The following is a 57093-nucleotide window of genomic DNA, read 5'->3' as shown; positions in this document are numbered from 1 at the left end:
ACCCATTTCAAATCGAAAAATCCAAAAACAAGGTATAACATCTTTAATTACAGTAGATTATATAGATATAAAAAAGCAACGTTTGGACACTAATGGTAATTTATGAGAAGAAATTTTACGACTGTCAAACTCCTGTTTCTGTTTGGATTGGGAATTACCCAGGTTCATGCACAAACTACAAATCCATCCGGTCAGGTTACCAGCACGAGCAGCAACCTGGTTGCTCAACCTGTACCAGACCGAACAGTTCCCTTTCTTGTTTCCGACCCGGGTGTTGCCAAACCCATTATCTGGGGGCTTGATACTGCCTGGCCTCACGAGTTTAATTTACGACGAGGCATCGCGTTTATGGGAGCCGACAATGTAGACCTGGTAAGAGCATCCTTTCAACCTACCCACCCGTTAGTAGATGGCGACCTGCAACAGGAGCAGATAGACTGGCTTAACTTACGTCTTAGCTTCGTGGCTTTAACCGGGCCAAATACAAAAGTGGCATTAAACAGCGACCACCCCAGTGTTTCTTCATGGTATAAAAATGCCGACGGGTCCGTTAATGCCGCGCGTTGGGCGCAACTGCTGGACGTGACGACGAGACGGGTTCAGGAAGCAGGTCGTACAGTTGTCTCGATTGCCCCTTTCAACGAGCCGGACTATGGCTGGGGGCAAGGTTCAATGCAGGACTTTTACAATATTGCTGATTTGCTGAAGCAGAATTCCCGCTTTGACAACATCCGTATTTCCGGTGGTAACACGCTTAACGCAGATCAGGCCCTGCCCTGGTACAACTTTTTGCAACCTAAATTAGACGAAGGGAACACCCACCAACTGGCTGGTAGTTTCAATAGTTATGCTAACTTTTACCAAACAGTAAGAGCTAACGGAGACTATGCTACCAACGATGAACTGCACAATGTTGTAGAGGCCATGGTAGGAGTGGAATATGGTTTGCAGACCGGCATCTGGTGGGGTACAGCAGAGCTGGCACGCGGAGAATTTGTAAAAGCCAGCGACGGTGTGCGCCTGGGCTACGCCGAGCACCGCCCTAACTGGACGGCAGCCTCGGTTTATCGTCACCCTGATGGCAAGGTGCAGGCTTTCGGTGGCGCCTCCGAGCGGCAGGCAACTACTACTACGTACCGTTTTGTTTCTAAAGACAAAGCAGTATTCTACGATGGCTATGGACCGCAACACGAATATACTTTGGTAATGCCTGGCGGTACCGGTTATCAGCAGGGGCAGCCCAACGCCGAAAGAGTGGTAAATATCACGTGGGGGGAAGACATACAGCCTGTTATCAACGGACGTTATATAATAGTGAACCGTAACAGCGGCAAGGTCATGGAAGTGGCCGGCGCTTCTACAAATGCCGGTGCCAATGTGCAGCAAGGTACTTACACAGGTGCAGCCAACCAGCAGTGGAACGTGGTGCCTGTAGATGCACGGGTCGGAGGTGATTTCAGCTACTTCTCGATTACGTCAGGGCATAGTGGCAAGGCGCTGGACGACAATAACTGGTCGCTGGATAATGGTGCAAATATAATTGTGTGGGACGATGCAAAAGGTGCAAACCAACAGCGGTACCTGGACTATGCCGGGGATGGCTGGTTTTATATCCGCAGCCGCCACAGTGCAAAAAGTCTGCAGGTAAATGGCGAAAACATTGTGCAGTGGGAGCAAAATGGTGGTACAAGCCAGCAATGGCGCTTTCTGCCGGTTGGTGCACCGGTAGAGTTCGATGCGCCTACTGCACCAGGCAACCTGATAGCCACGGCAAATGCAGCTTCTGTCCGCTTAACCTGGACTGCCAGTCCGGAAACAGACGTAGCAGGCTACACTATTTTCCGTGCGGAAGTGGCGGGAGGAGCTTACAATACCATTGCCCGCAACGTACCCACCACCGCTTTTGTTGATAACTCTGCTGCTGCAGGCGTACAGTACTTTTATAAAATTAAGGCAGTGGACCGCTCCCTTAACCGCTCCGTTTACTCTAATCAAGTTTCTGCAACACCAACCGGTGACAATGGCCTGGTTTCGCATTACCAGTTCGACGACAACCTGCTGGATGGATCTATTAATTTCAATCACAGCGCTAAACTGGGCGGAACATCCTTTGTTACAGGCAAGGCCGGCAATAAAGCTATCGCGCTGAACGGTACGGATGCTTTCCTGCAACTGCCGGCAACGTTGGCGAATCAGCAGGAGATTACGGTTGCCACCTGGGTAAACTGGAACGGGGGCAGTGCCTGGCAGCGCATCTTCGATTTTGGAAATGGCGAGGCTGAAAACGTGTTCTTAACCCCAAGCTCAGGAGCAGGCACCTTGCGTTTTGTCATCAGGAATGGTGGCGATGAACAGCAACTGAATGCACCCGGGTTACCTGTAGGGCAATGGTCGCATGTGGCCGTAACGCTGGGTGCATCCGGTGCAAGTCTGTATGTGAATGGCGTCCTGGTAGCGGAGTCAAGTGCTATCACCATCAGACCGCTGGATTTTAAACCGGTACTGAACTACATTGGCCGCAGCCAGTACCCGGACCCGCTGTTCAATGGTGCTGTCGACGATTTCAGGGTATATAACTACGCCTTGTCAGCCGGAGAAGTAGCGCAGCTAGCAACTACAATCACAAGTGTACCTGATTTGCTAAAAGAAGAAAGCCTGGCGGTGTGGCCGGTGCCTGCCAGAGATGTGATACATCTAAGTACTTTTTCTGATAACATGGGTGGTACGGCAACAGTTCGCCTGATGGATATGAACGGTAGAGTGGTAGAGAGCAAGGAACTGAAAGGTACCAACGATACTGAACTTCACGTTTCAAACTTGCCGGCTGGTATTTATATGCTCAGGCTGACCAATACAAAAGAAACCCTGGTGAGAAAAATTATTATTGAGCGTAACTAACTGATGTTACGCAAAAAATTACGAAAGCAGGGCAGTCCCCTCCCGGTCAAGTCCGGGACCTGCGGATTCAAAGCTAATCTCGTAGGAAAATTTGTCTGCAGCTGCCACCACAGCCTCTGCTCCTCAAAAAAGTAACTCTGCTGCTCAAAAGACCTGCGCACACTGCGAGGTCTTTGGGAGCAAGCGTTTCAGCTAAATCTGGATCTTTACTCGATTAAACAGGAGCAGAGGCTATGGTGGCAGCTGCAGCAGAACAAATTCAGTAAAAGTACCGCCGGTTTACGCTCAAAACCTGCCTGTTCCACGTGTGAACCGGCAGGTTTTTGCTTTTTTAGGTGCATGCAGTGCAGCAGGGACTTTTAAATTGATGTTTATGTTTAAACATCGTTATGATATGACAAAAAATAGTGTAATATTAACACTTGCAAAACTGAGCATTAGCGGAATTAATACTTCAATAACCCTGTTCACCTGTAGATGCACTATTTTTTTAAGATGAGAATACCATTATTCGTAGTTTGTTTGCTTTTACTCTTCGCACACCAGGTATTTGCCCAATCCTTTGGGCATTTGGGTATTAAGCATGGCTTATCGAATAATACGGTTAATGCTATCTATAAAGACAAGTTCGGGTTTATGTGGTTTGCCACCGACGATGGGTTAAGCCAATATGACGGATACGAATTTAAAGTGTACCGGAACAGGTTAAATGATACCACCTCCTTAATACACAATCAAATAACCACCTTGACAGGCGATGTATCCGGGAATATCTGGGTGGGTACCAAAAGAGGCCTCTGTGTGTTAAACAGCAATACATCTGATTTTTCGGCTGCCTGGTATTACCCGCATCAGCAGCAAGACCGGAAAAAGGTTTTAGATGAAATTTTTGAAATCGCTGTTGATAAGCAAAAGAATATTTACATAGGAACGTATGGGCTGGGGCTTTTAGTTAAAGATAAAAATTCAGCTACCTTCAGGCAAATAGCATTAAGACCGGCAGCAGAGCCAAATCAATTCTATATTGGCGAGGCATTGCATATCGATGCGGACGGAAACGTGTGGGTAATGATACGGCATGAAGGGCTTCACCGGTTCGATCCCAAAACCAACAAACTGCACCTGGTAACAAGAGCCATTGACCGGGCGAATGTGATGAAGTCAGCTGCCCGGAATACGCTTTGGCTGGGTACTGATAGCGGGCTCTATTTATACGACCTGAAAACTAACACCTATAAGCACTATGGCAAGGGTGCAGGAAAACTTTCCAGCAGCCGGGTGGTCGATATTAATACGTCAGAGGCTAATCGGGTGTGGATTGCAACAGATGGCGGTGGCGTCAATTTGCTCGAGCTTTCTACCGGCAAAATTACCTGTTTCCAATCGGGGGCAGGTAAAACACACCTGACCAGTAATGCCGTCACATCCCTGCTGAAGGATGATGACGCCAGATGGTGGATCGGCCTGCAACGGGGAGGGGTAAATGTGATCGACAAGAAGAAAGACAAGTTTACCACCATCAGGCGCGACCCGCATAACAAGAGCAGCCTGGTCAACGATTTTGTGTTTTCGTTCTGTGAAGACGATGAAAAAACTATCTGGGTAGGTACCGACGGTGGAGGGGTGTCTGTGTGGAACCGGACCGATAACAGTTTCCGGAATTTTGTACATAACGAAAATGACCCTGCTTCGCTCAGTAATAACAATGTTACCAGCGTTGTAAAAGATTTTGAAGATAATATCTGGATAGCCACCTGGGGCGGCGGTATCAACAGGTACAACCGGTCCAGTGGTACGTTCAGCCGCTATTCCTGTGGTCCGCATAATTTTATCTGGAGGTTGTATGAAGACAGTCAGAAAAACCTGTGGGCAGGCCCGACAGAAGGGGGGCCGCTTTATAAGTATAACAGAAGCACAGATACCTTTGAATTATACGACGAGGCGCTGGGGCACCCGATTACCATTTTAGAAGATAAGAAAGGAACCTTATGGCTGGGTACCTATGCGCTCCTGATAAAAGTTGATAAAAAGGAGCGGAAGCACAAGTATTTTGAGCTGAATTATCCCGTAAGGTCCTTGTACCAGGATAAGCAGGGAAACCTGTGGGTTGGCTCGCAGGGGCATGGTTTGTTGCTGTTCGATCCTGTAACTGAAAAGTTCACTGCTTTTACAGAAGAAGAAGGACTTGCAAATAATTCTGTCCATAATATCGAGGAAGATAGCCATGGGAAGTTATGGATAAGTACCAACCATGGCATTTCCTCTTTTGATCCCCAAACAAAGAAGTTCAGGAACTTTTACGAGGCTGATGGGCTGCAGAGTAATCAGTTCTACTACAATGCCTCCCTGAAGTTAAGTACAGGCGAGATATTATTTGGTGGCATAAATGGATTCAATATTTTCCATCCGGACAGTGTTCAGTCCCATCATGCATTCCCCAACCTGGTCATTTCCGGAATCCGTTTATTCAATAAACCTGTTGCTCCGGCCGATAATATTGTAAAAGCGGGCCAAAGCCTGTACCTGGTGGATGATATTACATTGCCTTACGATAAAGCTTTCATTTCATTTGACTTTGGAGCCCTGGAGTTTACAGCTCCCGAAAAAATTTCGTATGCCTACATGCTGGAAGGCTGGGACAAAACCTGGACCTACACCGATAACCAGCGCACCGCCAATTATTCAAACTTAAGAGAAGGAGATTACACCTTACGCATCAAGTCCACCAATGCAGAGGGTATCTGGAACGAACAGGAGCGGGTAGTGCACATACAGGTGCTGCCACCCTGGTACAGAACCTGGTGGGCATTTTGTGCTTACGCTGCCATTGTAGCCGGGCTGCTGTATGCCTATAATGCTTACCGTACAAAACAGGAGCGCCTGCGGCACGAAGAGCAGCGTTTAAGATATGAACTGAATATTGCCAATTTCAAAGCAGAGAAGGACGCGGAGCTGAACGAGAAGAAGTTATCTTTCTTTACCAATATTTCACACGAGTTCCGCACGCCGTTAACCCTTATCATCAATCCCATCAAAGAACTGGTGGATAAGAAGCGTGAGCATATAGGGTTTCAGGATGTGGCAGTTGTTTACCGGAATGCCCGCAGGCTGCTGGGGCTGGTAGACCAGCTGCTGCTTTTCCGGAAGGCCGATAGTGGCGAAGATATCCTGAAGCTAGGCAGGTTCGATATCGCTGCTGTCTGTGAGGACGTTTACCTGAGTTTTACCCATCAGGCCAAAATTAAAGCTATCCACTATAGTTTTGGCTGCGATGCTAATACCATTGATTTTTATGGTGACCGCGAAAAGCTGGAGATTCTTCTCTTCAACCTGTTGTCCAACGCCTTTAAATTTACCCCTGCTTCGGGGCAGATAACACTGCACGTAACCGAGCACAACCAGCAGGTAGAGCTACTGGTTATAGACAGTGGTTGTGGCATTCCTGCCGAAACCGGGAACAAGCTGTTTAACAGGTTCCACCAGGTGTACGATAGCGGGACCGCTGCCTCAGGCGGTTTTGGCATTGGCCTGTACCTGGTGAAAAAGTTCGTGGAGCAGCATAAGGGGGAGATTTCTTATGAAAGCGAACTGAACAAGGGGACCAGCTTCAGAATTCTGCTGCCCAAAGGCAAAGACCATTTTCCGGCGGCGTGCAGCGTAGAGGATAACGTGAAGCCTTCTGCTTTCCTCGAAGAGCTACAGGTTGCTGTGCAGCCGGTAGAAGAGGAGCAGGTCGCCACTGTTACGCAACCGGCAGACGAGCTGAACGAGCTGGTGGTGGAGAAAAATTCGCTGCTGCTGGTAGAGGATAACAGCGAGATCCGGCAGTATGTGAAGCAGATTTTCAGCAGCACCTACACCATTTACGAAGCTGAGAACGGCGAGCAGGGGCTTGAACTTGCCCAGGAGTACCTGCCCGATGTAATTATCAGCGACATTATGATGCCCGGCATGAATGGCCTGGAACTATGCAGCACCATAAAGGAAAATCCATCGCTGAAACATATTCCGATCATCCTGCTAACTGCAAGTTCCTCGCCCGAAATGAAATTGCAAGGCATAGAAGGCGGCGCCGTTGATTACATTACCAAACCGTTTGAAAAAGAACTGCTGGTGGCCCGGGTAGAAAGTATCCTGAAGAGCCGCGATAACCTGCAGCATTTTTTCTATAACGAGGTAACGCTTAAAACCAACAAGCTTAAAATCTCCGCCGAGTATAGCGACTTCCTGACCTCCTGCATCGAAACCATCGAGCGGAATATGAGCGACCCGAACTTTAAGGTTAAGGCTTTTGCACGGGCAATGGGCATGAGCCAATCGAACTTGTATTTAAAGGTAAATGAGATTTCGGGCAGGCCGGTCAATGATTTTATGCGGTTTATCCGGCTCCGCAAGGTGGCGCGTCTGCTCATCGATACCGATTACCGGATCAATGAGGCTGCTTTTGAGGCTGGTTTCAGTGACATGAAACACTTCAGGGAGCAGTTTAAAAAGCTGTTCGGGTTAAACCCATCGGACTATGTAAAAAAATACAGGAAATCGTTTCATAAAAACTACACGCTTAATGAAAAAGTCCTGAAAGAAGCGGAGGTGGAATAACAGGCGATGTAGGAGGCAATGGTGCAAAGCCTTCGTTAATCAATTCAATTTTTGGGAGTATCATCTTAGCATATTCCGTCATTATCCCCTCGGGTACCCGAGGGGATTTTTTTTTGACTTCCTCACTTATTATTGAACGGGCTGCAAGTTGGTTTTGGCAGGAGGCATGTGCCATAAGGTATAAATGAGGTGCTAACGGAAACATTTCGCTTATTGTTGTTAACAAACGCTTGTTTGAGGCCTTGCCAGGGCGTTTTGTAAATATCCCCCCGCTAAATAATAAGTTTACCCCCTCTTTGTAAAGAAGAATAATCGCAGTTTTGTCTATGGATAACAAGAAAACAGTGTCTTAAGGGGTTTTTATTTTACAAATGTTAGTTAGTGAATAACAGGGGAGCCTTGTTTCAGATTAACCATGATCTGATGCCTTGACAGGAACTTACAAACTAAAAATTAGGAGGATGAAGTAGAACAGAACAGCAAGTCAGAGATTGCATGCAAATGAGTACAATCTCCAGTCTTAGTTAATTACAATGAACATCTGATTTTAAATTAATTAAAAGTAAACACATGTATTTATGGAATTAAGTTTACAAAAAAAGAGGTGGCTGCTATTGGCCATGGGCATAAGCTTAAGTTTTGCGCCATCTTATGCGCAAAGTAGCCTGTATGCAAGCAGTGCGCCTGGTAAAGCTGCTGAAACGAACACCGAGCGAAGTGTTGTGGTGAGGGCTATGCCAAAAGAGAGCAGCACTACCGAAAGCACCAGGCAAAATCAGTTCACGGTAAAAGGGCGGGTTACTTCCGGACAAGACGGTGCAACCCTTCCGGGGGTAACGGTTATGCTGAAGGAGAACCCCAGCATTGGTACTGTTACAGATGCAAATGGAGAGTACGCCCTGATTGTTCCAAAGGGTACAGGTACCCTGATTTTTTCCTTTATCGGCCACCTAAAACAGGAAGTTCCGATCAACAGCAGGGGGCAAATCGATATTAAGCTGGCCGTGGATGCCAAGGCGCTGGAAGAAGTGGTAGTAGTTGGTTTCGGGGAGCAGCGCAAGGCCAGTATGGTGAGCTCTATTACATCGGTAAAAGTGGAAGAGCTTAAAACCCCATCCGCCAACTTAACCAATGCCATTGCCGGGCAGGTGGCCGGTGTGATCTCTTTCCAGCAGAGCGGCGAGCCGGGCCTGGGTACCGATAACTCGACCTTCTATATCCGCGGCCTCTCTACCTTTGGTACCGGTAAGCGCGACCCGCTTATCCTCATCGACGGCATCGAGTCGTCTCCAACAGATATGGCCCGTTTGCAGCCGGACGATATTTCCGACTTTTCGGTGCTGAAGGATGCCGCTGCCAGTTCAATATACGGTGCCAGAGGTGCCAACGGCGTGGTGTTGATCAATACCAAATCCGGTAAGGAAGGTCCTGTGAGGTTTAATTTCAGGGCAGAAAACCGAATTTCTACAAATACGCAGAATTTCCAGCTGGCGGATAACATCACCTTTATGGAACTGGCAAACGAGGCAACCGTTGGACGCTCGCCGAATGCCATTCCTCTTTATTCGCAGAACAAGATTAACAGCACCAGGGCGGGCGAGGATCCATATCTTTTCCCGAACAACAACTGGATCAAGCAACTGATAAAGCCCTATACCGTTAACCAGGGCTACAACCTGAACCTGAGCGGCGGTACCAGCAAAGGACGCTATTACATTGCCGGTACTTACAACCGGGATAACGGGATCCTGAAGGTAGACCCGATCAATAATTTTAACTCCAACGTCCGGCTGAACAACTACTCCATCCGCTCCAATGTTGAACTGGAAGTAACTCCTTCCACCACACTCATTGCCAGGGTATATGGTCAGTTTGATGATTACAATGGCCCTATTGGTGGCGGAGCGGCTACTTTTAATAATGCGCTGCGTGCTAACCCGGTGATGTTCCCGGCTGTTTATCCAAAAGATAAGCTCCCGCATATAGAGCACCCGTTGTTCGGTTCAGCCCGAACGCTCAACGGCGATGCGGTAGAAACCACTACACTCTATATGAACCCCTACGCCGAAATGGTGAAAGGATACCAGACCTACAAAACCTCCAACCTGAATCCGCAGCTGGAGATGCGGCAGGACCTGAAATTCCTGACCGAAGGATTAAGTGCCCGGGCTATGACGTATGTGAAGCGAACATCATTTGTTGCCCTCAACAGGTTTTACAATCCTTTCTTTTATAATGCTACGATCAACCCGGAAGATGGCAGCTATAGCTTAGGTGTGATGAACGATGGCTCTTCCACTTCGATCGGAACGGTAGGTACGGAATATCTGAACTATAACGAAAGCGATAAAGTAATTACTTCACAGTTCTGGTTGCAGGGTGCGCTGGATTACAACCGGACGTTTAACCAGAAACATTCCGTGGGCGGTTTATTGGTTTCTTACATAGCTAATTACGAAACAGGCAATGCCGGAAGCCTGATCCGGTCGCTGCCTACCCGCAACCACGGTATATCCGGCAGGTTTACCTACGGCTACGACGACCGCTACTTAGCAGAATTTAACTTTGGCTACAACGGTTCCGAGCGTTTTGCTACGAAAAACCGTTACGGCTTCTTCCCGTCGGCAGGTGTTGGCTACCGCATTTCAAACGAGCGATTCTTTGAGCCTTTGAAGCATGTCATTCCAAACATGAAACTGAGAGCGACCTACGGTCTTGTGGGTAACGACCAGATCGGTGCTGTAGATCAGCGGTTCCTGTACATGTCCAACGTTAACCTCAACGATGGCGGCTACGGCGCTTCCTTTGGCAGGAACGACGGTGCCGCAACCTACTACCGGCCAGGCGTTTCTATCTCCAGGTATGCCAACGAAGATATTACCTGGGAAGAGTCCAGGCAGATCAACCTGGGCATGGACCTGAACCTAAGCCTGTTCGGCGGCGATATGGAAGTGATAGCAGATGCCTTCAAGCAGTACCGGTCGAACATATTACAGCCGGTAACCTATATCGACAACGCCGCAGGTTTAATGGCGCCGCTTTTCTCAAACTATGGCAAGGCCGAAACACAGGGCGTAGACCTTTCAGCCCGGTATAACAAAGGCATCACAAAAGACCTGAGCCTGGAAATGCGGGGCACGATGACTTTTGCAACCAGCAAAGCCGTTAAGGTGGATGAGCTCATTTACGGAGATGACCTGAGGCACCTGTCCAGAACAGGGCATTCGCTTGGCCAGCAATGGGGCTTTATTGCCGAACGCTTGTTTATAGACAATGAAGAAGTGGCCAACTCTCCTTTGCAATTTGGCGATGCCGGCCTGCTGGCCGGTGATATCAAGTACCGTGATATTACTGGTGATGGGATCATCAACAACGACGATATGGTGCCACTTGGCTTCCCGGCACAACCTGAGCTCCTCTATGGCTTTGGTACCAACGTGCGCTACAAGAAGTTCGATCTGAACCTGTTCTTCCAGGGCTCCGCCCGTTCTTCTTTCTTTATCAATCCTGCTGCTATCTCGCCGTTTGTGCAGAATGGTGGCTTGCAGAACGGTCTGCTGCAGGTTATCGCCAACGACCACTGGTCTGAGGAGAACAGGAACGCTTATGCCTTCTGGCCACGTCTGAGCACCTGGCAGGTAGGTCCTAACAACGTGACATCTACCTGGTGGATGCGCAACGGCGACTTCCTGCGACTGAAAAATGTAGACTTCGGCTATAATGTGGGCAATGTAGACAGAATAGGCCTGAAAGGGGCCAGGGTATACTTCTCGGCTACCAACCTCTTTATCCTCAGCAAATTCAAGATGTGGGATGTTGAGATGGGTGGTAACGGCTTAAATTATCCTATCCAGTCTGTATACAACGTGGGTGTTACTTTTAATTATTAATTCAGGTTATTCCAGAATACCATGAAAAAAGATTCTTTTCTTATAAAAATATTCCGTCTGAACAAAGCTGTTCGAGGAAAGCAGCTTAGCGGACACAGGTCTTCAGGCAGCACGAAGCGGCTAAGTTGCCTTGCCCTGGTGCTGGCCCTGTCCTTTACTTCCTGTAACGACTACCTGGACGTGGTGCCGGATAACGTGGCCACCATGGACCATGCCTTCAAACTGCGTAACGAGGCTGAAAAATACCTGTTTACCTGTTACTCATTTCTGCCAAAGAACGGCGACGGCTGGTTTAATGCAGGATTAATGTCTGCCGATGAAATCTGGCTTCCGCAGTCGGCCCAGACACACTGGCATCCGGCATACAGAATTGCCCTGGGGCAGCAGAACAAAGACGCTCCCTTGTTCGACGAATGGGGGGGAGCCCGCAAAGGAAACGACGGCCGGTTTAACTACCTGAAGATTTTTGTAGGCATCCGCCACTGCAACATCTTCCTCGAAAATATAAAAGATGAGAGCAAGGTGCCGGACCTGACGCTCGATGAGCGCACCCGGTGGATTGGCGAGGTGGAGTTCCTGAAAGCTTTCTACCATTTCTACCTGCTGCGCATGTACGGACCGATTCCAATTCTGGATCAAACGCCTCTGTCGGAAGAGCCGACGGCCAGGCGTATGCCGGTTGACGATTGCGTGAACTATATTTCGAACCTGCTGGACCAGGCTGTAGAAAAGCTGCCGCGCCGCATTGTGGACGAAAATAATCAGCTAGGCCGCATTACCCAACCAATTGCTCTGGCCGTTAAAGCCAAGCTGTGGTTGTATGCCGCCAGCCCGCTGTTTAACGGTAACAGCGATTTTGCGCTCCTCCGGGATAAAGAAGGGGTGGCCTTGTTCAACCCTGTTTACGACCCTGCCAAATGGGAGAAGGCACGGGATGCTGCCAAAGCTGCCATAGAGGCTGCAGAGCAAAACGGCCATGTGCTGTACGAGTACCGGAACGATGTGCTGAACCTGAGCCAGGAAACCAAAACACAGCTCAATATCCGCAATGCGGTTACAGACCGTTGGGGAAAAGAACACGTGTGGGCCTTGTCTAATTCTTACTTTGTAAACGAAGCGCTCTGCATGCCTCCAATGGAGCGAAGCACTAAAAATGACCGGTTCCAGTTGCAGGGGGCCTGGGCAGCACCGATGAAGATTGCCAAAATGTTCTACACCAAAAATGGGGTGCCGATAGAGGAAGATAAGGAGCTGGATTTTACCAATTACCTGGAGCCGAGAAAAGGCACTGCCGAAGAACGTTTCTATGTGGAGCCCGGCCAGGCGACAGCACGCCTCAACTTCGACCGCGAGCCCCGCTTTTATGCTGACTTAGGGTTTGATGGCGGCATCTGGTACATGAAAGACGGGAACACCACCGGAAGCGACGTGAATACCTTCTGGGTGAAGAGCAAGAATAACGAAAGAGCCGGCTACGGCCACTTTACGAACTGGAACGAAACGGGCTATTTCATCAAAAAGCTGGTGCACTGGGAGTCTACCACCAACAGTTCGAATGCGCCCACCTGGAAACAATATCCATGGCCTGAAATCAGGCTGGCCGATCTGTACCTGATGTATGCCGAAGCACTCAACGAAGTGGAAGGCGGTTCTCCTTTAGCCATCGAGTACGTGGATAAAGTAAGAGAAAGAGCCGGTCTGAAGGGTGTTGTGGAGTCGTGGAGTAATTTTTCCAAGAACCCGGCCAAGTATACCTCGCAGGACGGGCTGCGCCAGATTATTCAGCGCGAGCGTTTAATTGAGCTTTGCTTTGAAGGACACCGGTTCTGGGATCTGAGAAGGTGGAAGCTGGCGGCAGAAGAACTGAATAAAGACATTACCGGGCTTAACATCATCGGAAAAACAGCTGAAACCTACAACACAGAACGCGTAGTGTTCAGCCAGAAATTCATCGTTCCCCGCGACTACTTCTGGCCAATAGGCAACTGGGATATCCGAAGAAACCCGCACCTGGTTGAGAATTTAGGTTGGTAATTAAAGAAACTTTTAGTTTAAGAAAATGAATTTACGAAAGATAAAAATGGCCTCGTTCCTGTTTATGGGAATGCTGGGAGCAACCGCCATGGTATCCTGTGAGGACGACCTGGAGTTCAGGGAGCCCATCGGGACTGATATGAGTGTTCCGGGCAAAGTTTCGAATGTTACGGTAGAAAACCTGCCGGGCAAAGCAAAGCTTACCTACTCTCTGCCCGACAATAGTAACCTGCTGTATGTGAAGGCGGTTTATAAACTGGCTTCCGGTAAAGCCCACGAGGTGACTTCCTCTTTTTACAGCAACAGTCTGATGGTGGAAGGTTTTGCCGATACCGAACCGCATGAAATTAAGTTGTATGCCGTGAGCCGGAGCAATGTCTCCTCTGAGCCTGTTACGGTGACGGTTCAGCCGCTGGAGGCGCCAATCTGGAAAGTATTCAAGAGCCTGCAGGTCACCAACGCCTTTGGCGGCTACAACCTGGCTGCCGCCAATGCCGAGGAAGACAATGTTTCCATCATCGTGATGAAAGAGAATGTCTTCCGGGAATTTGAGGTAGATAACCATAAAAGTGTGTTTACTTCTGCAAAAGATATACTCTCCAAGATAAGAGGCATGGACACAATCAATTATGAGTTCAGAATCTTTGTAAGAGACAGGTGGGGCAATTCAACCGACACCAGCACTGTCAATGTAAAGCCTTTGTTTGAAACCCAGCTTAAGAAGTCTGACTTCCGGGCATTTGTGTTGCCAGGCGATGCCCCGCAGGTAACCAATGGCGCCCGGCTGGAATATGCCTGGGATAACCGCCTGGGTTGGCCGTATGTTAGTTTCACGCACCAGTCCAACGGCGGGGACCAGCCCCACATGATCACCTTCGACACCGGCAGGTTAACGAAATTGAGCCGTATCTGGATCCGTCCTTTCCCGGAATGGGTGCCGACCGAGCAGTTCTACTACCTGACCACCATGAAGAAGTTTGAGGTTTATGGTTCAGCCAACCCTTCGTTAAATGGCGCGCTGGATGAGAGCTGGGTTCTGTTAGGTTCTTACGAAGTGGTAAAACAGTCTGGTACTCCGTATGGGCAGGATACGCCGGAGGATAGGATCAGAGCTGCCGCCGGTTTTAACTGGGACCTGGATCTGGATGCTCCAAAAGTTAGGTACATCCGAATCAAATGCCTCGAAAACTTTGCAGGCGGTACGGCACAAAGCATCAATGAATTGTCGGTGTTTGGCGATACACGTGATTAATACAACTTATGAAACTCTGTTCCGGTTACCCCGTGCAGGCAGCAGGAGTAACCGGGATGGCAAAAAGAATAACATCATGAAAATAATTCATAATTTATATAAGATAGGGCTGGCCGTTGTCGTATTGTGCTGCGCTGTTGCCATGTCCTCCTGCTCCAAATGGGACGACTTTAAAAAGTACACCAAAGATGGGGAAATCATGTATACCGGTAAGATGGACTCGGTGAAAGTGTATTCCGGCAAAGGGCGTGTTATGCTTCGGGGAGAGTTTAATGCCGACCCCAAGATCAAGCTAACCAAAATTTACTGGAACGACTTCCGGGATTCGGTTGAATTTCATGTTGACAAAGGATCTGAGCGGGCCGTGTTTGAAAGAACCTTTGATGTAGACGAAGGAGTGAAAAACTTTATCATCCACAATTATGATGGTTCCGGCAACCGCTCCATAGCCGTAAACGCCGTTGGCACCTCTTATGGAAGTTCATACCGCAGAAAGATCAACAACCGCCTGATATCAGCGGTTGATTTTAACGAGAATGGCGCCACCCTTACCTGGGAGGCCATGGATCTGTCTACGGGGCCACAGTATACCGAGCTGGAATATGAGTTAAACGGAGAAACGAAAAATGTTATTATTCCGATCAATGAAACTACAGTTTTGCTGCCAGAACTCTCGGCGGCAACTACCATTCGGTACAGAACCATTTTTAAGCCGGAAAAAACGAGTATCGATACCTTTGCCGTTGCCTTCAGAAGCCGCGAGATCAAGCCTGTTCCAAAGCTGAAAAACAGCAAAGTGCCGTTTGTAGCTGCGGCTAGAAACGGCCGGTGGGGCACGCTGGCAGACTGGATCACAAACGATGCAGCGAAAATACACGGCGGCCATGGTGGCTGGGATGAGTGGAATGGTAACATCTTCAACCTGGAGTCGGGCTGGGGGGCGCCAGCTGTTACAAACGGCAAGATTTACCAGACGCTCGAACTGGAGCCAGGCACCTATACCTTTGGAATTTCTGATTTACGGGATACAAATTTAACGGTGGATGACAAAGCCTACCTGGTGGTGGCGCTGGGCAACACCATCCCGGATGTGGAGCAGGTAGCAACCGCGCTTGGGTCTGTGCAAGTAGTTCAGGGAAAAACTCTTCTTGAACTGCAGGTAACATTCACTATCAGGGAAACGTCAAGTGTTAGCATGGGCTACTTAACAACCCAGTCAGGTGGTACGCCAGGCAGGTACTGTAACATCCGCGCTTTTGACTTTTATAAAAATTAATTTCTGAATTTCCTTTTCTGAACCGGCATATACTACCGCTGTATATGCCGGTTTTTTTATGCGTAAATCTCCAGTAGGGTAATACCAATTATTCCAGATAGTAAAAAGGATCTTCCATTATTCGACCTCCAGTAACTAACATGATTGCAGTTCGCCCACAAGATCCCCTTCAGGGATGACAAAGGGAGAATAGTTTATGGAAGCAAGTAAATAGTATCTGGTATTAGTAGTGTCATTAGGGATCTGATGTTTCGCATAAACCTTCTTCAGTTAAGGAACAGCAGAGGCTATGGTGGCAGGGGCAGCAGAAAAAAAGGTGCTGCAATTGTTATAAACGAACAGAATTTTGTTGCCCGGTCCCGGTGGTAGCGGCTGTGTTTGCCTGTTCAGTAAAATGTGCAGCAGAAGCAGCTAAAAGGGCCATATTTTAACAGGAAACGCCCTGATTGGCCTGAAAAGGAAAATTACCCCCCATAATCAAAAGGTCCACCCCCCTTGGCAAAAGCAAATTTGTCGCAATTTTGAATAAAAGATTTACCTGTAATGAAGGCGTTGGTGAAAACAAATGTAAGTTTTTGTGATCCAGCCAGGTAAGTGCCAAAGGCGGTAGCGGGTAACCATTATCCGGATTGCAGTTGCGATCAACCAACATGTTTTTAACGCGACAAATAATATTAACCATAACAAGAAAGCTACTTATGTTCAAGCGTAATTTAATAGTCCTGCTTTGTCTGCTGTGGGCGCAGCTCGGCCAGGCGCAGCAAACAGGAAACGAGTGGGAGAACCACACGGTGTATGAGCGGAACAAGGAACAGCCGCGTGCTACCTTCATGCTTTACAGCAATGCACAGGAGGCGCGCAAAGACGATTACAACCAGTCGTTCTACCACCAGTCGCTCAACGGCAGCTGGAAATTTTCGTTGGTGCAAAAGCCGGCCGACCGGCCCACCGATTTCTACCGCACCGACTTTAACGACAGCAACTGGAAAACCATACCGGTGCCCTCTAACTGGGAACTGGAAGGGCACGACCTGCCCATTTACACCAACGTGCGCTATCCGTTCCCGGCCAGGCCTCCTTACGTAGACAACAACTACAACCCCGTAGGCACTTACCGCAGAACCTTTACCGTGCCCGAGTCCTGGAACGGCCACCAGGTGATGCTTAACTTCGGCTCCATCTCCGGCTATGCGCTGGTCTACCTGAACGGCCAGGAAGTGGGCATGAGCAAGGTAGCCAAGTCTGCAGCCGAGTTCGATGTAACCAACTACCTTAAGAAAGGGGAGAACCAACTGGCCGTGCAGGTAACCCGCTGGCACGACGGCAGCTACCTCGAAGACCAGGACTTCTGGCGTTTGAGCGGCCTGGAGCGGGACGTGTACCTGCAGGCCATGCCGAAGCTGACGCTGTGGGATTATTTTATCAAAGCCGACCTCGATAACTCCTACACCCACGGCCAGTTCAGCGCCACCGTAGACCTGCGTAAGTTTGCCGGCAAAACACCGGACAAGGCAACCGTGGCCATCGAGCTGTTTGACAAGAACAACAACAAGGTATTTGCGCAGGAGAAAAGCGTGGCCACCAAGACAGGAAGTACCCATGTTGCTACTTTTATCGGAACGGTAAACAAGGTGCAGAAGTGGAGCGCGGAACACCCCAACCTCTACGACTGTGTCATTACACTGAAAGACGATAAAGGTAAAACCATCGCTGTAGCAGGCGACAAAGTAGGTTTTCGGAAAGTAGAGCTGAAAAATGCGCAGCTGCTGGTAAACGGCATGCCGGTGCTCTTCAAAGGCGTAAATCGCCACGAGCACGACGACGAGAAAGGGCACGTGCCCACCCGTGAGCTGATGCTGAAAGACATAAAGCTCATGAAGCTGCACAATATCAACGCCGTACGCACCAGCCACTACCCCAACGACCCGCTCTGGTACAAGCTCTGCGACGAATACGGCCTCTACCTGGTAGACGAAGCCAACATCGAAACACACGGCATGGGCGCCGAATGGCAGCATGCGTTTGACAAAGCAAAGCACCCTGCCTATCTGCCCGAGTGGGCGCCGGCGCACCTCGATCGTATCCAGCGGCTGATAGAGCGCGACAAGAACCGCCCCTCGGTTATTATCTGGAGCATGGGCAACGAGTGTGGCAACGGTCCTGTATTCCACGATGCTTACAAATGGATAAAAGAGCGCGACAACTCCCGCCTGGTCATGTTCGAGCAGGCCGGCGAAGATTGGAACACCGACATCGTTGGTCCTATGTACCCGGTTATCCGGGATATGAAGAAGTATGCTGCTGCTACAGATAAGAACCGTCCGTACATCATGTGCGAGTACTCGCATGCCATGGGCAACAGCAACGGTAATTTTACGGAGTACTGGGATATCATCAACAGCAGCAAACACATGCAGGGCGGCTTTATCTGGGATTGGGTAGACCAGGGCCTGAAAACCAAAGACAAAGACGGCAATGAGTTCTGGGCCTATGGCGGCGACCTGGGAGCAGGCCACTTGTACAACGACGAGAACTTTTGCGCCAATGGGGTGGTATCAGCTAACCGCACACCGCATCCGGGGCTGATGGAAGTGAAGAAGGTATATGCCAACATTCAGTTCAAGGCCAAAGATGCAGCCAAAGGAATCATTGCCATAGAAAACCAGTTCGACTTTACCAACCTGGACCAGTACAACTTTAAATGGCAGCTGTTTAAGAACGGAGCGCTGCAGCAGGAGGGAACTTTTGAAGCAAATGTGGCGCCGCACCAGGTAAAAGAAGTAACACTACCCGTTCCGGCTTTTACCGCAGCTAACGGTGAAGAATTCTTCCTGAACGTGTATGCTTACCAGAAACATGCTACTGCTTTTGTGCCGGAGGGGCATGAGCTAGCCCGGGAGCAGTTTGCGTTGGGCAACGACCGGTATTTTACAAAAACAAATGGAACCGGTAAACTGAAGATCAGAACCAAAGGCAATATCCTGAGCTTTACGGCGGGTGATGTAGCCGGTGAGTTTGATCTCAAAGAAGGGAAGTTAATCGCCTATGGCCTGAACGGGAAAACCTCCATTACCCAATTTCCGGAGCCTTACTTCTGGCGCGCCCCCACCGACAACGACTTTGGCAACCATATGCCGGAGCAGCTGGGCGTGTGGCGCGAGGCACACAAAAACATGAACCTGAAAAGCGTAACAGCCGGCAAGAAGCAGGCAGAGGGTCAAAGGATTACAGTTGTGTATGAGCTCACCGATAAGCAGGTGCCTTATACAGTGGAGTACCTGCTGCAGAACGACGGTACGGTGCAGGTAACGGCCAGTATCGACATGACAGGCAAAGAAATGCCGGAACTGCCAAGGTTCGGGATGCGCCTGGAGCTGCCAAAGGCATTCGACAACCTGACCTACTACGGCCGTGGCCCCTGGGAGAACTACGCCGACCGTAAAACGGCTTCTTTTGTAGGCTTGTACAAAGACAAAGTTGCCAACCAGTTCCACGACCTCTACATCCGTCCGCAGGAGAGTGGCAACAAGACCGATGTACGCTGGGTGCAGCTGACAAATGCTGCCGGAGAGGGTGTCGTGGTAGAGGGTAAGCAGCCGCTCAACTTCACTGCGCTGCATTACCTGGCCGAAGACATCGACCCCGGCACGAAAAAACTCAACCGCCATCCAATTGACTTAAAGCAGCGCGATATGGTGAGCCTGCACATCGACCTGAAGCAGCGCGGCCTGGGCGGCGACAACAGCTGGGGCCTTTTGCCGCACGACCCATACCGACTGCTGGACAAGAAATATTCTTACAGCTACACCCTCAGGCCGATTGATAAAGAGAGTACAGTTGTATCGAAAGTTAATTAAAGTGTTTACAGGTAATCTATACCTCTGGTGAAATCATCGTCTGCTTTATTGCCAGTGAGAACGGCTTCCTGGAGAAGAGCGCTCCACAAGTAAAGGCAATTATTTATTTTTGAGGTGCAGTGGCTGTGGTGGCAGCTGCAGCCGATTTTTTTACGACAAATTTAACTTCACAAGCGGAGCTTTCCTGTTACAGGAACGTTGTGCTTCGCATCTGTAAATGAAAGTGAATAGGATGATGAGATTCGTACTGGCAGGTATGCTGGCGCTGCTGCTGGTGCCGGGAATAAGCAAGGCTCAGAAACGTACAAAAGCGCCAAAAGAAAAGGACATGAAGGCCTACCTGATGGCCTATTTCAAAGACGACACCCACGGGCTGTACTTTGCCCTGAGCAAAGATGGCTACACCTTTACGGATGTAAACAACGGCAAGCCGGTGATAGCAGGCGATACCATTGCCGAGCAGCGCGGCATCCGCGACCCCTATATCATGCGTGGGCCCGATGGCATGTTCTACCTGGCCATGACCGACCTGCACATCTTTGCCCAGCAAGCTAACCTGCGCGACACCGAGTGGCAGCGCGACGGCAGGCAGTACGGCTGGGGCAACAACCGGGCGCTGGTGCTGATGAAGTCAAAAGACCTGGTGAACTGGTCGCACACCATCCTGCGCGTAGACCAGGCGTTCCCGGAGCTGGCGGATATTGGCTGTGCCTGGGCGCCTGAAATTGTTTACGACGAAGCCAAAAAGAAGCTGATGCTCTACTACACCATGCGCTTTGGCAACGGGCATAACAAACTCTACTATGCCTACATGAACGATGATTTTACCGCATTCGAAACCAAACCAGAATTGCTCTTCGAGTATCCTAAAGATATTACCTATATCGATGCCGACATCACCAAAGTAGGCGATAAGTACCACATGTTCTACACGCCGCACGATGGTACGCCGGGCATCAAACAAGCCGTGTCCAGCGCCATCAACAGCGGCTACGTCTACGACCCGGCATGGTACGACCCGGAACCCAAGGCTTGCGAGGCGCCCACTGTGTTCAAGCGCATCGGGGAGGAGAAGTGGGTGCTGGTCTACGACATCTATGGCATCCGTCCGCACAACTTCGGCTTCAGCGAAACCTCCGACTTCAAGAACTTTAAGCACCTGGGACACTTCAACGAAGGCGTGATGAAGGCGATTAACTTTTATTCGCCCAAACACAGCTCCTTTGTGCACCTGACCAAAAAAGAAGCCCGTCGCCTGGCCGACCACTGGGGCTATAAAGCGAAATTCTGAGTAAATTACCCGAAAACTGTAATGGGATGCCTGAAGAAGAGATCCGGATACTACCTGTGATACCTTCGGAAGCATTCCAAGTTCTCCTGAGCAAACTGTATAAGTTATGAATCAAACTACGCTGGCAACAAAACCACATTATCCCATACTGGATGGTTTACGGGGTGTAGCCGCCCTGATGGTCGTGGCCTTTCACATTTTTGAAACCCATGCCACGGGCCGCCACGACCTGATTATCAACCATGGTTACCTGGCAGTCGACTTTTTCTTCCTGCTATCCGGTTTCGTGATCGGCTATGCCTATGACGACAGGTGGAGTACCATGACGGTGCGGGATTTCTTTAAACGCCGGCTGCTACGGCTCCAGCCGATGGTGGTGATGGGAACAATCATCGGTGCTTTGTTCTTCTACTTCCAGGCTTCAGCCTCCTTTCCTCTCATCAGCCAGACGCCCGTATGGAAGATGCTGTTTGTCATGCTGCTTGGCTTTTTGATGCTTCCCATTACACCGGCCATGGACATTCGTGGGTGGCGTGAAACATACCCGCTCAACGGCCCGGCCTGGTCGCTGTTTTTTGAGTTTGTCGTGAACATTTTTTACGGAATTGCCTTCAGGAAACTCTCGAAAAAGGCACTGGTCCTGCTGGTGTTCGTGTCAGGAGTTGCACTGTTACATTTCACGGTAACCAGCCGCCATGGCGATGTAATCGGTGGCTGGACGCTGGAGCCGCACCAACTGCGCATTGGCTTTACCAGGGTCATGTTCCCGTTCTTTGCCGGTTTGCTGCTCTTCCGGGTGGCGAGGCTGCGGCAGGTGAAGCATGCGTTTTTGTGGAGCAGCTTGTTAGTGGTAATAGTACTGGCTATGCCCAGAATCGGAGGAAAAGAAAATGTTTGGATGAACGGGCTTTATGAATCGCTGAGCATCATGCTGGTCTTTCCGCTCATTGTTTATCTAGGGGCTGGTGGAGAAGTAACAAACTCCTATGCCAAAAAGCTGTGTAAGTTTTTAGGTGATATTTCTTACCCGATTTACATTACCCACTACCCGCTTATCTATACCTATACCGCCTGGGTGCAGGGAGATAAAATACCTTTAAGAGAAGCATATCCGGTTGGAATAGTTGTCTTCCTGGGTGCCATCGTACTGGCCTATGTTTGCCTGAAGTTTTACGATGAGCCTGTCCGGTTATGGCTGAAGAAAAAAGCACTAAGCGCGAAGCTGCAGCAAGGAAAAGATGTTCCTGTTGTATTAAAGTAAAACCGGGTTTACCTTCGCTGCCAGCCTTGGTGTTGGCAATAAAAGAGATTTCAGAAAAAAAGATTACAGGGGTTTATAACATGAAAAAAGTAATGATGTTGTCGGGTATGCTTTTCGGAGTTGCCTTGTTTGGAACAACAGCAGTAGAAGCAGGCAGGCTGGTGAACGAACCCGATTCCGCGTACCTGCTCGCTTACAGCACCACCAAAAACAACGGAAAAAATGGGCTGCACTTTGCCTGGAGCCGCGACCGCCAAAAGTGGCACAGCATCGGCAACGAGTTCGGCTTTGTAAAATCTGACTACGGGAACTGGGGCAACCAGAAACGCATGGTGACGCCCTACCTGGTGAAAGGCGCTGACGGCGCCTGGCAATGTGTGTGGGGCCTGAACGAGCAGGAACTGGTATTTGCCCACGCCGCCTCGCCCGATTTAGTTTATTGGGGCCGCCAGAGCTACCCGATGGTGCAGGCAGGTAAAAATGTGCTGCGCCCGGTGGTGCAGTACGATAAGAACGCCGCCACTTACCACATCACTTACACCGATGCATCAGGCAAGTATTACCGGGTTACGACCAAAAACTTTAAAACCTATACGCCGGCTGTAGAGGTTCCGGCAGCACAGTATAAAAACAACAGCCAGACAATAGCCTTACCTGGAGGCGATGCGACAGGACAGGTGCATCGCGTGGCTTGGGCGGATGTGGACAGGCTGCAGAAAACCTACGAACTGAAGCAGTACAAAAACAGCCAGTACAGCGAACGAACCGAACAGGACGCGCAACGCTTTGCCGGCCTTAAACCGGTAGAAGCAAAAATCACGGTGGCGGCAGCCAAAGCAAAACCCATCAGCGACCTGCTGGTAGGCGTGTTTTTCGAAGACCTGAACTACGCAGCCGATGGCGGCCTTTATGCCGAGTTGGTGCAGAACCGGGGCTTCGAGTACAAGCCCAGCGACAAAAAAGGCCACGACAAGAGCTGGACCAGCACCCACTCCTGGACCCTGAAAGGCGACAAGGGTACCTTCGCTATCGATTCCGTTGCACCCGTTCACCCGAACAACCCGCACTATGCCGTGCTGCATACCACAGCACCCGGAGCGGCACTGGTGAATACCGGCTTCGATGGCATTGCCGTGAAGAAAGGCGAGCGCTACAACTTCTCCGTGATGGCAAAACAGCTGGAGGGTAAGAACGGGAAGCTGCAGGTGCGCCTGGTAAGCGAGAAGGAGGGCGTGCTGGCAAAGGCAACCGTAAATGCCTCCCCGGGCAGCTGGAAAACCTTACATGCGTCTCTTGTACCTGCCACCACAGCCTCTGATGCACGCCTGGAACTGGAGCCGCTGGCAGCAGGTCGCCTGGCGCTGGACATGGTTTCGCTCTTCCCCCAGAACACCTTTAAAGGCAGAAAAAACGGCTTGCGTGCCGACCTGGCGCAGACCATTGCCGACCTGCAGCCACGCTTCGTTCGCTTCCCCGGCGGTTGTGTAGCGCATGGCGACGGCATAGGCAACATCTACCACTGGAAAAACACCATCGGTCCGCTGGAGGCCCGCAAACCGCAGCGCAACCTGTGGGGCTACCACCAGTCGATGGGGCTGGGCTACTTTGAGTACTTCCAGTTCTGCGAAGACATAGGCGCAGCGCCAGTGCCTGTGGTGGCAGCCGGTGTGCCTTGCCAGAACTCAAGTGACGGTGGTGGCGGTCAGCAGGGCGGTATCCCGATGGACCAGATGGACGAGTACGTGCAGGATATCCTGGACCTGGTGGAATACGCCAACGGCAGCGTGAACACGAAGTGGGGAAAGAAACGGGCAGAAGCCGGCCACCCCAAACCGTTCAACCTGAAGTACATCGGCGTCGGCAACGAAGACCTGATTACAGATGTGTTTGAAGAGCGCTTCGCCATGATTCAGAAAGCCCTGAACGAAAAGTATCCTGAAATTACAGTTATCGGAACAGTGGGACCTTTCTCGGAAGGAACAGATTACGTGGAGGGCTGGGAGCTTGCCACGCAGCTGGACGTGCCGATGGTGGACGAGCACTACTACCAGCCGCCGGGCTGGTTCATCCACAACCAGGACTACTACGACCGCTACGACCGCAGCAAAGCCAAAGTATACCTGGGCGAGTATGCCGCCCATTTACCCGGTCGCCCGAACAACCTCGAAACAGCCCTGGCCGAAGCGCTGTACCTGACTTCGGTAGAGCGAAACGGCGATGTGGTGCACATGACTTCCTATGCGCCGCTGCTGGCCAAAGAAGGTCACACGCAATGGAATCCCGATATGATTTACTTCAACAACACCGAGGTGAAGCCAACGGTGGGGTACGAGGTGCAGAAACTTTTCGGCCGCAACTCCGGAGACGAGTACCTGCCCAGCACCGTCAGCCTGGACAATAACCAGGAGGCCGTAAGCAAGCGGGTGGCCGTATCGGTGGTGCGCGACAGCAAAACTAACGATGTGATTGTCAAAATGGTCAACCTGCTGCCGGTGCCTGTCAACTCCAACCTCGACCTAAAAGCTTTGGGCACAACAGGCACCAGTGCCGTGAAAACGACGCTGCAGGGCAAGCCAGGCGACCGGAAACTGCAGCCGGTGGAAACAGACGTGGCGGTGTCGGAGCTGGCGCAAACCGAGCTGCCAGCCTACTCCTGTACCGTTATCCGGGTGAAAGGCAACTAGTACCTGATAGTTTTTACCCGCTTCCAATAAAACACCATCTGTCATCCTGTAAGGAACTTGTGGGCGAGTTGCACTACCGTCAACAATTGGTACAACCAATTTTTTAGCGGACTGTCATCTTCCTGGTTGCAGGAGAGGCAATGGTGGCTGCTGCAGAAAAGTAAAATTGAATAAGAAAAGACACCGGTTATGCAAGAGAAATCGAACCCGGTGCCTGCTAATCTAGATTCTAATTAAAATGAACAAAACGCTTTTTACCTTTTTGGCAACCGCCGCTTTCGTACCGTTTTGCTTTACGGCAGGCAGCGCACAGGCCCAGCAACAGGTACAAAACATTGCTGTACAAGTCTCCAAACCCACTGCTGAAGTGCAGCCCACCATGTGGGGCCTCTTTTTCGAGGATATCAACTTTGCAGCCGATGGCGGCCTCTATGCCGAACTGGTAAAGAACCGCTCTTTTGAATTCGACAAGCCCCTGATGGGCTGGAAAGAGGTAAAGCAAAACGGAACAGGAACCGTCCTGGTCATCAACCGAACTGCTGCCAAGGAGGCCAATCCCCGCTTTGCCCGCCTGAAGGTGAATGCCGAAAACGGCGCTTACGGACTGGTGAACGAAGGCTTCCGGGGTATCGGCATTGAGCAGGGCAAGCAGTACAACTTCTCGGTGCTGGCGCGGCAACAGGGAGATGAAAATCTGAAAATGAAGGTGGCGCTGGTAAACCGAAAAGGAGAAAAGCTGGGCGAAGCTGAACTCGGAGGCCTGACACCGGAATGGAAAAAGCATACGGTTTCATTCAAAGCCACGGCCACAGAGCCCAAAGCCGGTTTCCAGGTGCTGCTGCAGGGCAAAGGCACCGCCGACCTCGACATGGTATCGCTCTTCCCGCAGGATACCTGGAAGAACCGCCCCAACGGCCTCCGCAAAGACCTCGTGCAGCTATTGGCCGACATGAAGCCGGGCTTCCTGCGTTTCCCGGGTGGCTGTATTGTGGAAGGGAAAGATTTGGCCAACCGCTACCAATGGAAAAAAACGGTGGGCGATGTGGAAGACCGCACCCTCATCATGAACCGCTGGAACGTAGAATTTTCGCACCGCAACGCCCCGGATTATTTCCAGAGTTACGGGCTGGGCTTTTATGAGTATTTTCAGTTGGCCGAAGACCTGGGCGCAGAACCGCTGCCCATCCTCAACTGCGGCATGGCCTGCCAGTATAACACCGGCGAGGTAGTAGCTATGGAAGAACTGGACCCTTACCTGCAGGACGCCCTGGACCTGATAGAATTTGCCAATGGCCCCGTAACCAGCAAGTGGGGCAAGCTGCGCGCCGACATGGGCCACCCCAAGCCGTTCGACCTCAAGCTGCTGGGCATCGGCAACGAGCAGTGGGACGAGCAGTACATGGAGCGCTACCGCGTGTTTGAAGATGTGCTCAAGAAACAGCATCCGGAAATAAAGCTCATCTCCACCTCCGGCCCCTCCTCCGACGGCCCCCGCTTCGACTACCTCTGGAAAGAGCTGAAAAACTCGAAGGCCGATTACGTGGATGAGCACTATTACAAGAGCCCGGAGTGGTTCCAGCAAAACGCCGCCCGCTACGACAACTACGACCGCACCGGACCAAAAGTATTTGCAGGCGAATATGCCGCCCACGGCAAAGATGATAAAGATTCCGAATCGCGCAACACCTGGTACAGCGCCCTCTCCGAAGCTGCCTTCATGACCGGCCTGGAGCGCAACGCCGATGTAGTGCACATGGCTTCGTACGCACCGCTGCTGGCGCACGTGGAGGCATGGCAATGGCGCCCGGATATGATCTGGTTTGATAACCTCCGGGCTGTAGGCACGCCAAACTACCATGTGCAAAAGCTTTTCGGCGCCAACAGTGGCACCCATGTGGTGCCCGTTGTGAGCAACGGTGTTGCCGTAACCGGCCAGGACAGCCTCTACGCCAGCTCCACCATCGACCGTAACACAAACGAAGTTATCATGAAACTGGTAAACACATCCAAATCTGTAAAACCGGTTAATGTAAACCTCGAAGGGGCCACCATTCAGAAACGAACAGCCAACCTGCAGGTGCTGAAGGCAGCCAACCCCATGGACTACAACACGCTGGACAAGCCGCAGGTGGTGGCGCCAACAGCGCGGAAGCAAAACTTCTCCGGCAACACCGTCGCCCTGAAGCTCGAGCCACAGTCGGTTACGGTCGTAAAGGTGCCTTGTAAGAAATTGAACATCCAGATGGTGAGGCAATAACAGGAAAACGCACGCCAAACTGGTTAAGGAAGGCAGCTATCGGCTCGGTATGCAACCGGGGAAACAGAAGCTTTCGCTCCGGCTGGCGACATTTTTTTGCTGCAGCTGCCACCACAGCCACTGCTCCTGTTTGGCTGCAGCAGTGGCTGTGGTGGCAGCTGCAGATAACAGTTTTCCAGAAAGCAGGCAACAATTAACTCTTGGTCGAACCTCTTACCACTAACTCCGATTTAAGGACGATGTTTTCGTTTGGGATAGCGGTTCTTCGTTTCTCGAGGTGTTTCAGGAGGACGGTTGCCGCCTGCTTTCCCATTTCAAAAGCGGGTTGCGAAATGGTGGTCAGCGGCGGGTTGAGCAGGGGAGCGGTGGGCAGGTTGGAGAAACAGATAACCTGAAGCTCATCCGGAATTTTTACCCCCAGTTCCTGGCAAACGGTGTAGGTGGTCAGCGCCAGCGTTTCCACGGAGGCGAAGATGCCGTCCGGCGGGTTACTGCTGCTGAGCAGCTGCCTTATTTTCCGGTAGCAACTCTTCTCATCGCCATGGCATTTGATAATCCGGTCTTCCTTTACCGGGATGTCGTATTTATGCAGTGCCTCCAGGTAGCCCTGCTTCCGTTTGTAATCAATCGAAAGGTTGTCGGATAAGGAGAGGAAGGCAATATCGCGGCAGCCATGCCGGATCAGGTGGTCCGTTCCGTTGAAACTGCTGGCAAAATCGTCGGTGGTAATCTTGGCGGTCTCTATTTCATGGCAGATCCGGTCGAAAAACACGACCGGGATGTTGCTTTGCACCAGTTCGCTGATGTGGTCGTAGCTTTTGGTCGTAACGGCCAGAGACATAATTACCCCATCCACCCGCCCGTTCTGCAGGTGCTTGAGGATGCGCTCCTCCAGCCTGAAATCCTCGTGCGTTACATAAATGAGCACATGGTAATTCCGGTCGAAGGCAGTGGTTTCTACACCGCTGATGGCCTGAATGAAAAAGTTGTTTGTCAGTTTCGGCACAATCACGGCAATGGTCCTGCTCTGGTGGTGGCGCAGGTGGCCTGCATAGGGGTTGGCCCGGTAGCCCATTTCATCGGCCATCTCCAGCACTCTTTTTTTTGTTTCTTCCCCTATTTCGTAACTGTCGCGCAACGCCTTGGAAACCGTCGATACAGATACGCCCAGCATGTCAGCCAGCTCCTTTAAACTCACTTTTGCCATACGAAACCTTTTCGCAAAGTAAACGAAAATTTAGTGAACCAGCGAAAATGGCACTACATCGTTTTCGTAAATAAAGTAGTAGCAACAGTAGTGGAAGCCGCCGTTTCTAGCCATATTTGGGTAAGACAAATGCGAAAATCTCCTTAAAAAAATCAACATGTCTTTTAATTTAGATGGAAAAACAGCGGTGATAACCGGTGGTGGCGGTGTGTTGTGCCGTACCATGGCCCTGGCACTGGCCGCCCAGGGTGCGAAGGTAGCAGTACTGGACCTGAAAGAAGAACTGGCCCGGCAGGTGGCCGACGAAATTACAGCCAAAGGCGGCAAAGCCATTGCCGTTGGCTGCAATGTGCTGGAGGTGGAGAGCCTGCGGGCCGCGCACTGGAAAGTGGCGGAGCAGCTTGGCCCTTGCGACATCCTCATCAACGGCGCCGGGGGCAACCACCCGAAAGGCACCACGTCCAATACGCACCTGTTGCCGGGCGACCTGGAAGCCGCCGAAGGAATTAAAACCTTCTTCGACCTCGACCCCGAAGGTATCAAATTTGTGTTCGACCTGAACTTTATCGGTTCCTTGCTGCCTACCCAGGTGTTTGCCAAAGACATGGTGGGCCGCGAAGGCTGCAGCATCATCAATATTTCGTCGATGAATGCCTTCCGTCCGCTTACCAAGATTCCGGCTTACAGTGGCGCCAAAGCGGCTATCTCTAACTTTACGCAGTGGCTGGCCGTGCACTTCGCCAAGACAGGCATCCGGGTAAACGCACTGGCGCCGGGCTTCTTCCTGACCGAGCAGAACCGCACGCTGCTCACCAATGCCGATGGCAGCCTCACCGACCGTGGCAACACCATCCTGAGCCATACCCCCATGAGCCGCTTCGGCACCCCCGACGACCTGACCGGCACGCTGCTCTGGCTCTGCTCCGATGCCTCTGCTTTTGTAACCGGTGTAGTGGTGCCAATTGACGGCGGCTTCTCTGCTTTTAGCGGGGTGTAAAAAAACGAACACTACCGCAAGTTTAGGCGCAGCCGTAACTTGTGGTATAACTTGACAGGAAGTTTTCAACTTCCGGATGCCGACAATTTTCTTACCCTCGCAAGTTGAAAACTTGCACCATATTACACCACAAGTTACGGCTGCGCCTATACTTGCGGCAGAAATAAGGCAGAAAAAATTAAAAGTTAAAATTTAACAACAGAAGATATGCAATTAGAACAAACCTGGCGCTGGTACGGTCCGAAGGACCCTGTATCGCTTTGGGATATAAAACAAGCCGGCGCAACCGGCATCGTGACGGCCCTGCACCATGTGCCAAACGGACAGGTGTGGAGCAAAGAGGAAATCCTCAAACGCAAAGCTGAAGTAGAAGCCGTTGGCCTTACCTGGTCGGTGGTGGAAAGCGTGCCGGTGCACGAAGATATCAAGAAACGGACAGGCAATTACGAGCAGTACATCGAAAACTACAGGCAAACCCTGCTGAACTTGGGCGCCTGCGGTATTGACATTGTGTGCTACAACTTCATGCCGGTGCTGGACTGGACACGCACCAACCTAGAATACCCGATGCCCGACGGCTCCACCGCCCTGCGTTTCGAAGCAGCTGCCTTTGCCGCTTTCGAACTTTACCTGCTCAAGCGTCCGGGTGCCGAAGCTACTTATACCGAGGAGCAAAAAGCCAAAGCCAAAGCCTACCTGGATAATTTGTCTGAAGAAGGCAGGCAGCTGCTGGTGAAAAACATTATTGCCGGTCTGCCGGGAGCCGAAGAAGGGTATACGCTGGAAGAATTCCTGAAAGTGCTGGCTGCTTACGAGGGCATCGGTCCGAAAGAGCTGAAGGAAAACCTGTTCTACTTCCTGGGCCAGGTAATTCCCGCTGCCGAGCAGGCCGGTGTGCTCATGTGCATTCACCCCGACGATCCGCCTTCCCCCATCCTGGGTCTGCCGCGGGTCGTGAGTACCGAACAGGACATCGAGGAGCTTTATGCAGCGGTAGACAGCCCGAACAACGGCCTTACCTACTGCACCGGTTCCTTTGGCGTGCGTGCCGACAACGACCTGCCGGGCATGATAGAGCGCCTGGGGCACCGCATCCACTTCATTCACTTGCGGGCTACCCGCCGCGATGCGGAAGGCAACTTTCACGAAGCCGATCACCTGGAGGGCGACGTGGACATGTATGCCGTAATGAAGGCGCTGGTTGCAGAGCAGCAGAAGCGTGTTGCCGCCGGCAGAAAAGACCTGCGCATGCCTTTCCGCCCGGACCACGGACACAAAATGCTCGACGACCTGCACAAGAAAACTAATCCCGGCTACTCGGCCATCGGTCGTCTCCGCGGACTGGCTGAGCTGCGTGGCCTGGAGCTGGGTATCCGCAGGAGCTTGCAGGATAACCAAACAGGTACGGTGAAAGAGCAGGCCGCACAGGCGTATTAATGGCTTTGTGGATGCACCTGCAGCAGAGCCGCAACAGTTCCATTTAGCTTACAAAGCGCACTTTTCCGCTGCAGAAAGGAAGTGCTGCTTTGTGGTAAGTTTGCAGGTTTTGTACACCTGCGAGCAGCTGCTTTTCTCGCTGCCGGTGGAAGTACATGTGCAGTTTCAGCTGGCATTTAGAACATATTCCGGGTATAGGTAACAATAACCCGGTATCACTGCCCAAACGAGATGAAAAAACAAGGAGGCTGTCCGAAAAGGGGCAGCCTCCTTGCTTTTTTTGGAGATACCCACCACCGGAGATACCTGCAGTTAGTGAGCGGAAAGTCAGGATGTGGCAGGACAGTTGCCAGTAGTGGCATCCTTATCTTTAAGGCAATTACCGGATTAGCTTATTTGTAAAACCTATAAAAAGTAGTTCATGAAAAAAACTGTACATGCTTTATGGCTGAAGGGACGGCCAGGCCCGGAACGCCACCCGTGTTCTCCTGCTCCACAAACTAAAAAATTAGCAGGGATTCTCTCGGTTCCTCTCACGCTGCTGTTTATGCTTATGGCCAGCATGGTTCATGCGCAGCAATGGCAGCTGTTGGGCAGCGAGCAGGATGTTGCTGCTGCGGCCTCCAACCATACCACCATCGCGCTGGTAAGCGAAGGCGCCACTTCCACACCCTATGTGGCCTATACCGAAGGGGGAGTAGCCAGAGTAAAAAAACAGCTGCAAGACGGAACCTGGGCACAGGTGGGCGAAGACCTTTCCGCCGGCAGTTCGTCCTATACCCGCATCTATGCTGATGCAACAGACAGTCTTTATGTTACCTATGTAGATGGCGCCAACAGCAACAGGCTGGCGGTAAAGAAATTTAACCCCACCACCGGCGTCTGGGAACCGCTGAACAACAGCACCGGCAACCTGTATGTGTCGGAGGGTACAGTAAACGGCATGAGCACGGTTTCCCAGTATGGTTCCACCCCGCGCAGCTCCCTGGTATTCGATGCCGAAAACAACCCTTACATCGCATTTGCCGACGGTGCCAACCTGACGCCTTACGTGAAAATGTTCGACGGCACTTCCTGGGTAACGGTAGGTTCCGGTCCGGTAAAGGCTGACGCAAAAGCTGCCGCTATGAGCCTGGTGCTGGACGAGGTAGGTACGCCCTGGCTGGTATTCAGCAGCCTGTCAGCCAATAACTCCACTACCGGCAGCATGGCCCTTTACCGCTTCGACGGCGGCACCTGGACGGCTGTTCCTGCAAATTTTAGCGGTATCCGGCATACCAGCATGGCGGTAAACAGTGCCGGGAACCTGGTTATTGCTTACTTCAACACCGGCAACCTGAACAGGGCTACCGTGGTGGTATATAACAAAGCCACCGATACCTGGAGTTCGCCCACCTCGCTTGCCTCCCGCGATTCTCCTAACATCCACATGACGAAAGATGCCGCAGGCAACCTGTTTCTTTCCTTTATTGATGCTATTTCGTCCGGCTACCGCCAGGCGGCCCGTGTGTTTAAGCAGGAAGCAGGCGCAACTGCCTGGGCAGAACTGAAAGACCAGGCCGTAGCCACCGGTATCGATGAGCCGGTAGGTAACCTTGCGCTGGCTGTCGGGAGCGATACTGAAAAACCCGTTATCGTGTACACCAAAACAAATGGAAGCGGTGTTGTAACGCCCATCGTCCGGATGTACCTGCCTCCCGCTCCGCCTGCGGTCATCAGCACGAAAGCTGCCACCAATATCAGCACTACGTCTGTGGTAGCAGGTGGCGACATAACTTCGGATGGTGGTTCGGAAATAACAGAAAGAGGGGTGGTGTACGGTACCAGTGCCAATCCTACGACGGCTAACACCAAAGTGGCGGCAGCTTCGGCAGGCATTGGTTCTTATACAGTAAACCTGACTGGCCTTACGCCTGCTACCTCCTATTTTGTGCGGGCCTATGCCATCAACGGGGGCGGTACAACGGTTACCTATGGCGCCAATGTGCGGGTAAGTACGCATGCACTACCCGATGAAGTAGTGACTGCTCCCAAACAAGTGGAGTACCTCAACCGCGGCCTGGTGGCTGTCCGTACGGGCAACAGCGTGTACGTGGGCTGGCGCCTGTTGGGCACCGACCCTGCGGCTATCGCCTTCAACGTGTACCGCGATAACGTAAAACTCAACAGCACCCCCATTACCACCTCCACCAACTATGTTGACAATTCCACTGCCGGCGGCGCCTATACCGTACGGGCTGTGGTGAACGGCGTGGAAGGTACTCCTTCCGAAGCTGCTGCTGCCTGGGGCAGCAACCAGCTGTCTATCCCGCTGCAGATACCTGCCGGCGGCACCACACCCGATGGCCAAAGCTACACCTATACCGCCAACGATGCCAGCGTGGGCGACATGGACGGCGACGGTACCTATGAAGTTGTTTTAAGATGGGCGCCAACTGTCGAGAATCATAACATGGGTGGCTATAGCGGCAAACAGATTTTCGACTGCTATAAACTGGACGGTACACGCCTGTGGCGTATCGACCTGGGCCACAACATGCCTGCCGGGCCGCATTACAACCAGTTCATGGTCTACGACTTCGATGGCGATGGCAAATCAGAAATCATCCTCAAAACGGCCGATGGTACCGTAGATGGTACAGGCGCTGTTATTGGTAACGCCGCCGTCGACTACCGTAATTCCGGCGGCTGGGTGCATACCGGCCCGGAGTTCCTGACAGTGTTCAACGGCCTGACAGGTGCAGCAATGGCTACGGTGGATTTCCAGCCTGCCCGGGGCAACATCAACGACTGGGGCGATAACTACGGCAACCGTGCCGACCGCTTTGTGTCGGCTGTGGCTTACCTGGATGGTGTCCGCCCGAGCCTGATTATGGGGCGCGGCTACTACAATAAACTGGCTAGGGCTGCCTACGACTGGCGCGACGGACAGCTTACCCTTCGCTGGATTTTTAACAGCGAAGACCCCGGCAACGAAGCTTACCGTGAACAGGGCAACCACCAGATGACCATTGGCGATGTGGACGGCGACGGTAAGGATGAGATAATCAATGGCTCCAGCGCGATTAACGACGATGGCAAACCTTTGTGGACCTACCGCTACGGGCACGGCGATGCTCTGCACATGACGGATATGGACCCGGACCGTCCGGGGCAGGAAATATGGATCAACCTGGAGTCGCAGGGTTCTTACGATGGCATGGGGCTGCGGCTCTACGATGCTAAAACAGGCGAGACCGTCTGGGGCGTACCTACCACCGGTGATGTGGGCCGTTCGATGGCTGCCGATATCGACCCCAACCACAAGGGTTATGAGCTATGGGGTTCTTCGGGCAATCTCTACAACGCCAGAGGCCAGCAAATCAGTACAAACAAACCTACCTACAACTTCGGCATCTGGTGGGACGGCGACCTGGCCCGCGAGCTGCTGGACGGTACGAAACTGGACAAGTGGAATGCAGCTACTAATTCGTTGAACCGATTGTTTACCATATACGGGGCGGCTCCTATTTCCTCGAACAACAGTACCAAGGCCAACCCCAGCCTCACGGCCGACCTGCTGGGCGACTGGCGCGAGGAAATGCTCTTCCGGACTTCGGATAACGCAAGGCTGATTCTGTTCACAACTACCATTCCGACGGAGCACCGCATTTACACGCTGATGCACGACCCGCAGTACCGCACGGCAATAGCCTGGCAGAATTCTGCTTACAACCAGCCGCCGTATCCAGGCTTTTACCTGGGGTACGATATGCAGACTCCGCCTATGCCGAACATCACACTGGCACAGCCGGGCGGTGTAACCGGAATTACGAAGGAGAAGCATGCGCCTCAGGTGTTGGTGTACCCGAACCCGTCGAATACTACGTATACGGTGGTGGCACAAGGCAAATTTACCTACACTGTTTTCGACCAGCTGGGCAGGCGCCTGCACCAGGCAGATGGACAGCAATCAGCAACTTTTGGCCAGGATTTAAAACCGGGCGTTTACTTCATCCGTGTCGAGACAAGCACGGGTCACACAACCGAAAGGCTGCTGAAGCAATAAAAAAACTGTTGCACAGCAGGTAACATAAACACGGACCCGCATGCCGCGCCGGCACGGGTAAGTATAGCAGAACCTCCTGTTTTTGTGGTAGCAATATCACCAAAAGCAGGAGGTTCTTTCTGTTGGTTCGGTACGGGAACTGTAGTGCCGGAAAGAGTACCTGGTTTTCCTGCAGGTTCGCCGGCCACTGCACTGCAGGAGGAGCAAAGGGAATGGTGGCTGCTGCAGCAATTCGCCTTTACAATCAGGATAGAATAGTTAACTTTGAAATTACAGCCGCTGTGCTTTTATCTTAAAGCATCGTGTGGGTCGTACAGGTTGTTCAACATTCAGTTTGCAAAATCAATGCACACATTCTTCAGGAGTCTTCATCCGGACAGGTACAACTATTTTTTTAAGATGCTGGCCTTGTGCCTGGCCTGTTGTTTAACCGGAACTTCTTTAGCGCAGGAAGCTGAAAAGTATTTCGATAAAAACAAGCTGATGCTGGTAGGGTCATATTACTACCCGGAGCAGTGGCCACAGGAGAACTGGGAGCGCGACATCCAAAACATGAGCCGCCTTGGCTTCGACTTTACCCACTACGGCGAGTTTGCCTGGGCCGAAATGGAACCCGAAGAAGGCAAATACAACTTTGAGTGGCTTGACCAGGCCATTGCACTGGCTGCCAAAAATAACCTGAAGGTAATCCTCTGCACCCCCACGCCCACGCCGCCGGTATGGCTCACGCAGAAGCACCCGGATGTGCTGATGGTAAACGCCGAGGGGCGCACCATCCGGCATGGGGCCCGGCAGCAGGCTTCGTGGTCGAGTGCCAAATACCGCGAGTATGTAGCGAAGATCGTAACCCAACTGGCCAAACGCTATGGCAACAACAAAGCCGTGTGGGGCTGGCAGATCGATAACGAGCCTTCGCATTACGGCGCCGCGTTCGATTACAGCGAAAATGCGCAGCAGCGTTTCCGGGAGTGGCTGAAGCAGAAATACAAAACCATCGACGCCCTCAACAGCACCTGGGGCACCGCCTTCTGGAGCCTCACCTACAACAATTTCGAGCAGATACAGGCGCCCAACAACCTGGTGCTGGTCGCGCAGGCCAATCCCCATGCCATCCTCGACTTCAAGCGCTTTACCGCCGACGAAGCTGCCGACTTCGTACTTTTCCAGCAGGACATCCTCAAAAAGCATATTGCCAAATCGCAGTGGGTAACCACCAACCTGATGGCCGATTATTCGCCCGTAGACCCGCTGCGTTTCAAAAAGCTGGACTTCCCGACCTATACCAAATACCTGGTGGCGGGGTTTGATATGGGGCATGGCGTGCAGGGCTTCCGGATGGGCTCGATGGGTGGCATTGGCTTTGCCAACGACTTCTTCCGGCCGATTGCCGGCGTTACGGGTGTGATGGAGCTGCAGCCGGGGCAGGTGAACTGGGGGCAGTACAATCCGCAGACCATGCCGGGCACGGTGCGCATGTGGATTTACCACGTAATGGCCGGCGGGAACAAGTTCGTGTGCAACTACCGCTTCCGGCAGCCGCTGTCGGGTGGGGAGCAGTACCACTACGGCATCATGAAACCCGACGGGGTAGCGGTAAGCAAATCGGGCGAAGAGTATGTGAAAGTGAACCAGGAGCTAAAGGAACTTAGCAAACACTTCAACCCAAAAGCAACGATGCCCAAAAGCATGCTCGCCCGCAAAGCTGCTATTCTCTATAACCCCGACAACCGCTGGGAAACCGAAAACCAGCCCCAGACCAACCAGTGGGATTTTGTAAGCCACCTCAAGCGCTACTACAGTGCCCTGAAAGCAGTAGGAGCGCCGGTGGATGTGGTAGACGAGCAGGCCGACTTCGCAGCTTACCCGGTGATGGTAGCGCCTGCCTACCAGCTGCTCGACCAGCAGCTGGTGGCCCGCTGGAAAGGCTACGTGGAGCAGGGCGGGCACCTGGTGCTCACGTCCCGCACAGGCCAGAAGAACCGGGAGGCGCGCCTGTGGGAAGCGCTGTTTGCGCAGCCGATTCATGAGCTGGTGGGGGTAAAGGAAATTTTCTACGACCTGCTGCCTGAGTCGAGAACGGCTACAGTGCAAATGGAGGGGAAAAGTTATACCTGGAACAACTGGGGCGATGTGCTGGAGGTCGGGCCGCAGGCAGAGGTGTGGGCAACCTACACCGACCAGTTCTACAAAGGCAAAGCAGCCGTCGTGTCCAGGAAGCTAGGCAAGGGCAGCGTGACCTACGTTGGTCCCGACACCGATGACGGGCAACTGGAGCGGGATGTCCTGCGCAAGGTGTATGAGCGGGCGCAGATTCCGGTGCTGAACTTACCCGAAGGCGTCGTGGTGGAATGGTGCAACGGCTTCTGGTTCGGGCTGAACTACTCATCGCAAAACCAAACCCTCCCGGTGCCGGATAAAGCCAAAATCTTACTTGGCCAGCGGGAACTGATACCGGCAGGCGTGGTGGTGTGGCAGGAGTAGAGGGAACAGTTTGAAGCTTCTTACTCTAAACTGGCTATCGGATCTGGTACGGCGTCTTTGTCGCCGGTGATGGCGCCTTTTGCGTACACTTTGCCTCGCAGCAACAGGACGCCAGCTACGTGCGGGGCCGCAAAAGAAGTACCATAGGCCCCGTTCCCGATGGTACCCCCAGTTGTGGTGGTGGTCACATCTACACCGGGAGCAGAGAAGTCTACTGATAAGCCATAGTTTGACCATTCCCACATTCGGCCGTAGCTGTCCATGGCCGATACGGTATACACGCCCGGGGCATCTACGGCAGCAGGGTATATAGAAATGCAATCCACGCCACCGTTGCCTGCTGCAACAGCAAAGTTAATTCCCCTGGAGGCTGCACTTTTTACCAGGTAATCCAGGGTATAAGAAATTGCCGTGCTGATGCTCATATTCACCACATCGCCTGCTTTTCCAAAATCAACTACATGCCCCACGGCAGCGATGGTACCGGAAAGTGTACCTACCCCATTATCATCAAAAATACGAAGCGCGACCACCGTTGCGCCTGCCGCTACACCAATCATGCCGGAGCCATTGTTTCGGGCAGCTATAATGCCGGCTACTGTGGTTCCATGTCCGTAGCCGTCTTCCACCGACGAAATGTGCTCAACAAAAGACATGCTTCTGGAGAGGTCAACGGTCAGGTCCGGGTGGTCTGTATCTACTCCTGAGTCTATCAGCCACACCGTTTTACCGGTGCCGTCGCCATAGCCAACCAGGGCAATGTTCCAGGGTACCAGCTCCCCCGCCAGCGGCGTGATTTTGGTATACGCACCGTCTGTAGAGGTAGCAGGGTCTGTTGTTGGGTCGCCGTCCGATTTTTTGGGTTTGTTAACGCCTTTCTTTTTTCCCTTCCCCTTCTCATTGTTGTTGCGGTTCAAACCAGTATCCATTTCCGACTTTCCTAAAGTAAGCATCCTGTCCTGCTCGACATACGCCACTTCCGGATTGTTACGAAGCGTTTTAAGCTGTTCGGCAGACAGGCGTGCTGCAAAACCACTTACAGCCCCCCGGAAGGTTTTCCTGATGGCCTCCTGGCCAATTCCGGCGTTTGCAGCCACAGCTGCCTGGCGTGTAAGGCTGATGTTCGTATCGGATAGAGGCAGGGGGGAGGCCTCCTCCTTCAGGACCACGATATACTGTCCTTCAATGACCTGGCCATGCACCACCGTCTCGGTAGCTACAGCTGTCGGAAACTGGTTTTCCAGCAGCTCTTCCTGCTGACAGCCGGTAAATACCACGGCAGAGGCCAGAACGGTGCAGGCAAGCGCTGTTCTGAATATAGGATTTTTCATAATCAGGGTGAATAGGGACGTAGTTACCTGCCAGCTTCAGATGAGGCGGGTACTATCATATTGTTTCATAAATATTACCTATAGCCAGTGTAATCGTCGTTCCGGTCCAGATGCGTAACCGGAAGTGGGAAGCCGCAGGTTTACTACTGTATATATGTGATACTATTAACTATATGAATAGTTATATATAATAATGAAGATAATGGTGAATAAGAGAATACAGGGGGTAAAGAGGAATTTCTGTTAAGTTAAGGTAAACAAATGGCATCGGAACTCCGGTTGGGGAAGAGCCGGAATGTGTATAAGAAAATTCTTTTTGCGGCGGTAGCTGAAACGTTGTAGCCGCAACACAGGTAATACCGCAGCATTCGTGATGTGGAACAGGCAGAAGGAGGGTGGTTCAGCGAGGGGGTACAAAAAAAGAAGACTCTCCTTTTCATCAGAGAGCCTTCCTTTTATCTTGAAAATATGAAATCTTCAACTTTTAGCCGTTCTTTTATACGGCACCAGGTTTCAGCTGGTTACGTTGGCTGTAAAAATATTTTCATGTTAGCCGTAATTCCTGTGCGGGATGTGCCTGGTAGAGGCTTCGGGTGCTTCAGTTTGGGTATGAACAGCAGCAGGCTGTCAGGCAGTGTTGCTCCTGATGAGCTGTTGGAGGAGCGCTCCCGTTTTTCCGGCTGTGATATCCTGCAGGGAGTAGCTGTCTAAAACGGCGATAAACTCTTTATACGCCTTGTCCAGCGCTGTTTTTAACAGGCAGTTTCCATGCAGCATGCAGCTGGAGGACTGGCAGTCGATCAGGTTTTCGTTATGCTCGAGGAGCTGCACGAGCTGACCAACTTTTATGTGGGCAGGATGATCGCCCAGGCGTAAGCCGCCGCCCCTGCCACGTTGTGCTGCCAGTACACCTTTGTTAGAAAGAAACTGAACTACTTTAACTAAATGATTTCGGGAAAAAGCAAACTGCCTGGACAACTCGGCAATGGTTGTCGTTTCATCAGCTAATTGCTTTTGCGCCATATACATGGATATCCGCAGGCCAATGTCTGTAAAGTGGTTCAGTTTCATGACTTTAAATAACCTAAGAAAGAATCAGGTTTGAAGGCCCGAATTCTTCGTAATGGATCGCTTCCTTATTAACTCCCATAGAAGTTAAATCGTTGTACTGCTTTTGGATAAAAGGGGCCGGGCCGCAAATGTAGTAATCCGCATCCTGAAAGATCGCCTGGTCGCGGAGTTTGTCCAGTTCCACGATGCCTTCGTAATAGCCGGCAACCTGCATTTCTTCATCAAGCGTGTCGTAGAAGATGTGTTTTTTTAACTTGCCGTGCATGGCTTCCAGGGTGGTAATAGGCTCGCTGAACGCATGCACTTTCCGGTTGCGGCAGCCATGCACCCAGATAATTTCGCGGTTACTTTCTGTGTTGGTGAGGTACTCCAGCATGCTCAGCAGGGGCGTTTGTCCTACACCGCCGCTGATGAATACCACCGGTGTCTGCTTGGTTGTGTCGAGGGCAAAATCTCCGGCCGGTGAGGCAACTTCTATTACATCCCCTTCCTCTACTATATTGTGCAGCCTGTTGCTGATCATGCCATTCGGGTTGATGTCGGAGCCTGTTTCTTTCTTTACCGAAATGCGGTAGTAGTCCTCGTTGGGAGCTGTCGACAAGCTGTACTGGCGTGGCTGAAACAGGTTCAGTTCCGGCAGAAACAAACGGAGGCTAATGTACTGGCCCGGCAGGAAACTGGCTACCTTCCCGCCATCGGCAGGGTACAGGTAAAAAGAAGTGATCTCTTCCGACTCCTTCACTTTCTGCCTCACGATAAACGGACGCCAGCCGGTCCAGCCTCCTTCTTTGGCTACCGTGTTGCTATACAGGTTCTGCTCCAGCCCAATCATCAGGTCGGCCAGTTGGTTATAGGCAACACCCCAGGCTTCCAATAGTTCTGGCGTGGCTCCTTCGCCCAGCACCTCGCTGATAGAGGCCAGCAGGTGCTTGCCTACGATGGCGTAATGCTCCGGACGGATGTCCAGGCTGGTGTGTTTGTTTCCGATCTTTGTTACAGCAGAGAGTAAAACAGAAGGATCTTCGATGTGCTCGGCATACGCTAAAACAGCCAGTGCCAACGATAATTGTTGTTTGCCGCTGCCTTGGTTGCCCATGTTAAAAACGTTTTTTAACTCTGGATTGTGCTGGAACATACGGTTGTAAAAATGAGTGGTCAATACAACGCCATGTTCTCTCAATACAGGCACAGTGGCCTTCACTAATTCTACTTGCTTTGGTGTAATCATGATTTGTATTTTTTAAAGTTGCATCAAAACTACAACTTTAGGAAAGCGAAAAAAATGACATTTGTCACCTTTCGGCTGGTCCCGTGGTGGAGCGCGTGTATTAACGATGTTCTTTAGCGGGAATGGGTTCTAAAGGTTTTTTTAACTCTGACCTCATTGGTTTTCTGCTTCCGGCTTGCCTTTGTCTCGGGCTGTGAGGGCCTATCTGTTCAGCAGAGGCTGTGGTGGCAGGTGCAGAAGCTTTTGGCTGCTAAATAATTCACTTCATTAAATCGTTTACATCCCTTTCTTGCGGAATAACCACTTTAATTTGAAGAACTGAAACAGCTGCCATAATGGTTTTGCTTTGCGCTTACTTTCGATTGTCAAAAAAATAAATGTTTGTTAGGTGTTTTTAAATGTTAAAAATACACCTAATTTTGATTTTAGATGAACGGACTCCTGTTCTAGGCATGCGTATTGGCTAAATTGCGAATGTTTGTTGTGTGCTTGTAGCAAACTTTCCTCTGTGTCAATCACAGCTTAAAAGCCGGAAGGGCACTAATTCACTATAAAATTGTTTAAGAGTTATCCCTATAAATCCTAAAAGAAGCATATAGGAATAATTTCATCCTTACTTCGGAATCAATAAAACCTATTTTCCACAAATGTGGCAGCAACCTATGAGTAAGACCATCTGCGCAGTGCTTATCGCTGTATGTATGTTACCCTTCGCCGGCGTTTGCCAGCAACAAGAATTGAAAAGTTTTCCGCTCGCATCCGTGCAACTGTTGGAGAGTCCTTTTCGGCAGGCCCAGCAAACCGATTTGCAGTACATCCTGGCCCTTGAACCGGACCGTCTGCTGGCGCCTTACCTGCGCGAAGCGGGCTTGACACCAAAAGCTAAAAGCTATCCCAACTGGGAAAATACCGGGCTGGACGGCCACATCGGCGGCCATTACCTCACGGCCCTCTCGCTCATGTATGCGGCTACGGGTAACCAGGAAGTACTGCAGCGTCTCAATTACATGATTGACGAGCTGGAAAAATGCCAGCAGAAAAACGGCAACGGCTACATTGGCGGTGTGCCTGGCGGCAATGCCATGTGGAAAGAAGTAGCCAGCGGTAAAATAGATGCAGGCGGTTTTTCCCTCAACAAGAAGTGGGTCCCGCTCTACAACATCCACAAGCCTTTTGCCGGCCTGCGCGATGCCTGGCTTTATACCGGAAATGAAAAAGCAAAGCAGATGCTGGTAAAATACGCCGACTGGTGCCTCGACCTGACAGAAGACCTGTCGGATAAGCAGGTGCAGGAAATGTTGCGCAGCGAGCACGGCGGCATGAACGAAGTACTGGCCGACGTAGCCGACATCACCGGCGACAAGAAATACCTGGAGCTGGCGCGCCGCTTCTCGCACAAGGCCATCCTGGACCCGCTGCTGGCAAAACAAAACAAGCTTACCGGTCAGCATGCCAACACCCAAATCCCAAAAGTGATCGGCTACAAGCGCGTGGCCGAAGTGGGCGGCGATAAGGCCTGGGCCGATGCCGCTGCTTTCTTCTGGGATACGGTTGTGGATGAATGGACGGTGTCGATTGGGGGCAACAGCGTGCGGGAGCATTTCCACCCGGCCAACAACTTCTCCTCGATGGTGGAGTCGAAGGAGGGGCCGGAGACCTGCAACACCTACAACATGCTCAAGCTCACCAAGCAGCTGCACACTTCCAATCCTTCTGCTGAATACATCAACTATTACGAGCGGGCACTCTACAACCACATCCTCTCGTCGCAGCACCCGGAGCGGGGCGGCTTTGTGTATTTCACACCCATGCGCCCGCGGCACTACCGCGTGTACTCGCAGCCTGATCAGGGCTTCTGGTGCTGCGTGGGCTCCGGGCTGGAAAATCACGGCAAATACGGCGAGTTCATCTACGCTCACCACGAAAACGATCTTTACCTGAACCTGTTCATTCCTTCCACCCTCGACTGGAAAGAGCAGGGCCTCACGCTGACACAGCAGACAAAATTTCCGTTCGAGGAAAAAACGGAAGTGAAGCTGCAGCTAAAGCGGAAAAAGAAATTTGCACTCAACATTCGTCGTCCGGACTGGGTGAAGCCGGATGGATTTAAAGTGCTGGTGAACAACAAGGAGGTGCAGACAAGCGATCAAAACAACGGCTATGTGCAGGTGGAGCGGAAGTGGAAAAATGGCGATGTGGTAACCGTGTCGCTGCCGATGCAGACAAAGGTGGAGCGCCTGCCGGATAATTCGCCCTGGGTGTCGTTTGTGCACGGACCGATTGTGCTGGCTGCTGCCACCGAAACCACAGATATGCCCGGCCTGCAGGCCGACGACAGCCGCATGGGGCACATTGCCAGTGGTCCACTGTACCCGGCAGAGACTGCGCCTGTGCTTGTAGCAGCAGGTGCCAATGACCTGGTGGCAGGACTGAAGCCGGTGTCCGGTAAACCGATGACCTTTACCGCTTCGGCACTAATTGATTCGGACAAGTACAAAAACGTGGAGCTGGTGCCTTTCTTCCAGGTGCACGATGCCCGTTACATGGTGTACTGGCCGGTGGCAACGCGGGAGGAACTGGTAGCCCGAAAAGAGGCAATCCGGAAAGAAGAAGAGGCGAAGCTGGCGCTGGAGTCCCAGACCGTAGACCAGGTAGCGCCGGGCGAGCAGCAACCGGAGTCGGATCACAACTTCCAGGGAGAGAAAACAATGGCAGGCGTGCACATGGACCGCCACTGGCGCACGTCCTCCGACTGGTTCAGCTACGATCTCCGCAACCCGAAAAAAGAGGGCAAAACCCTGCGCATCACCTACTTCGGCGCCGACAGAGACCGCAACTTCGATATCTTCTTGAACAACAAGCTGCTGACAACCGTGAAGCTGGACGGTAGCAACGGCGAGAAATTCTTCGATGTGGATTACGAGATTCCGGCTGCAGTACTGGCTAAAACTGAGGGCAATACGATGAACCTCAAATTCGTAGCGCACAAAGGCTCTACGGCCGGCGGCATTTACTATGTGCGCCTGCTGAAGTAACACCTGGTAGTTCCGGAGAGCAGCAGCAGTGGGAGTGGTGGCAGGTGCAGCAGTATTTTTTAAATTATAATTCAGCTGCCCGTTAACTATTCCGGCGAGGCTGCAGGTGCGCCAGGTAATCCCCTGAGGCTATCCGTGCAGCTTCGTTAACGGCGCCATTGTACAGGTAAACCCAGCAGTACCGGGAGGTACCGTTAAAGTGTACTTCCACCACCTCCCTGATAAACAGGTTTGGCTCCGGAAAGTCCGGGCCGAATTCCTCGTAAGCATCAAGTGCGGGAAGTACATCCGCAGGCTGGTGTAGCTGGTAAAGATGCCCGTAAACCTTGTCGCCTTCCGCAGTGCTGACCACGGCGCCCGGGTAGTCGCCGAGGTCGTAGAGGCGGCCAAAGATGTAGCCACTGCCCAGGTCGGTACTGTTCCGGCGCATAAATGCCGCCATTTCGCTGTTCGATTCCTGCAGCAGGGTGCCGTACACGAAAAGCGCTGCTGTTCCGGGATTTTTGCCGCTCATTATGCCTTTTTTCGTTCTGAAAAGCTTTCTGCAGCTGCCTCCACAGCCACTGCTGCTTGTAAAAAACGCCACCACACCTTCTGCACCTTACTCTGCCTTTGGCTGCTGCGGGGCTCCTTCTGGTGGGTAAAGAATGGTATTGCGCAGGTCCTGGATGCGGTCGTAGGCAAAGTTAGGAAGTTGCAGTTCACTTGCTTCGCGCCACTTTTTCACACGTTCTTCCGCTTCTTTGGTTTTTTCGCCGGATACGCCTTTGTCGCGGGCCAGGTAGAGCGTCTGCGACGGGAAGGCAAAGCCGGTGCCGCTCGCTTCGATCACATCCATCATGCGCAGCATCAGGTCTTCTTTTATCTCCAGGAATTCATTGAAGTCGCCGGCATGTACATAGGCGAAGATCTCCAGGTTCAGCGAATCGGCCCCGATTTCCACAAACCGCACCCGTGCCGGCTCCGCATCAACTTTAGGGTGGGCATACAGGATGGTGCGAAGCTCCACGAGCAGGTACCGGATTTGCTCCGGGGTCGTCTCGAACCGGAGACCGAATTTGGGATGAAACCAGAAGCGGTCGCGGTGGGCGTAGTTCTCGATGCGTTGCGAGGAAAAATCGCCGTTCGGGATGGTGACGATCGTGCGGTCGAGGGTGCGGATGCGGGTGGAGCGCATGCCTATCTGCTCCACGGTGCCAATCGTATCGCCCACCTTGCAAAAGTCACCCACACGGATGGGTTGGTCGGCTATTAACGTCACGCTGCCGACAAAGTTCTCCACGGTTTTCTGGGCACCCAGCGCCAGCGCCAGACCACCGATACCCAGTGCGGCCAGGCCGGTAGTTACATCAAAGCCAAACGTATAGAGGATGGCAATAATGCCAAACACCACAATACTGATTTTAGCGACACGGTTCAGGAACAGCACCGCCGATACACCCGCCATGTTGCCGCGTCGGGTCATGCGCTTTTCGCTGTAACTGGAAATAAAACCGCTCAGCCGCCACAGGAGAATCAGCAGCGCGAGCAAGCCTACAATAATGGTAACTTCACTGAGCCGCTGCCGCACGATAATCGAAATGCCGATTTCCTGGCTGGCAACCACAAATATCCACACCGTCACATACAGTCGCACAGGCAGGCCAAAAGCCCTGATAACGCCGGCCGTAGGTTCGGTTCTGGCTTTGCGCCACAGGAGCGGGATGAGGAACAGCACCATTGCGGTAACACTCCAGGCCACCAGGTAAGCCAGCACCAGCAGTACAACAATAGCCAGCCAATGCCCGGCAGGCACACCGCCCCATTTGATGTCTTTCAGGAAAGCAGGCAGCACCCTGTTCACCAGCGGCCCCGTATCCTCGTCGGTAATAAGCGGCACTTTCTGGACAGTCTGGGAGGAAAAGAGCCAGATCGGGCCACCGGCAGGTCCTTCTGTGCGTTCCACCAGCAGGTCAAACGTTTCACCTTCAACGGTAGCTGTTCCCACGCGGTCGAGCGTTGGCCCCAAGTTGTCGCCTTCCAGCCCCTCAGGTGCGTTGCTTATCCAGGAATACGGAATAATACTGCCCGACTTGTCCAGCAAGCGCTGCAGCGACCGGGCCAGTTGGGTTTCGTTCTGCTTCTTTTTTAAAGCCGGGTCGAGGTTCAGGAACTGCGCTGCCCGGGTGTAATCCTCGTCTGCAACCGCTTTGATAAAGCCGTTTACCGTTCCGCGTGGCGTACGCCGGCCCAGCGAATCTTCGGGCCAGGCAGGTTCGGCAGCTTCCTGCGGTTCTTCGGTTGTGTCGTTGGGCAACAGCTGCGCCTGCCCCGGAACAGCAACTATGAGCAGCAGGAACAGAATGAAAAGATGTAAAAGAGGTTTAGGGCGTTTATGAATACAGGTGTTTGTAAATAGCATGGAATGAAAGTTAAATCCTGAAGCGGTTGCATCTGCCGCTGCTAATGAGATTTACTACGTAGGCTGCGCCAGTCTGTTAAGTACTTTTACAGCGTGTGCGGTTTGGATGTTTTGGCAGGAACCGGTTTTGCGTCACCGTAACCGCAACAACCTTTCCACCTCCGGCACCAGTTGCTCCTGTCTCGCTACCGTCACATTCACCATCTCAAACGCAGCCTCGCCCCGGAACATGTGCCAGCGCCAGTCCAGTTGGTCGATGGTCTGATGCGAGCCGTTATCCATCCACCAGGCGGTGTAGAGTTTTTCCTTGCCCTGGTGCAGCTCGCCCATATAGATTTTCCTGTCGCCAAGCTGCAGTTCGCGCACCTGCCGGAACAGGTAGCCGCTGCCTTCCCAGCAAATGAGCGGGTGGTGTTCCGTTGCGTAAAAAGCGCGGATGGGTTTTACATACACCAGCGCCTGTGGGCTCGTCAGTTTCAGTACGCCGTCTGCCAGTTCTTCCTTTTCGAAGCCGGGGAAATCCTTTGCCTTGGCTGCGCTCGTTGCAGCCGGTTTGTGACTGACAGCCACCCCGGCACCTGCCAGCGACAGGAGCAGGAAGAGGTTCAGGACAGCAGTCTGCGTGGTGAAAATACTTTTAGCAGGCTGTTGCGGTTCCGGTTGCTTCTCCACGCCAAAATGACGGTAGCAGTAACGGGCCAGCAGGTAGAAAGGCAGTACCGCGTACAGCAGCAGGCAGAGCAAACCCTTCACGTCGTGCAGCGGGTTGTCGGGCAGTATCCGGAAGAAGACGAGCAGCACAATGCGCATCAGGTTACAGCCCAGGTTGAGCAGCAGCATACAGGATAGCAGCAGCACGACCAGCCGGAGCGGGAAAAGCTTGCCGCCGTTTTTCTGCAAATGCGCCAGCACAAACACCGCCAGCAGCAGCGACACCGCCAGCATCGAAAGACCGGCACAGGCCGGGTCAACTGAAAATTCTTCGCCGTTTAGCAGAATCACGTTGCCGGCAGCTTCGGCTGGTAGCTGTACCTGTTGCAGTACGCCTGCCGCCCAGCGGGTAAGTTGCAGGCGCAGCGGGAAACTCAGGATATTGGCCATGTAGCTGAAGATGGGCGAACCCAGCAGCAGGAGCAGGGCGGGGTACAGGCTGAAGCCTCCCCACACGCTCCGTAGGCTGCACCACAGCGCCAGCACAAAGGCCAGAAAGAAAACGGTAGTTGCTTGTGTATAAGCAGCAAAGGCGATGGTGGCAGCTGCAGTAAACAGCAAAATAATGTGGTTGCGCTGCTGCCCCTTTGCCTGCACAACGAAGGGCAGCAGCGCCAGCGCCAGTAGCCAGGGCATGTCCCAGAGCAGGTAGTTTTGTAGGAACAGGAAAGCCAGCAACAGGTAAACGGCGGTAATAGCAGCTGTAGCCACATGTAGCCGGGTTACCTGTTGCTGCAGGCACAACAGCAGCATCATGTGCGGAGCAGGTAAGGTTTGAGCGACATAAAGGCCACCAGAATCGCCACTACAATAATCAGCGCCCACTCTTCCGGCTCCGGCACCGCCCCCGACGATTTGATGGAGGCATTGCCCAGGCTGTCTTTGCTCTTCTTGATGTCGAAGCGGTCGTAGTCGGCCTGTTTTTCCAGCACGATGAGGCTCGATACGGGACTGACAATGTTAGCCAGCCGTGCCTCTTCCAGGTACGCTTCCTCCACAAAATCTTTCCGGAAGTAGTTGGCGCCGAGCTGCTGCAGCAAGTGGTTGTAGGCGAACAGGCGCAGCAGGTGGTCAGGAGCAGCAGTGGGAGTGGTGGCAGCTGCAGCCGTCTTTACAATGTTCACGTCGGAGGCTCCCATGGCTATGGCATCTGCTGCTGTGTTGCTGCGGGTAAACTGCTGCACCCGGAGCTGCTGCGCCAGCTTTTCGGTGGTGCCGGAGTTAACAGTGAGCACCTGCAGTTCTTTCAGCGTTTTGAGGTAAGGGGAAAGGTGACGGCCCAGGTGAAACACGCGAATGGCGGTTCCCTGCGGCAGACGCTGCCCCAGCTCCTCCCGGAACGGACTGTCTTTTAAGTCTTTCAGGTTGGGCGAATTCTCGGTGCTTTTGCTGATGAGCAGCGCCTGCTCCGGCTCCCGCATGTGGTGCAGCGGGAACAACGAAAAGCTTTGTTGCAGCAGCCTTTCGAACAGGGCCTCGTGGTTTTCTTCCGTCAGTTTTATCATTTCATCGTCGTACACATACACCTTTTTGTGTTTGACAGCTTCCCACACCTCGGCAGCTTCTTCTGTTGTCCAGGCGCGGTTCAGGTCGAGGTATACCCGCTGCGGGTCGAAGTGCTCGGTCACGGAAGTCTGGGGTGCCAGTTGGTAGCTGTGGCCCTGCCAGGTGAAGGCGTGGGTGCTGAAGGCGGGCGTGTCGAACCGGATTTGCCAGTCGTGGCGGTAGTCGCCGTGGTAGCGGTACTGCTGCGGCTTGTCCTGCTCAAAGGCAAACGGCAAATCCAGGGCTGTAACAGGAGCTTCCAGGTACACCATCGCTGTTTCTTCGGCGCCATCGGCTGCAGGTCCGCTGAAGTACACGTTGTCGTACACCAGCTGCCCGTCCTCCTCGCGCAGCGGCGTGGTGATGCCCAGCTTAAACTGCCTGTCCTCTTCCGACGTGCAGGGGAAAACGCGCACGCTAACGGTATTGCCTTCCTGCCAGTGCACCACCGACGGGTCGCGCATTTCGCGGCCCACGATGGTGGTGTAGGCGCTGTCGGCTTTGCCCTGGGTGGTAAGGGCCGCTTTTTCCTCCTGCCCGTTCACCCACAGCGAAAGCGAGGTGACCACACTGCCTTCGGGAAGGTAGAAGGTGTAAATGGCTTCCTGCTGATTCCACATGCCGGGCTGGCTGTTGCGGATGCGCAGCACTTTTTCGGTATAGCTCAGGCGGTACTGCGGGTAGAGGCGCACCTGCGATACCACGGTAGAAGTGCTCAGGGTCCTGCCGCTCCAGAGGCGCTGCTGCGTATAATGGCGGGCATCGTAGAGACTTTCGAGTATCTTCACCCGTTCGTTTGTATCCAGTTGCGGGTTGCCGAACAGGAAGGCCGCAATCATCACGAGCGGGTCGTGGCGTTTCAGGTCGGCTAAGTCGGAAGAGGGCAAGTCCCATACTCCGATGTTTCCCTCGGGCACCTGGTACACAAGGCTTGTTTTGATGAGCTTTTCGGTGAGGTGGTCCTGCGGCAGGTGCCGGCTCAGGTGTACCCAGCGCGGCAGCTCGTTATTGTCCCGGATGATGTACTCGTGCTGCAGGCGGCTTATTTCGGCATTGCGGCGCTGCCATTGCCCCAGGAAGGTCACCAGCACTACCAGCGGCACAAAGCAGCCAAGGGCAAAGCTGTAGAGGTAGCGATTGTCTTCGCGCCAGGCATTTTTCACTGCCAGTACCACGAGCACCAGCAGCTGCAAAGGCACCAACAGGTGCAGCGACAGTCCCAGCCCGATAGCGCCCACCATACCAATGAGGTAGTAGGGGGCCAGGTAGAGCGCGTAGTACACCGCCAGCAGGAAACCGGCTCCGAGCCAGAACAGCAGGAGGTGCCGCGCCACCACCGGCAGGTAACTTTTAAACGTATAACCTGCCAGCGCCACGCCCAAGGTAATAAGGTAGAGGTCAAGCCACTGCGTGGAATCCTGGAAAACCGGAATCTCGCGGTTCAGCGAAAAGCAGCTGATGAGCGCCAGCACCAGGTAGAGGAACAGGGCTTCGGGCCGGAAAGCGGCAGACCGAAATTTCATGTGCCCGCCCACCAGCAGGACGAAGAAGAACAGCACGGCGAGGGCGTAGTTCATCAGCGCTATCCCGAACAAAGAACCACCGCTTGGTTTGAAGCCCCACTCCGGGAGCAGTAACAGGAAGAGCGAGAACAGCACCAGTCCAATGCCGGTGAGTTGCACGGCGGGAAGCTTAGCTACCACTGTCGCGCCTTTTTTTATTATTGTTTCCATATTTTAAAAAGTACTTTGTTTTTCAAAGTTAAAATTCAAAAAAATTTTTGTGGCTGCCCGTCTGCACTTGCCTTTGCTCTTCAAAAAATACTGCTTCAGGTTTCCAGCCTCATCATGTCCCATATTTTTTAGCTTCGGTTCCTTTGTACTTTAACAGTGGTAGTGAAGACTATCCCCTTGAGGGGATTATAGGGGTGTAAATCTCGGAGGTAATGCGTCAGAAATTATGTTCTTAGAGTTTTTTCGCAGGTGTAAACACCCCTATGGTCCCCTCAAAGGAACAGTCTCTGTATCTGCACCAGAACTTCAACCGAAAACTTAAATTTCACTAAAAGGTTTTGAACATGATAAAGTTGAAAATCTGAAGCAGTATTACTGCTTAGGAGCAAAGGCAATGGTGGCAGCTGCAGAATTTTTCTCTGCTACAGGTAAGCTGCTGAGGGAAGACAAAAAAGCTTCCTGCGCAACATCACTTACTTAAACCCAAAGAGCAGCGGGAACAGGAACAAGACCACCATAATCCAGATGCTGTACAGCGGCAGGAAAGCGGCGATAGGTTTTTCGACGTCAGCAAGGGCTGTTTTTTTGGTCAGTACCTTGTATAAATTTACCGACACCAACAGCAGGTTTAGCAGGATGAGCAGGTTGCTTCCCAATACGGCTGCCCGGTTCGGTGTAATGCCCCATTCGGCAATCCGGAACACGATGGCCGATAAGGCAATGCCATTCACCACAATGGTTACTGCCGATAACAGAAAGAGCACGAGCGTACTTAGCCTGTTGTTGGCGGAGCGGGCTGATTCGGCGACAGAAAAAAGAATGATCGCCATAACGCCCACCAGCAGGCCATTAAACAGCAGCAAGAATTCACGGTCGTTGTAAGGATCTTTGCCTGAATAAATAATTGCAATAAGGTAGATGACCAGCATGACCAGCACCAGCGGCCCGAACAATTTGGCAATAACAGGCGACACCTTGTTTACCAGCTGCGGGTTGGTTTGGGTAAGGTAAGTGCCCAGGATCGGTAACGACGGCAGTGCAAAGGCAATAATATACTCGCCATAGAATTCCTCGATTTGCAGCCCGATAAGCGAAAACAGGCCGATTGTTGCGCCTGTCAGAATGAAGCCGGCTATGCCCAGGAGCGCGGTCATCACCAGCAGGTCGCCGTTGTAGCGTAAATAAGCCAGTCGCCTGTCGTAGTTGCCGGGCGCATTTCCGACAAAAGCAACTCCCAGCACCGACCACAGAAAGAGGGGCAGGTGGATGCAGGACAGCAGCAGCGTATCGCTTTCGGTGGCGGGCAGCGCGTTGATGAAAATCAAACCAAGCAGCATGGCGCCTCCCAGGAGGGCGATGTTTTTGGCTTGCAGGTTGTTCTTCCAGGCAAAGAAAGCCACCAGGAACGGGAATACGATGAAGCCGATGTTTCTTTGGTAGTAAAACTCTTCGCTAATCGGCACAAAGGCTGGGATTTTGGCTAGGATACCTGCCAGCAGCGCCGCAACGGCAACAAAGGCCAGGTCTTTGCCCGTGCCCCAGGAAATTTCGTCGTGCAGGTAGTGAAGCCTCTCGTGCCAGAACTCGGCCAGGGGGTTGTGTTTTAACTCCGGGTAGATGCCGGTAAAAGCTTTCTCGAAGTGCTGCCTGTTGTCGCGGTACAGCTTTTCCAGTTGCCTGGGGTTGTCCATGTTTGCCAGAATCTTGTCTTCCATTTTCATTTTGATATAATTGTTTGCCTTAGATAGTTATCAGGTGGTACCGAATGGTGAAACAGCAGCTGCACATTCGACAGAGTTCCTTTGCGAATTCCGATGTGCAGCCGCAAGTGCCTCGTGTGTTTCTGTGTTAAAGTACTTTGTGTTTCAAAGTTAATACGTAAAAAAATATCAGTTGTCTTTCCGGTTGTTTAAAATAAGTTGTTCCAGCGCATCCAGGTGCTCCTGGAAAGCTTTCCGGCCTTCTTCGGAAGCCTGGTAGGTGGTGTTGGGTTTACGGCCCACGAACTGCTTCTCCACGAGCAGGTAACCCGCTTCTTCCAGGGAGCGCAGGTGGCTGGCCAGGTTACCGTCTGTCAGCTGCAGCGTCTCTTTCAGGGTATTAAAGTCCGCCTTGTCTTCCACCATCAGCACCGACATAATGCCCAGCCGTGCCCTGCTCTCGAAGGCTTTATTTATATTTTCTAAATAGGTTTTCACAAAATAAATTCTTCCTTAGCGCTCGTACTTGTAGTACATGATGGTGCCATACAAAATATGCAGTACACCAAAGCCAAATGCCCACGAAAGTAAGCCGTACCCGATAAAGATACAAGCCACCAGTCCGAGTACCAGTTCGCAAATGCCCAGGTAGCGGATGTCGCTGAGGGTGTATTTGCTGCCGTTGATGAGGGCGAGGCCATAAAAAACCAGCATCGAGGGAGCAACCAGGTAAATAATGCCATGATAAAGCAGCACCATGCAGAACAGGCCGCCGGCTGCCAGCGGGATAGCCAGGTTGAGGAGCAGGCGCTGCACTTTACTGTCCCAGATGCGCTGCTGCTGCTTGCGGGCTTTGCGCGTGGTAAAGTAAATGGCCGAGCCCAGCGCCAGCACCAGCACCACCAGCGCCACACCGACCAGGAACAGAAGGGTAGACTGGTTCAGCCCTGCCTGCACGGCAGTTCGATACCGGATGTTGTGCGTGTTCAGGTACCACTTCACCACCCCGGCACCCATCAGGGCACATACGCCGGCAGCTACACCGGAAAGGCCGCTCAGCGAAATAAAGCGGCTGGAACGGTCCATGATGTTCCGGATTTCCCGTAAAGTGGCCAGTTGCTCGTGCTGTTGATTCATGGTTAAAGTACTTTGTGTTGCAAAGTTAATCGTACTTACGAAATTGCCAAGCATGCCGGACGAAAATCTGAAATATTTTTTGTGATAAGACGGCATCTGCAAACGGAGAAGCTTTGTTGGCTTGAGCGTGCTGGGGAGCAGAGGCTGTGGTGGCAGCAGCAGAAGCCTTTTTCGGTGCCAGAGCGAATAAAACGGTTATTTCTGCCTTGCCGGTAGCAACAGTATTTCCTGGTCCGGGCAGCATTTTATTGATTCTATTTTAAACAAATGTTTGTAATAAACTGCTTTAGTTAATGTTAAATTAATAAAACTATTATTTAATTGTTCGTATAAATTCAATAAATTAACTAAATATTTGATAAAATACTAAATGAGATTAATATGAAAAAAGGCTTTCTGATTGACATGGATGGGGTGATCTATCACGGGAAACATCCGATACCCGGTGCGGTAGAGTTCATCAATAAATTACGGCGCGAAGGCTATCCGTTTATGTTCCTGACCAACAACAGCCAGCGCACCAGCCGGGATGTGTGCTATAGGCTGAAGACACTGGGGTTTGAGGTGACCGACGAAGACATCTTTACCTGTGGCATGGCCACTGCCCGCTACCTGGCCACTAAAAAACCACACGGTACCGCCTTCGTGATAGGAGAGGGTGGCCTGCTGAATGAGCTGCACCAGGCGGGTTATTCAATTGTAGATGAAAACCCGGATTACGTGATTATCGGGGAAGGCAGAACCATTCTGCTAGAATCGGTAGACAAGGCTATTAACATGGTGATGAAAGGTGCCAAACTCATCGCCACCAACCTCGACCCCAACTGCCCGGTCGGCAATGGCAGTTACCGTGCGGGCTGCGGCGCTTTTGTAGCCATGCTGGAATTTGCAACAGGTAAAAAAGCTTTTAGCGTGGGTAAACCCAGCCCGGTCATGATGCGGATGGCCCGCAAAGCCCTGGGCTTAACAACCGACGAAACCATTATGATTGGCGATACCATGAGCACCGACATCCTGGGTGGTGGTTCCATGGGCTTTACAACGGTGCTAACTTTGTCCGGCGTAACTAAAGAGGAGGACCTGGTGCAGTTTGCCTACGCCCCCGACTTTACGATCAGGTCTGTAGCCGACCTGCTGGACGATGAGCTGTTCGACAGCATCCTGAAGAAACAAAACGAATACGAAACGCCCGAAGTGTAACTGGTAAGATGGATCTGAATGTAGTTTAAAAGAGCAGGAAGCTGAACCTCCTGCTCTTTTACTTTAGGATTTGCAACAGCCTGTCCTGGAATTTAAGTTTCAGGAAGTAGCTCCGGGCTGCATTGCCTGCTGCGCCATAGTATTTTTTTGGTGCAGCACATGCGTGTTTCAGCTACCAGGCCTGCTACTATGGTAAGTGTAGCCGTGCCAAGCAGTACAGTTCCCGTACCGAACAAATCGCTGAAGATGCCGGCTGCCAGGGCGCCCGCTACATACCCGAAGTCGCGCCAGAACCGGAAAATGCCCAAAGCCTGCGGCCGCTGGCCCGGGTGCGCATTTTCGGCCACCACCGACAGGAAGTTGGGGTAAACCAGTGCGGTGCCTGCTCCCAGCGCTACCAGTGCAGCAACAAGTGCTGCATAGGAAGCAGTGAAAAACAAAGCTGCAATTGCAAGGCCTTGCAGTAGCATGCCCAGGCTGATGAGCTGCTTCTTACAGAGGTGGTCGCCCAGCTTGCCTGTTACCAGTTGGCCAATGCCCCAAACGGCCGGGTAAACCCCTGCCAGTAGACCAATCTCATTCAGGCTGAACCCCCGCGTGGCGAGCAGCACTGGCAGCAGCCCCCACAGGATGCCATCGTTCATATTGTTTACAAAGCCGTTCAGTGTTACGGAGCCCAGGTTTTTATGCCGCCAGGTGGTGTCTTTCCAGATATGGCGGAGAAGTGGAATGCGGCTCTGTGCCGTTTCCGTCTGCACATGGGCGTGGGTGTCTCGGACAAAAACCAGCGTCAGCAGCAGGCCAGCCAGCGAAAAGGCTATCCCGGGCACAAAGGCATAGGTGACCTCCCCGGTGGTGGAGGCAAGGTAGCCTGCCAGAAAAGCTGCCAGTCCTACGGCAAGGTAACCGGCAAATTCGTTTATCCCCATGGCCAGGCCACGGTTTTTGTCGCCCACCAGGTCTATCTTCATCACGACGGTGGCAGACCAGGATAATCCCTGGTTTATGCCCAGCAGCAGGTTCGCAAAAATTACCCACCACCAGCCGGTGGCGTAGAGCAGCAGCCAGGGGACGGGTAGCGCAAAAATCCAGCCTGCCAGCAACAATTGTTTGCGGGTAAACCACTTCGTGAGGCGCCCCATGAGCAGGTTGGCACCAGACTTGGCCAGGCCGAATGCGACAATAAAAGTAAGCAATGCCGTATGGCCGTTGAGGCTGAAAACGCTTTCGGCAAACTCCGGTATCACCGACCGCTCCAGCCCCACCATGGCGCCCACAAAACCATTGATCAGCACCAGCAGCCAGAACTGTGCGGCATTCTCTTTTAGTCCGAGTTGTGTGTTAGTGGTATGTTTCAAGTATTCAGGTTGTAATTAGGCTGTAACTTCCTTAAAAACAGAAAGTGTACAGGTGGTACTACGTATTCCGGGAGTATTTCCGGTTGCTTTATTTCAGGTGATACGTTAGCAGCGGGCGGATGCAGCGGTTAACCAGCGTTTCGGCGATACTGCCGTAAAACAACTGGCTGAATCCTTTCCGGGCATGCGTTCCGATCACGACCAGGTCCATTTCCGTTTCGCGGTTAAAGTTCCGGACGCCTTCCGGTACAATGTAGTCGCGGCGCAGGTGCAGCTCGTAGTGCTGTAGTTGCAGGCTTTCGGCGAACTGCTGCATGTGCTGTTTTAGCTCCCCGGCCCGTGGCTCGTCCTGTTTCCGGATGATGCGCAGCAGGTGAAGCTGTGCTCCAAAGAGCTGCTGTAGCGTTTTGACAGTGGCCACAGCACGCTCCGGCTGTTTTTTTGCCTCGAAATCTGCCACCCACAGGATGTGGTGGATCGGGGTGATGGAAGCATGCTGGTGAATGGTAATCACCGGTACCTCTGTGTGTCGTACCACCTGCTGCGCCTCTGACCCGGACACTTTCTCCTGCCATCCCTGCGCCCCGGCAGTGCCCATGATCATCAGGTCCGGTTGGTGTTTTGCGGCATAGCTTGCCAGCGCGGTGGTCAGGCCGCCGTACACAATGGCCGCCTGAAATTTAAAGTCCACGTGTTGCTTCAGTTCCCGGAACTGCTGCTCGGCTTTCTGCTCTATTTCCTTTATTTCAGCCCTGTCGATGGTTTCGGAGGCTTCCGTTGAGCCTGCCCAGTCTGCGGCGTTCACCTGCACCACGTGCACCAGGTGCGTTTCGATGGGCGTCTTCTCCATCAGGAAGGAGAGGAATTCCAGTGCTTTAAAGGATACCGGTGTAAAGTCGACCGGCACCATTACGTTTAACTTCTTTTTCATTTGCTTCTGTAGCTGCTATAACTGATGCAGGAATTGCTGCGAATCTGGACTAAGGAGCTGCCGCAACCGTCGCTGCCCTAAATTGTTCTGTACAGTTACAAAGGTGGCAGAACTGCTGGTCCTGTTCAGTGATATTAGTTACACAAGACTTTGTTGCAACGAGTCTGTCCTTTTCAAGATTTCTCTCTTAGAGCTGGTTTACGTTATTTTATAAGCCACAGGTATTCCCCTCTGTCGCAACAG

At 52.2% G+C, this 57093-nt stretch carries 33 protein-coding genes; 17 read left to right on the top strand and 16 right to left on the bottom strand.

From position 1 onward, the window contains the following. Window positions 1-102: 102 nt before the first annotated feature. On the top strand, window positions 103-2898 hold the full coding sequence (locus DCW36_RS14765; RefSeq protein WP_114783350.1) for a LamG-like jellyroll fold domain-containing protein: 2796 nt from the start codon (window positions 103-105) through the stop codon (window positions 2896-2898). 495 nt (window positions 2899-3393) lie between these two features. Next, a complete protein-coding gene (locus DCW36_RS14760) occupies window positions 3394-7497 on the top strand; it encodes a hybrid sensor histidine kinase/response regulator transcription factor (RefSeq protein ID WP_164891145.1) in 4104 nt (1367 codons plus the stop codon). Here DCW36_RS14760 and DCW36_RS14755 read toward each other — a convergent pair. Next, a complete protein-coding gene (locus DCW36_RS14755) occupies window positions 7460-7834 on the bottom strand; it encodes a hypothetical protein (RefSeq protein WP_125185477.1) in 375 nt (124 codons plus the stop codon). The genes DCW36_RS14760 and DCW36_RS14755 overlap by 38 nt on opposite strands. A gap of 241 nt (window positions 7835-8075) precedes the next feature. Between DCW36_RS14755 and DCW36_RS14750 the strand changes: the two genes are divergently transcribed. The 4 genes from DCW36_RS14750 to DCW36_RS14735 all read left to right on the top strand — a co-directional run bounded on the left by DCW36_RS14750 (window position 8076) and on the right by DCW36_RS14735 (window position 15949). Then, window positions 8076-11387: a SusC/RagA family TonB-linked outer membrane protein gene (locus DCW36_RS14750; RefSeq protein ID WP_205702939.1), complete on the top strand. Its 3312-nt coding sequence runs from the start codon at window positions 8076-8078 to the stop codon at window positions 11385-11387. A 21-nt stretch (window positions 11388-11408) separates the two neighbouring features. Then, complete coding sequence (locus DCW36_RS14745; RefSeq protein WP_205702938.1) at window positions 11409-13421, top strand: RagB/SusD family nutrient uptake outer membrane protein; 2013 nt, start codon at window positions 11409-11411, stop codon at window positions 13419-13421. Between the two features lie 25 nt (window positions 13422-13446). Next, window positions 13447-14673: a DUF4959 domain-containing protein gene (locus DCW36_RS14740; protein WP_114783347.1), complete on the top strand. Its 1227-nt coding sequence runs from the start codon at window positions 13447-13449 to the stop codon at window positions 14671-14673. Window positions 14674-14749: 76 nt separating this feature from the next. Beyond that, window positions 14750-15949: a DUF4998 domain-containing protein gene (locus tag DCW36_RS14735; RefSeq protein WP_164891144.1), complete on the top strand. Its 1200-nt coding sequence runs from the start codon at window positions 14750-14752 to the stop codon at window positions 15947-15949. 427 nt (window positions 15950-16376) lie between these two features. On the opposite strand, the gene DCW36_RS14730 is transcribed toward DCW36_RS14735, so the two are convergent. After that, a complete protein-coding gene (locus DCW36_RS14730) occupies window positions 16377-16631 on the bottom strand; it encodes a hypothetical protein (protein WP_125185476.1) in 255 nt (84 codons plus the stop codon). A 16-nt stretch (window positions 16632-16647) separates the two neighbouring features. On the opposite strand from DCW36_RS14730, the gene DCW36_RS14725 reads away from it, so the two are divergent. From DCW36_RS14725 to DCW36_RS14705, 5 genes are all read left to right on the top strand, one after another. Further along, window positions 16648-19806 carry a glycoside hydrolase family 2 TIM barrel-domain containing protein gene (locus DCW36_RS14725; protein ID WP_114783345.1) on the top strand — a complete coding sequence of 1053 codons (3159 nt, stop codon included), beginning with the start codon at window positions 16648-16650 and terminating at the stop codon, window positions 19804-19806. Between the two features lie 232 nt (window positions 19807-20038). Next, window positions 20039-21097 carry a glycoside hydrolase family 43 protein gene (locus DCW36_RS14720; protein ID WP_205702937.1) on the top strand — a complete coding sequence of 353 codons (1059 nt, stop codon included), beginning with the start codon at window positions 20039-20041 and terminating at the stop codon, window positions 21095-21097. A gap of 106 nt (window positions 21098-21203) precedes the next feature. Further along, entirely contained in the window at window positions 21204-22358 is a 1155-nt protein-coding gene (locus DCW36_RS14715) for an acyltransferase family protein (RefSeq protein ID WP_114783344.1), read from the top strand. A gap of 80 nt (window positions 22359-22438) precedes the next feature. Continuing rightward, window positions 22439-25042: an alpha-L-arabinofuranosidase C-terminal domain-containing protein gene (locus DCW36_RS14710; RefSeq protein WP_114783354.1), complete on the top strand. Its 2604-nt coding sequence runs from the start codon at window positions 22439-22441 to the stop codon at window positions 25040-25042. A 238-nt stretch (window positions 25043-25280) separates the two neighbouring features. Next, window positions 25281-27299 carry an alpha-L-arabinofuranosidase C-terminal domain-containing protein gene (locus DCW36_RS14705; protein WP_114783343.1) on the top strand — a complete coding sequence of 673 codons (2019 nt, stop codon included), beginning with the start codon at window positions 25281-25283 and terminating at the stop codon, window positions 27297-27299. Between the two features lie 193 nt (window positions 27300-27492). On the opposite strand, the gene DCW36_RS14700 is transcribed toward DCW36_RS14705, so the two are convergent. Next, entirely contained in the window at window positions 27493-28506 is a 1014-nt protein-coding gene (locus DCW36_RS14700) for a LacI family DNA-binding transcriptional regulator (protein ID WP_114783342.1), read from the bottom strand. A 157-nt stretch (window positions 28507-28663) separates the two neighbouring features. Between DCW36_RS14700 and DCW36_RS14695 the strand changes: the two genes are divergently transcribed. From DCW36_RS14695 to DCW36_RS14680, 4 genes are all read left to right on the top strand, one after another. Next, window positions 28664-29503, top strand: coding sequence for an SDR family oxidoreductase (locus DCW36_RS14695; RefSeq protein WP_114783341.1), 840 nt, complete (start codon window positions 28664-28666; stop codon window positions 29501-29503). Window positions 29504-29710: 207 nt separating this feature from the next. Beyond that, window positions 29711-30940, top strand: coding sequence for a mannonate dehydratase (gene uxuA, locus DCW36_RS14690; protein ID WP_114783340.1), 1230 nt, complete (start codon window positions 29711-29713; stop codon window positions 30938-30940). Window positions 30941-31361: 421 nt separating this feature from the next. Next, a complete protein-coding gene (locus tag DCW36_RS14685; protein WP_128396981.1) occupies window positions 31362-34988 on the top strand; it encodes a rhamnogalacturonan lyase family protein in 3627 nt (1208 codons plus the stop codon). A 399-nt stretch (window positions 34989-35387) separates the two neighbouring features. Next, on the top strand, window positions 35388-37469 hold the full coding sequence (locus DCW36_RS14680; protein WP_114783338.1) for a beta-galactosidase: 2082 nt from the start codon (window positions 35388-35390) through the stop codon (window positions 37467-37469). A gap of 20 nt (window positions 37470-37489) precedes the next feature. Here the strand turns inward: DCW36_RS14680 and DCW36_RS14675 are convergent, their stop codons facing one another. From DCW36_RS14675 to hmpA, 3 genes are all read right to left on the bottom strand, one after another. Then, window positions 37490-38800, bottom strand: coding sequence for a S8 family serine peptidase (locus DCW36_RS14675; protein ID WP_114783337.1), 1311 nt, complete (start codon window positions 38798-38800; stop codon window positions 37490-37492). 627 nt (window positions 38801-39427) lie between these two features. Continuing rightward, the gene (locus tag DCW36_RS14670) at window positions 39428-39871 is read right to left on the bottom strand and encodes an Rrf2 family transcriptional regulator (RefSeq protein WP_114783336.1); all 444 of its coding nucleotides are present in this window, start codon (window positions 39869-39871) and stop codon (window positions 39428-39430) included. 13 nt (window positions 39872-39884) lie between these two features. Further along, window positions 39885-41099, bottom strand: coding sequence for an NO-inducible flavohemoprotein (gene hmpA, locus DCW36_RS14665; RefSeq protein ID WP_240676192.1), 1215 nt, complete (start codon window positions 41097-41099; stop codon window positions 39885-39887). Window positions 41100-41860: 761 nt separating this feature from the next. Between hmpA and DCW36_RS14660 the strand changes: the two genes are divergently transcribed. Next, the gene (locus DCW36_RS14660) at window positions 41861-44134 is read left to right on the top strand and encodes a beta-L-arabinofuranosidase domain-containing protein (RefSeq protein WP_394344814.1); all 2274 of its coding nucleotides are present in this window, start codon (window positions 41861-41863) and stop codon (window positions 44132-44134) included. 82 nt (window positions 44135-44216) lie between these two features. On the opposite strand, the gene DCW36_RS14655 is transcribed toward DCW36_RS14660, so the two are convergent. The 8 genes from DCW36_RS14655 to DCW36_RS14620 all read right to left on the bottom strand — a co-directional run bounded on the left by DCW36_RS14655 (window position 44217) and on the right by DCW36_RS14620 (window position 53605). After that, the gene (locus tag DCW36_RS14655) at window positions 44217-44648 is read right to left on the bottom strand and encodes a gamma-glutamylcyclotransferase family protein (protein WP_114783334.1); all 432 of its coding nucleotides are present in this window, start codon (window positions 44646-44648) and stop codon (window positions 44217-44219) included. A gap of 87 nt (window positions 44649-44735) precedes the next feature. Continuing rightward, a complete protein-coding gene (locus tag DCW36_RS14650) occupies window positions 44736-46535 on the bottom strand; it encodes a mechanosensitive ion channel family protein (protein ID WP_114783333.1) in 1800 nt (599 codons plus the stop codon). Window positions 46536-46667: 132 nt separating this feature from the next. Next, entirely contained in the window at window positions 46668-48002 is a 1335-nt protein-coding gene (xrtN, locus tag DCW36_RS14645; protein ID WP_114783332.1) for an exosortase N, read from the bottom strand. Continuing rightward, window positions 47999-50524 carry an XrtN system VIT domain-containing protein gene (locus DCW36_RS14640; RefSeq protein WP_114783331.1) on the bottom strand — a complete coding sequence of 842 codons (2526 nt, stop codon included), beginning with the start codon at window positions 50522-50524 and terminating at the stop codon, window positions 47999-48001. Before DCW36_RS14640 ends, xrtN begins: the two co-directional genes overlap by 4 nt. 473 nt (window positions 50525-50997) lie before the next feature. After that, the gene (locus DCW36_RS14635) at window positions 50998-52239 is read right to left on the bottom strand and encodes a hypothetical protein (protein ID WP_114783352.1); all 1242 of its coding nucleotides are present in this window, start codon (window positions 52237-52239) and stop codon (window positions 50998-51000) included. A gap of 174 nt (window positions 52240-52413) precedes the next feature. Continuing rightward, window positions 52414-52662 (bottom strand): winged helix-turn-helix domain-containing protein, encoded by a 249-nt coding sequence (locus DCW36_RS14630; protein ID WP_394344813.1) that lies wholly within the window; start codon window positions 52660-52662, stop codon window positions 52414-52416. A 75-nt stretch (window positions 52663-52737) separates the two neighbouring features. After that, window positions 52738-53361: a hypothetical protein gene (locus tag DCW36_RS14625; protein WP_114783351.1), complete on the bottom strand. Its 624-nt coding sequence runs from the start codon at window positions 53359-53361 to the stop codon at window positions 52738-52740. A gap of 25 nt (window positions 53362-53386) precedes the next feature. Continuing rightward, entirely contained in the window at window positions 53387-53605 is a 219-nt protein-coding gene (locus DCW36_RS14620) for a hypothetical protein (protein WP_125185474.1), read from the bottom strand. A gap of 137 nt (window positions 53606-53742) precedes the next feature. Between DCW36_RS14620 and DCW36_RS14615 the strand changes: the two genes are divergently transcribed. Next, window positions 53743-54561, top strand: coding sequence for an HAD-IIA family hydrolase (locus DCW36_RS14615; protein ID WP_114783329.1), 819 nt, complete (start codon window positions 53743-53745; stop codon window positions 54559-54561). Window positions 54562-54653: 92 nt separating this feature from the next. Here the strand turns inward: DCW36_RS14615 and DCW36_RS14610 are convergent, their stop codons facing one another. Beyond that, window positions 54654-55919 carry an MFS transporter gene (locus DCW36_RS14610; protein WP_114783328.1) on the bottom strand — a complete coding sequence of 422 codons (1266 nt, stop codon included), beginning with the start codon at window positions 55917-55919 and terminating at the stop codon, window positions 54654-54656. 88 nt (window positions 55920-56007) lie between these two features. Continuing rightward, window positions 56008-56850, bottom strand: a complete 843-nt coding sequence (locus DCW36_RS14605; RefSeq protein WP_114783327.1) for a universal stress protein — start codon at window positions 56848-56850, stop codon at window positions 56008-56010. Between the last annotated feature and the right edge of the window lie 243 nt (window positions 56851-57093).

This window comes from Botryobacter ruber (genome assembly GCF_003347595.2).
Lineage (GTDB): Bacteria > Bacteroidota > Bacteroidia > Cytophagales > Hymenobacteraceae > Pontibacter > Pontibacter ruber_A.
Note: the sequence above shows the minus strand (reverse complement) of the source record. Positions and strands in the feature narration are given on the sequence as shown.

What these genes read in the sequence shown, in the direction of transcription:
- DCW36_RS14740 (WP_114783347.1), top strand. Translation starts at nt 13,447, where the DNA reads ATGAATTTACGAAAGATAAAAATGGCCTCGTTCCTGTTTATGGGAATG.
- DCW36_RS14670 (WP_114783336.1), bottom strand. Translation starts at nt 39,871, where the DNA reads ATGAAACTGAACCACTTTACAGACATTGGCCTGCGGATATCCATGTAT.
- DCW36_RS14680 (WP_114783338.1), top strand. Translation starts at nt 35,388, where the DNA reads ATGCTGGCCTTGTGCCTGGCCTGTTGTTTAACCGGAACTTCTTTAGCG.
- DCW36_RS14700 (WP_114783342.1), bottom strand. Translation starts at nt 28,506, where the DNA reads ATGGCAAAAGTGAGTTTAAAGGAGCTGGCTGACATGCTGGGCGTATCT.
- DCW36_RS14640 (WP_114783331.1), bottom strand. Translation starts at nt 50,524, where the DNA reads ATGGAAACAATAATAAAAAAAGGCGCGACAGTGGTAGCTAAGCTTCCC.
- DCW36_RS14630 (WP_394344813.1), bottom strand. Translation starts at nt 52,662, where the DNA reads ATGTCGGTGCTGATGGTGGAAGACAAGGCGGACTTTAATACCCTGAAA.
- DCW36_RS14735 (WP_164891144.1), top strand. Translation starts at nt 14,750, where the DNA reads ATGAAAATAATTCATAATTTATATAAGATAGGGCTGGCCGTTGTCGTA.
- DCW36_RS14615 (WP_114783329.1), top strand. Translation starts at nt 53,743, where the DNA reads ATGAAAAAAGGCTTTCTGATTGACATGGATGGGGTGATCTATCACGGG.
- DCW36_RS14765 (WP_114783350.1), top strand. Translation starts at nt 103, where the DNA reads ATGAGAAGAAATTTTACGACTGTCAAACTCCTGTTTCTGTTTGGATTG.
- xrtN (WP_114783332.1), bottom strand. Translation starts at nt 48,002, where the DNA reads ATGATGCTGCTGTTGTGCCTGCAGCAACAGGTAACCCGGCTACATGTG.
- DCW36_RS14685 (WP_128396981.1), top strand. Translation starts at nt 31,362, where the DNA reads ATGAAAAAAACTGTACATGCTTTATGGCTGAAGGGACGGCCAGGCCCG.
- DCW36_RS14625 (WP_114783351.1), bottom strand. Translation starts at nt 53,361, where the DNA reads ATGAATCAACAGCACGAGCAACTGGCCACTTTACGGGAAATCCGGAAC.
- DCW36_RS14650 (WP_114783333.1), bottom strand. Translation starts at nt 46,535, where the DNA reads ATGCTATTTACAAACACCTGTATTCATAAACGCCCTAAACCTCTTTTA.
- DCW36_RS14620 (WP_125185474.1), bottom strand. Translation starts at nt 53,605, where the DNA reads ATGCTGCCCGGACCAGGAAATACTGTTGCTACCGGCAAGGCAGAAATA.
- DCW36_RS14705 (WP_114783343.1), top strand. Translation starts at nt 25,281, where the DNA reads ATGAACAAAACGCTTTTTACCTTTTTGGCAACCGCCGCTTTCGTACCG.
- DCW36_RS14725 (WP_114783345.1), top strand. Translation starts at nt 16,648, where the DNA reads ATGTTCAAGCGTAATTTAATAGTCCTGCTTTGTCTGCTGTGGGCGCAG.
- hmpA (WP_240676192.1), bottom strand. Translation starts at nt 41,099, where the DNA reads ATGATTACACCAAAGCAAGTAGAATTAGTGAAGGCCACTGTGCCTGTA.
- DCW36_RS14750 (WP_205702939.1), top strand. Translation starts at nt 8,076, where the DNA reads ATGGAATTAAGTTTACAAAAAAAGAGGTGGCTGCTATTGGCCATGGGC.
- DCW36_RS14635 (WP_114783352.1), bottom strand. Translation starts at nt 52,239, where the DNA reads ATGGAAGACAAGATTCTGGCAAACATGGACAACCCCAGGCAACTGGAA.
- DCW36_RS14715 (WP_114783344.1), top strand. Translation starts at nt 21,204, where the DNA reads ATGAATCAAACTACGCTGGCAACAAAACCACATTATCCCATACTGGAT.
- DCW36_RS14730 (WP_125185476.1), bottom strand. Translation starts at nt 16,631, where the DNA reads ATGGTTAATATTATTTGTCGCGTTAAAAACATGTTGGTTGATCGCAAC.
- DCW36_RS14745 (WP_205702938.1), top strand. Translation starts at nt 11,409, where the DNA reads ATGAAAAAAGATTCTTTTCTTATAAAAATATTCCGTCTGAACAAAGCT.
- DCW36_RS14655 (WP_114783334.1), bottom strand. Translation starts at nt 44,648, where the DNA reads ATGAGCGGCAAAAATCCCGGAACAGCAGCGCTTTTCGTGTACGGCACC.
- uxuA (WP_114783340.1), top strand. Translation starts at nt 29,711, where the DNA reads ATGCAATTAGAACAAACCTGGCGCTGGTACGGTCCGAAGGACCCTGTA.
- DCW36_RS14710 (WP_114783354.1), top strand. Translation starts at nt 22,439, where the DNA reads ATGAAAAAAGTAATGATGTTGTCGGGTATGCTTTTCGGAGTTGCCTTG.
- DCW36_RS14720 (WP_205702937.1), top strand. Translation starts at nt 20,039, where the DNA reads ATGATGAGATTCGTACTGGCAGGTATGCTGGCGCTGCTGCTGGTGCCG.
- DCW36_RS14675 (WP_114783337.1), bottom strand. Translation starts at nt 38,800, where the DNA reads ATGAAAAATCCTATATTCAGAACAGCGCTTGCCTGCACCGTTCTGGCC.
- DCW36_RS14760 (WP_164891145.1), top strand. Translation starts at nt 3,394, where the DNA reads ATGAGAATACCATTATTCGTAGTTTGTTTGCTTTTACTCTTCGCACAC.
- DCW36_RS14695 (WP_114783341.1), top strand. Translation starts at nt 28,664, where the DNA reads ATGTCTTTTAATTTAGATGGAAAAACAGCGGTGATAACCGGTGGTGGC.
- DCW36_RS14605 (WP_114783327.1), bottom strand. Translation starts at nt 56,850, where the DNA reads ATGAAAAAGAAGTTAAACGTAATGGTGCCGGTCGACTTTACACCGGTA.